We start from the raw sequence: 51,493 nt of genomic DNA on the forward strand, positions 1-51,493 counted from the left end.
CGCCGAACCGCTTGCCGCCACCCACGACGAACCCGGACCCGCCGCCCGCACGTTACCCCCTCGCCGCGCAATTGCGGCCGACGAAGGGTCACCCGTGTTCGCGCAACTCTCGCTCCCCATCCTGCTGCTGATCTTCGCCGCCGCGGCCGGCGTCATCTGGGTCGCGGGCGTCAAGCTCGCCGACACGACCGACGTGCTCGCGTCGCGGCTCCACCTCGGCGAGGCATTGGGCGGGATCGTCGTGCTCGCGGTCGCCACCAACCTGCCCGAGATCGCGATCACCGTCAGCGCGGCGGCGGGCGGCAACATCGGGATCGCGGTCGGCAACATCCTGGGCGGGATCGCGATCCAGACCGTCGTGCTCGTCTTCATGGACATGGCGATGAAGGAACGCGTCCCCCTCACCTACCGCGCGGCGAGCCTCAGCCTGGTGGTCGAGGCGGTGCTGGTCGTCGCGGTCCTGATCGTCGCGATCATGGCGACGCAATTGCCCGGCGACCTCCTCGCGTTTCGCCTGACTCCCGGCGCGCTCGCCATCGCGGCGCTGTGGCTGGTCGGCATCTGGCTGTCGAGCCGCGCCAGCCGCGGGCTGCCGTGGCACGACAGCGCGGGCGACGCGCCCGACACGCAGGAGGAGCCGAAAGGCCACTCGCAGGACAAGAAGCAGGCCGCCGCCGCGCACACGACGCGCGTGTTCTGGATATTCGGCGCGGCGGCGCTCGCCACCTTGGTCGCGGGCGTCCTGCTGGAGCGCAGCGGCGACGCGATCGCCGAGCGGATCGGCGTGTCGGGCGTGCTGTTCGGCGCGACGATCCTCGCCGCCGCCACCTCGCTGCCCGAACTGTCGACCGGGATCACCTCGGTCCGGATGAAGGATTACCAGCTCGCGATCAGCGACATCTTCGGCGGCAACGCCTTTCTCCCCGTCCTCTTCCTGCTCGCGGTGGTCGTCTCAGGCCAGGCGGTGCTGCCAGCTGCGCAGGCGAGCGACATCTACCTCGCCGGGCTCGGCGTGCTGCTCACTTGCGTCTACGCCGCCGGGCTGATCTTCCGCCCGCGTCGGCTGTTCTGGCGCGTGGGCGTCGACTCGCTCGCGGTGCTCGTTCTCTACGCGGTCGGAGTCGCCGGGCTGTTCGCGATCGCGACGCATGGCTGAGGCCGGTTGACCTGTGCGCCGAGCCGACCCAAGGCACTGAAGATGCGCTTCTTCTCCGACAACGCCGCCCCCGTCCACCCCGCCGTGATGCGCGCGCTGGCTGAGGTCGACACGCTCGACACCGCCTATGACGGCGACCGCTGGTCGAAGCAGCTCGACGCGCGGCTGTCGCACCTGTTCGAGACCGAGGTCCGCGCCTTCTGGGTGCCGAGCGGGACCGCGGCGAACTGCTTGGCGCTCGCCGCGATCTGCCCGCCGCACGGCTCGGTCGTGTGCCACCGCGACGCGCACATCCAGAACGACGAGTGCGGCGCGCCCGAATTCTACACCCACGGCGCCAAGCTGCTGCTCGCCGACGGCGACGGCGCCAAGGTCACGCCCGAGACGCTCGAGGCGGTGCTGAGCGTCCAGCGCTACGACATCCACCAACAGGTGCCGAGCGCGATCTCGATCACCAACCAGACCGAGTACGGCCGCGCCTATTCCGCCGACGAGGTCGCCGCGATCGGCGCGGTCGCGCGCGCGCGCGGGCTGCACTTCCACGTCGACGGCGCGCGCTTCGCCAATGCGGTGGTCGCGACCGGCGCGAGCCCGGCCGACCTGACGTGGCGCGGCGGTGTCGACGTGCTGTCGTTCGGCTTCGTCAAGAACGGCGGGATGAACGCGGAGGCGCTGGTCTTCTTCCGCCCCGAGCTGGCGGACGCCACCGTGTTCCGCCGCAAGCGCGCCGGGCTGCTCCTGTCCAAGGGACGCTACCTCGCCGCGCAGATCCTGGCGATGCTCGAGGACGACCTGTGGCTCGACTGCGCGCGCGCGAGCAACGCGGGCGCGCAGCTGATCGCGCACGCCGCGGGCGAGCGGCTGATCCACCCCGCCGACGGCAACGAGGTGTTCCTGCGCGTCACCGCCGACGAGGCGGCGTCGTTGCGCGCCAAGGGCTTCGATTTCTACGACTGGGGTCCGGGCGAGGCGCGGCTGGTCGTGTCGTGGGACCAGCACGCCGACCACATCCGCCCGCTCGCGGAGGCGATCGCGGCGCTCTGATCCACGCGCCGCGGATTGCCGCACGCCCCCGGCAGGGTTAGCCTACTTCACATCGGCGAAGACCGACGCGGGAGGGATAGCGAGCGTATGCGCGTGTTCATGATGGCGGCACTGCTGATGGGAGCCGCCGATGCAGCGCCCGCACCCCGCGCCGCGGTCATGTCGGCGTTGCTCGGCGAGCTGGCCGGGGAGCAGAGCAGGCCTCACTTCCGACCAGCCGGCCGCCGGATCTGCATCGCGCGGACGCTCTCGCCATTGCCGCTCGCGGGCCAACGCCAGCCCGAGCCCGGCGACATGAAGTTCGATGCGCCGATCGGCGAGCCCCGCCGCCCGTGGAAGCCGGACAGCGAGGAGGAAGCGCGCGACCGGCTGTGGTTCGTGCGAGATGATCTTTCCCCGGAGCAGAAGCAGGCGCAGACCGCAATCCAGACCGCCGCGCTTCGCGCCTCCGAACACGCGCAGATGACCGGGCGAGCCGAAAAGGTCGATCCTGCGTGGCTCAGTGCCAACGAAACGCTGTCAACCAAGGGGTGCAACGAGACGATCAGCCTTTCCGAACCCGACATCGCGCTCGATCACGCCTTCATCAATGTCAAGGTGCAGTGCGGCATGCTGTGTGGGATGCGTGCCATGTACGTGATGCGGTTGCAGGATGGCCGCTGGCGCACCGTCGACGGGAGAATTCACGCAATCAGCTGACGTGGCCGCCAGCGCGCAGCGCGGGAGCGGTGTTTCGCGAACCGAAATGATCCGGGTAGAGGACGCGCCCGTTCCCGCGGTTAGCGGCGCGCGCGCGATCTGATAAGCGCGCACCATGTCCACCGCCCCGCCCCCGCAGTCGACGCGCGCCAGCGTGCTGATCCCGTTCACGGTCGTGCTGCTGATCTGGGGATCGACCTGGATCGTCATCCGCGACCAGCTGGGCGGCGCGGGTGTGCCGCCCAGCTGGTCGGTCACCTATCGCTTCGCGGTCGCGGGCGTCGCGCTCGCCGCGGTCGCGCTGGCGAAGGGCGAGCGGCTGGCGTTTGATCGCACCGGCTGGCTGTTCGCCGCCGTGCTCGGCCTCGCGCAGTTCGTGTGCAACTTCAACTTCGTCTACCGCGCGGAACAGCACATCACCTCCGGCCTCGTCTCGGTCGTGTTCGCGCTGCTGCTGGTGCCCAACGCCCTGTTCGCGCGCGTTTTCCTGGGGCAGCGGTTGGGGCGGCAGCTGCTCGTCGGCTCGGCGGTGGCGATGGCCGGCGTCGCACTGTTGTTCGTGCAGGAAGCGCGCAGTGACCCGAACGGGCCGGGCGAGGCGCTGATCGGCATCGCGCTGACTGGCTGCGCGATCCTGTCCGCCTCGGTCGCGAACGTCATGCAGGCGACGAAGACCGCCGCGCGCTACCCGATGATCCCGATGCTCGCGGTCGCGATGCTGCTCGGCGCAGGCATGGACGCCGCCTTCGCGCTCGCGACCGTCGGCGCGCCGGTGTTCGATCCGCGGCCGAGCTATATCGCTGGCGTGCTCTACCTCGGCCTCGCCGCCTCCGCGCTCGCCTTCACGCTCTACTTCCGCATCATCCGCACGATCGGCCCCGCCAAGGCCGCGTACAACAGCGTGATCGTGCCGGTGATCGCGATGCTGCTGTCGACCGTGTTCGAGGGTTACCGCTGGTCGCTGCTCGCCGCCGCCGGCGGCGTGCTGGCGGGCGCGGGGCTGGTCATCGCGCTGACCGCGCGCAGGCCGAACCGGTAATCGGGGAACCGCGGCCGCCAACCGAGCACGCGTTTCGCCTTGCCGTTCGCGACGCGCCGGTTCTCGGCATAGAAGCCGCGCGCCATCGGCGACAATTGGTCCAGCGTCACGAGCGGGGGCGCGGCCACGCACAGCAACCGCGCGGCATGTTCGACCACCGCGTCCTGGCTCGCGGGTTCGTCGTCCGACAGATTGTACGCGCCCGCCGGCGCGTCGAACGCGGCGACCACCCCGCTCGCGATATCGTCGACGTGGACGCGGCTGAACACTTGGCCCCCGATGCCGGTGCGATGCGCCTCGCCGCGCGCCACCCGCTCCAGCGCCGAGCGGCCGGGTCCGTAGATGCCGGGCAGGCGAAATACATGGGCGCCGCGCGCCAGCCACGCCGCGTCTGCCGCATTCCGCTTCGCGCGACGCCCGCGGTCGGCGGGCGCACTCTCGTCCACCCACGCCCCGCCCACGTCGCCGTAGACGCCGGTGGACGACAGATAGCCGACCCACTTGCCCTCCAGCAGGTCCGCGTAGTCGCGCAGCACCGGGTCGCCGTCCGCGTCGGGCGGGATCGAGACGAGCACGCGCGCGCTCGCCGCCAGTCCCGCGCGCACCGCCTCCGCGTCGTCGTAGCGTAGCGTGCCCCCGCGCCCGTCGCGCGTCGTGCCGACCGCGACGCCGCCCGCCGCCGCCACGATCGCGCGCGCGGCGTAGCCGAGACCAAAGACGAACAGCGTCATGCCGTCATCTGGCCATCGGCCCCTTGAACGCGGTGCCGAAATAATCGCCCTTGTTCCACACCGGCCTGGTCGGCGCGTCCGCGATCTCGCGCGCGATCGCGTAGTTGATGTCGACGAAGCGCACCGCCTGGTCCCACAGGATTCCCGCGTCCACCTCGTCGCCCACCTGGTGGTAGCGGTTCTTCATGAAATCCTCGAACGCCGCGCGCGCGCCCTCGCCCTTCAGCCCAGGCCACAGGAACACCGACGGCACGCCGGCCTCCACGAAGCGGAAATGGTCCGATCGCGTGAAGATCGTTTGCTCGGGGATCGGGTCGGGCGAGGTGACGACGCCCGCTCCTCGCGCCGCGCGCGCGATCACGGGGCCGAGCGTCGAGCGATCGCCGCCGAACGCCACCACGTCGTTGAACCGGTACGTCAGCACCGGCATGTCGAGGTTCACGTCCGCGACGATATTCTCCAGACCCTTCGGCCGGTGCCGCACGAAATAGTCGCTGCCGACCAGCCCCTTCTCCTCGGCGGTGACCGCCAGGAACACGATCGTGCGCTTGCCCGCACCGCGCTGCTGGAACCGCCGCGCTTCCTCGATCAGGCTCGCGATCCCGATCGCGTCGTCGAGCGCGCCGTTGTTGATCCGGTCGCCCTTGACGTTCGGTTTCTTGCTGACGCCGATATGGTCGAGGTGCGCGGACAAGACGACAACCTCGCTCGACCGCGCCGGGTCGCTGCCGGGCAGCACGCCGACAACGTTCGACGAGGCGACCGGCGTGAACTGCGTCGCGCTCTCGATCTTGAACGTGGTGGCGAGCGCCGCGGGCGGGAACGCCTGCTTGCCGTTCACCTCGGCGCGCGCCTGGTCCCACGTCGTCCCTGCGCCCGCGAACAGCTTGCGCGCGCCCGCGTCGGTCAAGGTGGCGAGCAGCGGCACGCCCGGCGCGAAGGCGGTGCCTTCGGGCGTCGCCCAGCCGTACTGCACCCCGCCCGCGCGCACCGGCCGCGCCTTCTTGCTATCGCTGGTCAGCAGCACCACGCCAACCGCGCCGTGCGCGGCGGCGGCCTGCAGCTTGGTGCGCATGCTCGCGAAGTAGGCGTGCTCCTCGCTCTGCATGTCGGCCGGCGCGCCGCCCACCAGCGCGACGATCGCGCCGCGCACGTTGACGTTCGCGTAATCGTCGTGGTTCCGGCTCGGCGCGGACACGCCCTGCCCGACGAACACGACGCGTGCGCCCATGTCGGTGCGCGCAGCCTGCGGGTTCGCCGCCGCGGTGAAGTCCTCGCCCGCCTTCAGCGTCGCACCGTTGATCGCCGCGCGCGCGTCGCCCTCGACCTGGTATTTCATCAACGGCACGCGCTGCAGGAACGCGCCGTCGGCGCCCGGCTTCAGCCCCGCCGCGGCGAATTGCCGCGCAACGTAATCGGCGGCGGTGTTGAACCCCGCACTCCCCGCCTCGCGCCCCTCCAGCGCGTCGGAGGCGAGATAGGCGACGTGCGCGCGGATCGCGGCCTCCTGCGCGGTGCGCGGCGTGGTCGCCCGCGCCGCGGTCGGGGCGGTGGCGGTGGCGGTGGCGGTGGCAGGCGGAGTCGATTGGGGTGCGTGCGCCGCCCCCAGCAGCAGGAACAGGGGCGCGACGGCCGGTAAACGCTTCACGATCGGTCTCTCCTTGTTACACGCGACCTAGCAGCGCGCCACGCCGGCGCAACCCGCCGTACCATCCCGTGCGCGCCATTCGCCCGCCCCACCCGTTTCCCCGGGCAGTAGCCACCTTGGCTATGGAACCTTGCCGCCCGCCGATGATAGGGTTCGGCATGCTCGACGCCATGAACGCCGCCCTCACCCCCGCCGCGCCCGCCGTGATCCGCCGCGAGGATTACACCGCTCCCGCCTGGACGGTACCCCGGACCGCGCTCGACTTCGCGCTCGATCCCGCCGCCACCCGCGTCCGCGCGCGGCTCTCGGTCGAGCGTTCGGGCGCGCACGACCTGCCGCTCCGCCTCGACGGCGCGGGGCAGAAACTGCTGTCGGTCACGGTCGACGGCGTGCCGGTCAACGATTGGCGGATCGAGGGCGAGCAGCTCGTCCTCCCCCTTCCCGGCGACGCGCACACGGTCGAGACCGAGGTCGAGATCGCGCCCGAGCGCAACACGCAGCTGATGGGGCTCTACGCCTCGGGCGGCAACCTCTGCACGCAGTGCGAGGCGGAAGGATTCCGCCGCATCACCTACTTCCCCGACCGCCCCGACGTGCTGTCGACCTACACGGTCCGAATGAGCGCGGACAAGGCGCGCTTCCCCGTCCTGCTCGCCAACGGCGATCCGGTGGCGTCGGGCGACGGCGACGACGGCACGCACTGGGCCGAGTGGCACGATCCCTACCCCAAGCCGTCCTACCTGTTCGCGCTGGTCGCGGGCGACCTGGCGGTCAATCGCGGCACCTTCACCACCCGCTCGGGCCGCGCGGTCGAACTCGGCATATGGGTGCGCGAGGCCGATCTGGCGAAGACCGACCATGCGCTCCACGCATTGAAGCTGTCGATGGCGTGGGACGAGCGCGTCTACGGCCGCGAGTACGACTTGGACGTGTTCAACATCGTCGCGGTCGACGATTTCAACTTCGGCGCGATGGAGAACAAGGGGCTGAACATCTTCAACAGCCGCTACATCCTCGCCGACCCCGATACAGCGACCGACTACGACTATGACGCGATCGCCGCGGTCGTCGCGCACGAGTATTTCCACAATTGGTCCGGCAACCGCATCACCTGCCGCGACTGGTTCCAGCTGAGCCTCAAGGAAGGCTTCACCGTCTACCGCGACCAGGGCTTCTCCGCCGACCAGGGTTCGGCCGCGGTGAAGCGGATCGAGGACGTGCGCGGCCTGCGCGCCGGACAATTCCCTGAGGACGCGAGCGCGCTGGCGCACCCGGTCCGGCCCGAGCGCTACCTGGAAATTTCCAACTTCTACACCGCCACGATCTACAACAAGGGTGCGGAGCTGATCCGCATGATGTCGGCCATCCTGGGCGAGCAGCGCTTCCGCGCCGCGACCGACCTGTATTTCGACCGCTACGACGGCACCGCCGCGACATGCGAGGATTTCGTCACCTGCATGGAGGAAGCGGGCGAGGTCGACCTGTCGCAATTCCGGCTGTGGTACTCGCAGGCCGGCACCCCGCGGGTGTCGGCGTCGCTCGAACACGAGGCGGGCTCTGGCCGCGCGACGCTCAACCTGGCGCAGAAGGTGCCCGACACCCCCGGCCAGTCGAACAAGCAGCCGCAGGTGCTCCCGCTCAGGATCCGGCTGTTCGGTGCCGAGACGGGCGAGGCGCTGACGGACGAGCAACTCGTGATCCTGTCGGACGCGAGCGCCAGTGTGACGTTCGAGAGCGTCACCGAACGCCCGATCGTGTCGCTCAACCGCGGCTTCTCCGCCCCCGTCGTGATCGAGAGCGACCGCACCGCTGCCGACCTCGCCTTCCTCGCGCGCCACGACGACGATCCGTTCGCGCGCTACGAGGCGATGCAGCAGCTGATGCTCGACACGCTCGTCGCCGCCACGATCGAGGGGCAGGCCGATCACGCCGCGGTGATCGCCGCGGTCGCCGACACGCTCGACAATCCCGAGCTAGACCCCGCCTTCGTCGCCGAGGCGGTGCTGCTGCCGTCGGAGAGCTTCATCGGCGACCAGCTCTCGAGCGTCGACCCGGACGCGATCCACGCCGCGCGCGAGGCGCTGCGCGGCGACCTCGGCCGCGAGCTCGACGCGCGCTGGCGCGCCGCCTACGCGGCGGGCAGCGGCCGCGCCTACGCCTACACGCCCGAGGACAAGGGCCGCCGCCGCCTGCGCAACGTCGCGCTCGGCTATATCGCCGCCTCGGGCGCGGACGACGCCGCGGAACTCGCCTACGCGCAGTTCACGGCGGCCGACAACATGACCGACCGCCAGGGCGCGCTCACTACGCTCGTCGCCGGCCACTCGGCGGAGCGCGACCGCGCGCTCGCCGACTTCTACCGGCGCTATTCCGACAACTCGCTGGTGCTCGACAAATGGTTCCAGACGCAGGCGCTCTCGCCCGCCGACGACACCCCCGCACTGGTCGCTGACCTAGCGCGACACCCCGCCTTCTCGCTCGCCAATCCCAACCGCGCGCGCTCGCTGATCGGCGCGTTCGGCGTCAACCAGCGCGCCTTCCACGCCGCAGGCGGCGCTGGCTACCGCTGGCTCGCCGACCAGCTGATCGCGCTCGACGCCTTGAACCCGCAGACCGCGGCCAAGCTCCTCCCCCCGCTCGGCCGCTGGCGCCGCTTCGATCCAAAGCGCGCCGCCCTCATGCGCGCCGAGCTAGAGCGCATCGTCGCGCGACCCGGCCTGTCGAAGGACCTGTTCGAACAGGCATCGAAGAGCCTGGAGGGCTGACGCGCGCGCGGGCTGTCGTGACCTCTCGCCGGGCGGGTCAGCCGTTCAGTCGTCGGCCCCAGACTTCGATGTGGCGAGCCCGCTCGACCCGGATCGGGCGCGGCGTCGTGAGCAGGTCGAGCAGATCGGCGTCCCGCAGCCAGGCGTCGATCCGCGCGCGCGCCGCCGGTGTCGCGGCCTCGGCCGCGTCGGTCACGCGTTGCCACAGGTACAGCGTGTAGGGTTGCACCCCGCTGTCGAACGCGACGCCGCGAAACGCCGTGCGGACCGTGCCGATCATCCGCTGGTGCGGCTTGTCCGTCACCGGCGCACCGGTGCGCGGATCGACCTCGTCGATGAAGCGCCGCAGCATCAGCATCTTGTCGCCCAGTTCCGGGAACAGCTCCTGCGCCATGTGTCGAAACAACGGCAGCAGGGTATCGGGAACGGCGTCGGCACGCAGATAGGCTGCCTCGTACGCGCCATATTCGGGCAGGTCGGGATCGGGTGCGTTCATCCGCTCGACCCAGCGGAACACCTTGGGCGCGCGCCGCTTCATTACGTCCGCCGGAACCGGATCGCGACCCAGATGCGCGAACAAAGGTCCGAGCAGGCCGTAGTCGCCCAGCGACGGCTGCCCGCCGAACAGATACGGGTGGTCGGCGAAATGCGCCTCCAGCAGGTCGAGCAGCGCCGCGTAGCTTGCCTCGATCGCCGGGATCGTCGCCGGCGTGACCCCCAGCATCGGTAGGTAGGACTGCATGCGCGCCATCACCTGATCGGCGCTCGCCGCGCCGGACCCGCCGGCGAAGGCGTCCGTCAGGAAGCGCTTCTGCTCGGCGGCGTAGCTCCAGCGGTAATGCATCGCGTGGCGCGTGAGCACGACGGCCGCGTAGAGTTCGGCGACGTGCGCGAGCACACGTTGCAGGGCGCCGGGCGGCACGGCGCTGACCGGAACGCCCGCCTGCTCGAAATGATCGAGGATATCGACCGTATCCTGCACCATTGTGCCATCCGGCAGCACGACGACCGGGATGATGCCCCGGCCGATCACCGGCACCACGTCGCGCCGGAAACGCGGATCGCTCGTCGCGCGCTCGACGTAGGCGATGCCTTGTTTGCGCATATAGGCCCGCGTCTTGCCGGTGTAGAGCGAATGCGGCGCGCCGTAGAGGATGACGTGGCTCATGCCTCGCATCCTGCCGCCATGCGGGTCGGCGAACAAGCTGGCTCGTTCCGGCGTCGCAGAACGCTTCGGAGATGCGTGGGTACGTCCGTCGGCGCCCGGCGCGCCGCGCGCGAACCCATCCGCCCGCGACGGTCCGTCCCGCTAGTGACGATGTCTCGCGGTGTCGCCCCTCACCCCGAATTGCGCAGCGCGGTCGCGATCGCGTTGATCGACAGCAGGATGCCCTCGCGCACCCGCGCGTCCTCCTCGCCGGCGCGGTTGCGCTTGATCAGCTCGATCTGGAGCAGGTTGAGCGGTTCAATGTACGGCAGCCGCAGCCGGATCGATGCGTCGAGCGCGGGGTGCTTCTCCAGCAGCCGCGTCTGCGCCGTCACCTCTAACAACTGATCGCGGGTCAGGTGCCAGTCGTCGCGGATGCGCCCGAACACGCGGTCGCGTAAAGTCGCATCCTCGACCAGCCCGGCGTAGCGCTCGGCGAGCGCCATGTCGGACTTCGCCAGCACCATCTCCATGTTGTCGAGCGTCGCGCCGAACAGCGGCCACGCCTGCGCCATCTCCTTCAGCAGCGCCCGGTCCTCGAACCCGGCGAGCGCCTGGCCGACGCCGTACCAGCCCGGCAGCATGACGCGCGCCTGCGCCCAGCTGAATACCCAGGGGATCGCGCGCAGGTCCTCGATCGCGTCCGACTTCTTGCGGCTCGCCGGGCGGCTGCCGATCTTCAGCCCCGCGATCTCCGCGATCGGCGTCATTTGGCGGAAGAAGGTGCGGAAGCCCCCCCCTCCTCCGAAATCATTCTCGTAGACGAGCCCGCGATAGGCGCGGAACGCCGTGTCGGAGATGCGGTCCATCGCGGCGGCGAACGCCTCGTTCTCGCTGTTCGACAGCGGCGCGGGCTCCAGGCTGGTCAGCAGCGTCGCCGAGGCCATCGCTTCCAGGTTGGTCATCGCACTCTCGCGCGTGCCGTATTTCCCCGCGATCACCTCGCCCTGCTCGGTGATGCGAATGCGACCCTGCACCGTGCCCGGCGGCTGCGCGCGGATCGCGGCGAACGACGAGCCGCCGCCGCGCCCGACCGCGCCGCCGCGACCGTGGAACAGCTGCATGCCGACGCCCGCGGCCTCGAACACCGGCTTGAGCGCTGTCGACGCCTTCGACAATTGCCACGTCGAGGTGAGGTACCCGCCGTCCTTGTTGCTGTCGGAATAGCCGATCATCACTTCCTGATGCCCACGCGCAGCCGCGATCGCGGCGACCTCGGGGATGGCGAACCAGTCGGTCATCACGCTCGGCGCGGCTTCCAGGTCGCCGATCGTCTCGAACAGGGGCACCGCCATCACGTCCGCGCTCGCGGCGTCGCCCGGCCGGTAGAGCCCGACTTCCTTGAGCAGCAGGTGCACCTCCAGCAGGTCGCTGACCGAGGTGCACATCGACACGATATACTGGCGGATGCACGCCGGCCCGTAGGCGCGGTGCGCGTCGGCCGCCGCCTGGACGATCGCCAGCTCGCCCGCGGTCTCCTCCGAATAGTCCGCGAAGCGCGAGGTGAGCGGGCGCGGGCTGGCGAGCTCGCGCTCGAGCAGCGCCACCCGCTCCTCCTCACCCAGCGCGGCGTAGTCGTCGCACACGCCCGCGACGCGCAGCATCTCCGCCACCACGCGCTCGTGCACCGCGCTGTTCTGCCGCAGGTCGAGCGTCGCGAGGTGGAAGCCGAATACGTCGACCGCGCGGATCAGCCGCCCGATCGCGCCGCCGCTGCCCAGCAGTCCGTCGCCGCCCTTCGACAGCGGCTTGGCGATCGCCACCAGGTCGGCGCGCAAGCTGGCCGGGTCGGCGTAGGGCTCGCCCGCGAGCGCGCCCGGCCGGGGCGCGGGCTTCCCCACCAATGTGGCGAAGGTCGCCGCGGTGCGCGCGTAGACGCCCGACAGCGCGCGGCGATACGGCTCGTCGCTGCGGCTCTCGGCGGCGTCCCCGCTCGCCTCGGCCAGCGCCATCACCTCGCCGTCGACCTGGGCGTGGCTGGTCGAGATCGACAGCTCCTGTCCCATCGCGTGCAGCTGCTCGAGGTAGAAGCCCAGCACCGCCTCCGACGCGCGGGCCAGCGCGGTGCGCAGGCTGTCGGCGGTGACGAACGGATTACCGTCGCGGTCGCCGCCGATCCAGCTTCCGGGGCGCAGGAACGACGGCACGCGCAGCCCGAGCGCGCGGTCCCAGCGCTGGTAGAGCGCGGGCAGCACCGGCAGGAACACGTCGCGCAGGTAGCTGAGTGCGGTCTCGACCTCGTCGACGACGTACAACCGCTCGCGGCGCAGCACGCGGGTCTGCCACAGCAGCGCGACCTGCCGCACGATCGCCTCGTCGACCAGGTCGCCCTCGGGCGTCGCCTCGACGCCGCGGTCGCGCATCGCCATCAGCTGCGCGATACGATTGCGGTGGTCGATCATGCTCTTGCGCCGGACTTCGGTCGGGTGCGCGGTCAGCACCGGCGTGACCAGCGCGTGGTCGAGCAGCGCGATCACCGCATCGCGGTCGATCCCCTCGTCCGCCAGCCGTTCCAGCGCGGCGGCGACGTCCGCGCCCTTCTCGGCGGCGAACCCCTGGCGATCCTCCGCGAGGTTGGCCAGCATCGAGAACAGCATGAAGCCGCGCACGAAGTCGAGCGTCTCGTCGAGGTCGAGCGTGCCTAGCTCGGCGTCGGGCGACGCGTCGCCGCCGCGGTGCCGCTCGACCGAAGCGGAGCGGATCGCCTCCGTCCGCTCGTACAATTTGTCCCCGCCGTAGGCGCGGATGACGTCGCCGAGCACGCGGCCGAGATAGCGGATGTCGGGATTGTTGGTGATCGGGGGCAGGTCGCTCATCGCCGCATGCTGCGTCGCACCACCCGCGCGGTCAACAGGCGATCCGCGCGCAGGATGCCTCCCCCGCGTCAGCGCGCCGCCGCTGCCGCGTTGTTCGCCGGCTCGTCGTCGGGCGTCGGCAGATCGGCGTCGTTCATCTCGCGCGCGCGCTCGCGCTCGAAGCTGGTGACGGTGCCGTCGTGGTTCAGGTCCTGCGCGTCGAAGCGCGCCAGCATGCCGCGGCTCCATTCCTCGACGCTGACCGTACCGTCCCCGTTGGTGTCGAAACCCATCACGAGATCGCGGCGGCGCGGCGAGATCTCGCTCGGCTCCAGCTTGTCGTTGTTGTTGGCGTCGAGCCGGCGGAACCGCCGCTCGATCACGCCGCCGAAGTCGAGCCGCGACATCACGAACGGCGGCGTGTAGTCCGCGAGTTCGCCATTCTCCATCGCCTTCTCGTCCGCCGACTTGCCCGAACAGGCCACCAGCGCCAGCGCGCACCCGCCAACCAGCAATATCCGCATCATGCTCCCTTTATCGACGCCAGCTCCGGTGCAACTTCTGCCTCAGGCCTCGAGCTCAACGTCCCAGTAGAGCCAATCGCGCCACGTCGCGTGCAGATAATTGGGGGGAAAGCGGCGGCCGTGCTCCTGCAACTGCCAGCTGGTCGGGCGGATCGGGTCCAGGAACAAGGGCATGTGCGCCTGTTTCGGCGTCCGCCCGCCCTTCTTCAGGTTGCAGGGGGAACAGGCGGTGACGACATTCTCCCAAGTCGTGCGGCCGCCTTGGGCGCGCGGGATGACGTGGTCGAACGTCAGGTCGCGGCCGTGCCCGCAATATTGGCAGGTGAACTTGTCGCGCAGGAACAGGTTGAAACGCGTGAAGGCGGGGAATTGCGACGGCCGCACGAATTGCTTCAACGCGATGACCGAGGGCAGCTTGATCGTGTGGTTGGGGCTGTGCACCTCGCGCTCGTAATGCGCGACGATGTCGACGCGGTCGAGGAACACCGCCTTGATCGCGGTCTGCCACGGCCAGATGCTCAGGGGATAATAGGACAGCGGCGTATAATCGGCGTTGAGCACCAGTGTCGGACACGAGTCCGGATGGCGCATCAGATCGGGATGGAACACGTCAGATCCCCCTAGTTATCGCTCAAGCCCGCTGTGCCGAGCGGGGATGACCGCATGATGACAGAGGCGGTTTCGCCGGGTCAACCCTGCGGGCGTCGAACCGATCGCGGCTGAACCGGTCGTAACGGGCGACTTGGCGCGACGTGGCTCCGTCTGGCACATGGTGCCCCATCAACCCGCAGCATCCGGACAATATCCATGTCGACCCACGCCGCCCGCCTGATCGCCCTGCGCCAGCAACTCAGCCGCCAGAACCTCGACGGTTTCGTGATCCCGCTGACCGACGAGCATATGAGCGAGTATGTTGGCGGCTACGCGCAGCGGCTCGGCTGGCTGACCGGGTTCGGCGGGTCGGCCGGGACCGCCGCGGTGCTGCCCGACACGGCCGCGATCTTCACCGACGGCCGCTACACGATCCAGGTGCGCGAGCAGGTGTCGGCGGACGACTGGCACTATGTCGCGGTGCCCGAGAACAGCGTCGCCGACTGGCTGGCCGCGAACGTCGGCGAGGGCGCGCGCGTCGGCTACGACCCCTGGCTCCACACCCGCGGCTGGGTCGAGGACACGCGCGCGGCGCTGTCCGCCCGCGGCGCGACATTGATCGCGGTCGACACCAACCCGGTCGACGCGGTGTGGGACGACCGCCCCGCCCCCTCGCCCGCGCCGATGGCGGTGCACAGCGATGCGCACGCCGGCGAGACCTCGGCCGCGAAGCGCGCGCGCGTCGCCGACTGGCTCGCCGAGGTGGGCGCCGACGCGGTCGTCATCCCCGCGCTCGATTCCACCGCCTGGCTGCTCAACGTGCGCGGGGCGGACGTCGCGCGTACCCCGGTCGCGCTCGCCTACACGATCGTCGGCGCCGACGGCACCGCCGACCTGTTCGTCGCGCCGGAGAAGATGACCGACGCGGTGCACCAGCATCTGGGCAACGCGGTGCGCGTCCACGACCGCGCCGATTTCGCCCCCGCGCTGTCGAGGCTGGCGGGCAAGCGCGTCGCGATCGACCCGGCGCTCGCGGTGTCGGCGATCTTCGACGCGGTCGAGGCGGGCGGCGGCACCGCGCTGCCATTGCGCGACCCGACGATCATTCCCAAGGCGACCAAGAACGATGCCGAGGTTGCCGGCCACCGCGCCGCCAGCGTGCGCGACGGTGCCGCGCTGACGCGCTTCCTGCGCTGGATCGCGGATGAGGCGCCGAAGGGCGGGCAGACCGAGCTCTCCGCCGCCGCGCGGCTCCAGCAGTTCCGCGAGGAAACGGGACGCTTACGCGACCTGTCGTTCGACGCGATCTCGGCAACGGGTCCGCACGGCGCGATCCCGCACTACCACGTCACCGAGGAGTCGAGCCTACCGATCGAGACAGGCCAGCTCTACCTGATCGATTCAGGTGGCCAGTATCTCGACGGCACCACCGACGTGACCCGCGTGGTTCCGATCGGCACGCCGAGTGCGGAGATGCGCGACCGCTACACCCGCGTGCTGAAGGGCCATATCGCGCTCGCCACCGCGACCTTCCCGCCCGGCACCAGCGGGCAGCAGCTCGACGCGCTCGCGCGCCTGCCGCTCTGGACCGCGGGGCTCGACTTCGCCCACGGCACCGGCCACGGCGTCGGCAGCTTCCTCGCGGTGCACGAGGGACCGGCACGCATCGCCAAGCCCAGCTATCCTGGCGGTGGCCCGCAGGAGCCGCTGCGCGCCGGCATGATCCTCTCCAACGAACCCGGCTATTACAAGGCGGGCGAGTACGGCATCCGGATCGAGAACCTGCTGCTCGTGGTCGAGCGCGACCTGCCCGCCGGCGAGGCGACAATGCTGGCGTTCGAGACGCTGACGCTCGCTCCGATCGAGCGCGACCTGATCGACGCCGGGTTGCTGACCGCCGAGGAGCGCGCGTGGCTCGACGCCTATCACGCCCGCGTCGTGCGAGAGCTCGGGCCGGAATTGCCCGAGGACGACCGCGCGTGGCTGGCGCAGAAATGCGCGCCGATTGCGGACTGATCGATCCCTGCGCCGCGGCTACTCGGGCGTGCGGTGCGGCGCGTCGCGGGTGGTGGGCGCCGCCGCTTCGTCGCGCCCGGCGCGCGCCTGCGCCTTGCGGCGGCGCAGGTTGGCGCGCAGTTGCTCCGCCAGCCGCGCGGCGCGATCGTCGGGTTTATCCATCGGCCCGCGCTACCGCGACGATAGCGCCTTGACAATCGCGCGCCGAACCGCTCTTAGGCGCCCTCCCGTCGCCCATACGACGCGAGTGCTGCCGTAGCTCAGTGGTAGAGCGCATCCTTGGTAAGGCTGAGGTCGTGAGTTCAATCCTCACCGGCAGCACCATTTTCCCGTTCATACGTTCGCTCGGCGGGTCGGTGCCTGCCATCGGTTTCCCGCCGGTCGGCTAGCGTCGGCGATGCGGCGCGCGGCCGGTCGGTGCGCGGCGCTGCCCGCACCCGGTATCGCTCACTGCCCCCGCGCGACCTGGAAGCCGGCGAACGACTGGCTCACCGGCATCAGCTCGACGCGGTTAATGTTCAGATGCGGCGGCAGCGTCGCGATCCACACGATGGTGGCGGCGATATCGTCGGCGGTCATCGGCTCGGCTCCGGCGTACAGCGTGTCGGACGCGTCCCGGTCGCCACCGGTGCGCACCAGCGTGAACTCGGTCTCCACCATCCCCGGATCGATCGCGCTGACGCGCACGCCGGTGCCGTGCAGGTCGGCGCGCAGGTTGAGCGTGAATTGCTGCACGAACGCCTTGGTACCGCCGTAGACGTTGCCGCCAGGGTACGGGTAGCTCCCCGCAACCGAGGCGACGTTGATGATCGCGCCCTTGCGCGCGATCAGTTCCGGCAGCAGCCGATGCGTGATCGACACCAGCGCCGTGACGTTGGTCTCGATCATCGTGCGCCACTGCTCGAGCGAGGCCTTCTGCGCCGGCGCCGTGCCGAGCGCTAGCCCGGCATTGTTGACGAGCAGGTCGATCGATCGGAAGTGCGTCGGCAGGGCCGCGAGCGCGGCGTCGACCGCGGCGTCGTCGCGCACGTCGAAGGCAGCGACGTGGACGCGCTCGCCGAACTGGTCGGCGAACGGCGCCAGCCGCTCGGCGCGGCGACCGGTGACGATCACCTGCCAGCCTGCCTCCAGCAGCGCGCGCGCCGTGGCGGCGCCAATTCCCGACGTCGCGCCGGTGACTAGGGCTGTCTTCATTTCCGTTCCTCCTGCTCGCGGCTGATCTGCCAGCGTCTCGCGACCGGGCCTCCGACGTGCGGCGAACCGGCGCGATCCGGTCGGCGCATGGGCGCCATCGATCGACGCCTGCCGAACGGTGCAGCGCCGCCGAGGTTCAGATCGGCGCGACCGGGACGCACGCTCCAGCCTCGCCGGTCAGAACGGCAGCCAGCTGGATTTCTCGGTGAACTTCATCCACCCGACGTTCACGCCCGCGCGCCAGCCCACGCCCAGCCGGACCGGGATCAGCACCACGTTGCCGCGCCGCAGATAGGTCGCCGCGAACCCGCCGACGAAGTACAACCGGCCCTCCGCGCCCGGGAAGCGCTTGAACAGCTCCTGCGAATCGTAGAGGTTGTAGACCAGCACGAAGACCTTGTTGGCGTCGCCGCCGACATCGAAACCGACCGATGGGCCGGTCCAGTACACCGGCCGCTGCCCCTCAACCTTGTGCGTCATGATGCCCGAGCCGTAGCGGACGCCGAGCACGAACGCGCCCGACGCCTCCCGCCCGGCGATATAGGCGTTGGGTTCGCCCTGCTCCTTCAGAATCTTCTCGATCAAGGAAGCGAAACCCTCCGCGCCCTTGCCGAACACGTCCTCGCCCGCACCGATCAGATCGTCGCGCTTGAACGTGTCGGCGGCGGCGGTGGTTTGCTCGGGGTCAACCGGCGCACCGCTCCGCGCGGTATCGCCGGTCACCGTCGCGGACGACGGCGGCGGTGGCGCGTCCGGGTAGCGAGGCGAGGTGTCGCGCGGTGCTTCGCGTGGCCCTTCGACATCGGCATCGATCGCGGCATTGGGGTCGATCGAGCGCACTTGCGCCAGCGCGGGCGCGACCTGCATTCCCGCAACAGCCATTGCCGCGATGGCATTGCCCACGCCACGCATCCACTTACCCATGATCGCTCCCGCCCCTACGCCTGATGACATGGTTTACCCGTGGTTATGCTGTCGCGGCAATGAACGTTCGGCCGGCCAACCTCATTTCACGTCGAACGGACGTACGCACCCAGTTGATCGTGCCGACACCCACCGCTATAGCCCGCAGGCACGCCGCATCCGGAGACGTGGGTGAGTGGCTGAAACCAACGCTTTGCTAAAGCGTCGTACGGGAAACCGTACCGAGGGTTCGAATCCCTCCGTCTCCGCCATGGGCTGATTACAAGGAACCGATGGTTCCAGGCCGCGTCGCCGCTCTCCAGAGCCGCACCGACAGCCTCACAGTCGCGCTCCAACTTGGCTGGACCATGCTGCCGAGGTGTCAGAACAGGTAAGGCTGTCGATGGAACGCGTCGGCGACGCGTTTATTCTGATATGGCACGTTCCCCCCGTCTGGAGCAGCGATCATGACACGGTCGATAGCCATCTCCGCCATGGCACTTGCGCTCACCTCGTCCATGCCGGTAGCGGCCCAGCAGGCAGCGGCAGGGGCAGCGAGCAACAGGCGCGTCGGCCAGCCGCCGATGAACTCCGCGATGCGCCGCGCGAACACGGGCACTACCGGTCCCCTGACCGGCAGTGCCGCGATCGCGGCGTCGAGCACCGCTACCAACGCGATGACTCTCACCAGCGGGAATGGCGGGTCGGCGACCGACTCCATGAGCAACGACCCCGATGGCCCGGAACAGGTCCGCTAGCGGATCGGGCCAGTCGGGCATGGGCCGGAACACCGGGCAATCCGGCACGAGCCAGTCGTCCGGCTACGACAGCAACGGCATCATGCGCCGCAACGGCTCACCCAACGGCGGCTGAGCACGATGCCGACGCCGCGCGGCGCGGCACCAGCGCCGCTCGTTCAGATCACCGCTCAGGAGCGGGCGCGTCCTTGGGCTGCGTGTAGTTCGCGCTCGCGGCGCCCGGTCGCGGCACGTCGAGTGGCAGGTCTTCCCATCCGCCGCCGAGCGCCTTGTACAGCGACAGCAGATTGCGGCGTAGCAGGCTGTCGCTCTGCGCGACCTGGTCCTCGGCCGAGATCACCGACTGGCGCGCGACGAGCACGTCGCCGAAGTCGGTCAGCCCGCTGCGCCAGCGCGCTTCCACCGATCCGACCGCACGGCGCGCGTCGCTCAATCCCGCCGCCAGCGAGTTGCGGCGGTCCTGTTCGGTGCGGATACGGATCAATGCGTCCTCCACGTCGCGCAGCGCCGACAGCACCGTCCGGCGATATTGCGCGTAGGCCTCGTCCGCCGCGGCGCGGCGCAGCGCAACCTGCCCCGATCGTCGCCCGAAGTCGAGCACGGGAAAGGTCGCGTTCGCCGCGCCGGTCAGTTGCAGGCTGTCGCCGGTGAACAGGTTGGACAGCGCGGTGGAGATCAACTGCGCCATGCCCGTCAGGCTGAAGCGCGGGTAGAGATCGGCCACCGCCACCCCGATGTCGGCGGTCGCCGCCGCCAGGTTGCGCTCGGCCGCGCGCACGTCGGGGCGCCGCCGCAGCAGCTCGCTTGGCAATCCGGGCGGCACCGCGGGCGGGGTGGCGAGCGGCGGGCGCGGCTGCGACAATTCGACGATCAGCGCGTCGGGCGTCTGCCCGGTCAGCACCGCGAGCGCGTGCATCTGCGCCTTGCCCTCGGCGACGATCGAGGGGATCGCGGCCTCGGCGCCGGCGAGCTCGGCGCGCTGGCGGATGAAGTCGCCCTGCGCGATCAACCCCGCGCGGCTGGTGTTCGCCGCGATCTCCAGGTTGCGCCGCTGCCGCGCGAGTTCGCCTCGCGCGATTCTCTCGCGCTGCTGCAATCCGCGCAATTGCAGGTACGCGTCGGCGGTCTCGGCGACGAGCGACAATTGCGTGTCACGCGCGTTCCACACCGCCGCGGCGGTGCGCGCGCGCGACCCCTCGACCTGGCGCGCCACGCCGCCGAACAGGTCCAGCTCCCAGCTCGCGTCGAAGCCGACCGAGTAGGTCTGGATCGAACCACCCGGCGCCGCGACCCCGCCGCCCGAGGTTCCGCCACCCGCCGCACCACCGCCCGACGCGCCGCCGCCCGACGCCCCGCCACCCGCACCGCCACCCAGCAGGCTGGCGAGCGAGGCGAGCCCCGCGTTCTTGCTGAACTTCTGGTAGTTCGTTCCCGCCTGCGCGTTGACCTGCGGCAGGTAAGCCGCGCGCGCGACGCGTTCCTGCGCGCGCGCCTCGGCGATCCGCGCCACCGCGGCGTCGATATCGGGGCTCTGCTTCAGCGTCAGCGCGATCAGCCGGTCGAGCTCGGGGTCGCGGTACTGGCGCCACCATCCCGCCAGCGACGGCGCGGGCGTCGTCCCCGTCGTCGCCTCGCCGAACGCCGCCGGCGCGGTCGCGACCGGCGCACGGTAGGTCGGGCCGACTGTACACGCGCCGAGCGCCGTGGCGGCGAGCAGCGCAGCCCAGCGCGCGATACGTCCGCTACGCTCAGTCACAATCCTCACGCGCCGTGCCCTCCACCCTTGCCCTGACGCAGGAACAGCGCGAGCGGCGTGACCAGCAGCACGAAGATCATGAAGCCCCAGAACACGTCGACGTAGGACAGGATCTGTGCCTGCTGCTGCACCTGCTGCATCAACGCCGCCAGCGTGCCCGTCTGATCGCCCGCGACGCCACCTTCCGCGGGGATCGTCCGTGCGAGCTGGTTGACGCCCTCGACGTAGCTCGGGTTGAGTGGGTTCAATCCCTCCACGATGCGGTCCTGATGATATTGCTCGCGCGCGATCAGCACCGCCTGCGCCGCGCCGATGCCGAAGCTGCCGCCGAGGTTGCGCGCCACGTTGAGCAGCGCGGAGGCGTCGTTGGTCTGCGTGGGCTTCAATCCGACGTAGGCGGCGGAGTTGATCGGCACGAACAGGAACGGCAGCCCGATCGCGGAGATCAGCCGCGCGGTGGACGCCTGCTCGTAGGTCAGATTCGTGTTCCACCCCGACATGTACCACAGCGCAGCGGCCTGCAGCAGCAGCGCGGGGATCAGCAGGAAGCGCGTGTCGACCCTGCCCGTCAGCACGCCGACCACCGGCATCGCGACCAATGTCGCGACGCCGCCCGTGGTGAGCGCGAGCCCGGCGGTGGTCGCGTCGTAGCCGAAGCCTTGTTGCAGCAATTGCGGGATCAGCGTCGTGGTGCCGAACAGCACCGCGCCGGTCGTGGTCATCAACATGACCGTGATCGCGAAGTTGCGGTTGGCGAGCAGCTTCAAGTTGACGATCGGGTCCTTGCGCGCCAGCTCCCACCAGATCAGGAAGCCGAGCGAGACGACCACCGTCACGAGCAGCCCGAGAATGAACGTGCTCTCCAGCCACGCCTCGCGCTCGCCGCGGTCGAGGATCAGCTCCAGCCCGCCCAGCCCCAGCGCGACCAGCGCGAAGCCGACGTAATCGACCTTCAACCCGCCGCGCAGCCGCTCGCGCCGCTCCTCCTCCAGCACCTCGGGCTCGACCACGAACGTGTTGACCAGCAGCAGCGAGATGATGCCGATCGGCACGTTGATCAGGAAGATCCAGTGCCACGATATGTTGTCGGTGATGATGCCGCCGAGCGTCGGCCCCAGCACGGGCCCGACGACCACGACGACGCCGTAGGCGGCGAACGCCTGCCCGCGTTTCTCCGGCGGAAAACTGTCGGCGAGGAAGCTCTGCTCCGAAGGTGCTAGCCCACCGCCGCCGATCCCCTGCAACACGCGCGCGACGATCAGCGCGGGCAGCGTCGGCGCGAACCCGCAGGCGAGCGACGACAGCGTGAACAGCGCCACCGAGATCATGTAATAACGCTTGCGCCCGATCACGTCGGACAGCCAGCCGGAGATCGGGATCACGATCGCGTTGGAGACGAGGTAGCTCGTCAGCACCCAGGTCGCCTCGTCGCGGCTCGCCGACAGCCCGCCCGCGATATGGTCGAGGCTGACGTTCGCGATCGAGGTGTCGAGCACCTCCATGAACGTCGCCAGGCTGATCACGCCGACGATCAGCCACGGGTTGCGGTCGCCCGCGGCCGAGCGCTCGTTGCTCCACCCGCTCACGCGCGCGTCACTCTCATGCGCGGGTCACTGGCGAACCGTGACGCGCGGCACGACCGACATGCCGGGGCCGATCGCGTAATGCTGCCAGTCGTTGTTGTTGAAGCGGATGCGCACCGGCACACGCTGCACCACCTTGACGTAATTGCCGGTCGCGTTCTGCGGTGGCAGCAGCGCGAACGCCTGCCCCGCGCCGCGCTGGATCGACTCGACGTGGCCGGCGAAATCGCGTCCGGGATAGGCGTCGATCTCGATCCGCACCGGTTGCCCCGCGCGCATCAGCGTGAGCTGCGTTTCCTTGAAATTGGCAGTGACCCACAGATCGTCGGGCACGATCGCCATCATCTGCTGCCCAGGGGCGACGTAGCTGCCGAGGTTGACCGAGCGGTTGACCACCTGCCCGCTGATCGGCGCGCGGATCACCAGATGCCCGACGGTCACGTTCGCCTGCGCGACCCGCGCCAGCGCCGCCTTGCGCCGCGCCTGCGCGGCGACGACCTGCTTGCGCGCGGTCGCGACATCGGCCTGCGAGGAGGCGATCTGCTCGCGCGACGCACGAACCTGCGCGGTGGCGCTGCGTGCCTGCGCGCGCGCCTGCTCGATTTGCGTCGGCGCGGCGGCGTCGGGGTCGAGCCGCTGGAGCGCGGTGTAGCGCGCGTAATCGTCCGCCGCGCGCTGCGCCTCGGCGAGCGGCACCGCGGCGTTGGCGCGCGCCTGGCGCACCGCGACCTCCGCTGCCGTCACCTGCGCCTCGGCCTGGCGGATCTGCGCGTCCGCCTCGGCAACACCTGCCTCGGCCTCGGCGCGCGATGCCTGCGCGGTGCCGGGCTCGATCACCGCCAGCAATTGCCCGGCGCTGACGTGGCGGTTGTCGACCGGCGCGACCTGCGTCAGCTGTCCCGATTCCTGCGCGGCGATGCGGACGATGTGCGCGTCGATGAAGGCGTCGTCGGTCGATTCGTACTTCCGGGCGTGCAACCAGTAGAGCACGCCACCGATGATCAGGACCGCCGCGACGACGGCGACGACGATCCAGAAGATCGGGCGCTTGTACAGCGGCGGACGATCGTCCTCGTCGTCGCTGTCATCGTCGTCGTCCGAACCATCCGCGTCGGCGTCCTCGCCTTCGTCCTGCTCGGAGTCGCCCTTCGCGTCGGAGTCGTCCTTCTCGCCCTGCCGGTCTTCGCTGTCATCCTTGCTCGGTGATCCTGCGCTCCTTGCATCATCCTCGAGGACCGGGTCCGCGCGTGCGCCATCGCGGATCACGCCGCCGCCGCGCGGGTGATCGGGTCGGTGCTGGTCGGGGGTCTTCTGGGGTGACGCGCCGGAGCCATCGCTCGTCGCCTGGCGATCCTGATCCCCGCTCAATCGAGCCCCCTCGTCACTGACACGCGCCAAACCGGCTCGTGCAGAACCGCTTCAGCCGGAGAAAACGTCATCGCGCAGCCGCCGTTCCTCGTGCATTACAAATTATTGCTGGCGATTGGCGTTGCCCGGTCGTCTGCCACCGACAGCCCGCGTACCAATCAGCCGACGAGAGCCGGCACCTCTTGCCGCCACGACGCGTTGAAGGCGCCGATACGACCAGGGGACGACGATTGCAGGTAAGCGAGGTGATGAGCCGCGACGTCGAGTTCGCCGCGGCCGGCGACACGGCACAGGAGGCCGCGACGCTGATGGGCGAGATCGACGTCGGCGCACTTCCCGTGGGCGACGCGCGCCGCACGCTCGGCGTCGTCACCGCGCGCGATCTGGTGCTGCGCCTCTGCGCCGCCGGTCGCGATCCTGCCACCACGCCAGTGACCGAGGTGATGACCCTCGACGTCCATCACTGCCGCGCCGACGACGCGGTCGAAACCGCGCTCGACGTGATGGCGAGCCGCCAGGTCCGGCGCCTGCTGGTGCGCGACGAACATGACGCGGTGGTCGGCTGGGTGACGCTGTCGGATATCTCGCGCCGGCTACTGATCGACAGCGGCACGATCCGCACCGCGCTCGACGAACTCAGCGGGCGGTAGCGGGCGCGCCGGCCAGCGTGTCGACATCGTGGTCGAGGCGGATACGCACGTCGCCCGCCAGCCCGAGCCGCACCGCCAGATAGTCGAGATACGCGCGGCAGGTGGGCTCGTCGCGGCGGATCACCCAGGCGGACACGGCGTAGAAGCGCTCGGCCGTGGGCGCGTCCGACACCTGGCGGACCAGCGCCTCGATCGACGGCGGCTCCACCAGCTCCGCCAGCAGCGTCGCGACGCGGTCGGCGGGGATCACGCTCGCGTGGGCGCGCTCCTCCAATCGTTCCAGCTCGTCCGCCGCGACCCCGCCGTCGGCGTGCCCCGCCGCCGCCATCGCGCGGATCAGCAGCGTCGCGCGTTCCTCGTCGAGCCCCGACAGATCGGTCGGGCGGATCGGCATCAGTTGTGACCGATTGCTCAGGTGCGCGCCCAGCAGCTTGACCGCGAGCGCCGCGTCGATCGCCAGCCGGCGCTCGTCCTGTGCCGCCGGGCGCTCGCGCGGCGGCGCGTCGCGATCCGCAACCGGCGCGCGCTGGCGTTCCGCTACATCCATCACCCAGTCGGGCGACCCCACGCCGTCGGGCGCGTCGGCGAGTGCCTCCCGGCTCACGCGGCGGTGCCGACCAGCGCCGCGTCGATCTGTTCGAGCAGGCGCGAGAAGTCGATCGGCTTGGGATGGTAATCGGTGCAGCCCGCTTCCAGCGCCTTGTCGCGGTCGCCGATCAGCGCGTGCGCGGTCAGCGCGATCACCGGCAGCGCGCGCGTTTCCTTGATCCCGCGCAGTTCGCGCACCGCCGAATAGCCGTCGAGCACCGGCAGGTTCACGTCCATCATCACCAGGTCATATCCGCCGCCCCGCGCCGCCTCGACACCCGCGCGCCCGTCGTGCGCCAGGTCAACCTCGTGCCCCTTGCGACGCAGGCGCCGCGACAGGAAATCCCAGATCTCCTCGTGATCCTCGACCAGCAACAGCTTCGCCATCATTCAACGTCCTTCAACCCGGCGAGCAGCGTGCGCAGCTCGTCCGCGAGGCCCGCCGCATCGGCGGCCTCCACCAATTCCACGTCGGCAGCCTGCACCGCGCGCCGCGGCGGCGGCGTGCTGCCGTCCGACAGCGCGATGATCGGCACGCTCGCCCCCAGCGCGCGCCTGATCGCGGGCAGGTCGCACAAACGGTCGGTGTCGCTGCCGACGTCGAGCACCAGCAGGTCCATATCCGCCGCCGCCAGCCCGTCCGTGCTGTCGACCTGCCGGATCGTCCAGCCTTCCGCGCTCGCCGCCGCGGCCACGGTCATCGCCGTCGCGTCGTCGGAGCCGACCAGCACCGCGCGCCGCGGATCGCCGCCGCGGTAGCGATCGAGCACCGTCTTCAACCGCCGCCAGTCGATCGGCTTGGCCAGATGCTCGACCGCCCCCATCGACAGCGACAGGCCGCGTTCCGGACTGACCGTCACCATCACCACCGGCACGTCGGCGAGCGCGGGGTCGGCCTTCAGCGTCTCCAGCACCGCCCAGCCGTCCATGCGCGGCATCATCACGTCGAGCATGATCGCCGCCGGGCGCCGGGCACGCGCCGCGCGCAACCCCGCCTCGCCGTCGGGCGCGGTGACCACCGCCAGTCCCTCGCGGCGCAGGAACCGCTCCATCAGCTCGCGCATCGGCTGCTCGTCGTCGATGACCAGGATCGGCGCGGGACCGTCCAGGGTCGCGTGGACGAGGTCGGGCGCAGGCGGCGCTTGGTCCAGCGCGTCCGCGACCGTCAGCGTGAACGTCGACCCCTGCCCCTCCTCGCTCTCGACGCCGACCGTGCCGCCCAGCCGTTCCGCGAAGGCGCGCGTGATCGCTAGGCCCAGCCCGCTGCCGCCGAACTTGCGCGTGACCGAACTGTCCGCCTGTACGAAACGCTCGAACAACCGGTCGCGCTGTTCCGGCGTCATGCCGATGCCTGTGTCGGCGACCACGAAGACCAGCCGGTCGGGCTCGCGCCGCGCGCGCACGGTCACCGTGCCGCCCTCGGTGAACTTGGCCGCATTGCCGACCAGGTTGAACAGGCATTGCCGCAATTTGGTCAGGTCGGTGCGCGCGACACCCAGCGGTTTCGCCACGTCGATCACCAACATGTTCCCATTCCGCCGAACCAGCGGCTCGGCGGTGTCGGCGATGCCGCGGATCAGTTCGTCCAGGTCGACTTCCTCGACGTGCAGCTCGTCTCGTCCAGCCTCGATCTTCGACAGGTCGAGCACCGCGTTGACGAGCTCGAGCAGGTGGCGCGCGTTGGCGGTGATCTTGCCCAGATCGGCGCGCAGCTCGTCGGGCGGCACGTCGTCCAGATCATCTTCCAGCATCTCGGCGTAGCCGATCACCGCCGACAGCGGGGTACGCAACTCGTGACTCATGTTGGCGATGAACTGGCTCTTGGCGAGTGCCGCCTCCTCGGCGCGCACCTTGGCCGCCGCGAGCGCGCGCTCGTTCTCCTTGCGCGCGGTGATCTCGAAATGGATGCCGACCCACTCGACGACGTCACCGCGCTCGTCGCGGACCGGCGCGGCGCGGGCCTGCATGTCGACGTAGACGCCGTCGTGACGCCGGATGCGGTGCTCGAGCTGGTAGACGCCGCCCTGCTCCGCCGCGCGCCGCCACGCCGCGATCGTCGCGGCGCGGTCGTCCGGGTGCACCGCGGCGAGCCAGCCCTCGCCGCGGATGTCGGCGAGCGTCTGACCGGTGAAATCGGCCCATCCCGCCTGCTCGTCGTGGAACTCGCCGTCCGCCTCGGTGACCCACACGATCGCCGCCGTCGCGTCGATCAGCGAGCGGTAGCGCGCCTCGCTCTCCCGCCGCTCGCGCTCCGCGCGCCGTGCCGCCAGCGCCGCCTCCGCGCCGCTGCGCAGCCGCTCGCGCGTCAGATAGGCGGCTGACAGCGCCCCGACGGTAGCGGTGGCGCCCAATATCGTTCGCCATGATCGCCTGGTCGCGGGCTCGCTTCGTTCATCCACGACGCCACAACGCGCCAGCACGGCCTCGTTCCCCCGTCCGCCATGTCAGGCACGTGACGTTAGGGCGATGGCCTCTCGGCCGCGGAACGCCGACCGCGGCGTCGTCGTTGTGTGGCCGCGGACGGGGCGGTCCCGATCGGGGAGGCACCGGGATGAGTTGGCAGCAGATCGCTTCGTTCGCGATCATCGGCAGCGTGGTCGGCCTGCTGATCTGGGACCGGCTGCGCTACGACGTGGTCGCCGTGCTGGCGCTGCTCGCCACCGTGCTGATGGGGCTGGTGTCGGCGAAGCAGGCGTTCGAGGGGTTCGCCGACGACATCGTCATCATCATTGCGTCCGCATTGATGGTTAGTGCCGGCATCGCGCGCTCGGGCATCGTCGACGTGGTGGTGCGACCGTTTGCCGCGCGGGCGACCACGCCGGGGCGGCAGATACTGGGGCTGGGCGGCACGGTGGCGGTGCTGTCGGCGATGATGAAGAACATCGGCGCGCTCGCCATCTTCATGCCAGTGGCGGCGCAATTGTCGCGGCGCCACGGCACGCGCGTGTCGTCCGTGCTGATGCCAATGTCGTTCGCCAGCCTGCTGGGCGGGTTGATGACGCTGGTCGGCACCTCGCCCAACCTCGTGGTCAGCCGCGTACGCCAGGACTTGGGTGGCGAGCCGTTCGGCATGTTCGATTACCTGCCGGTGGGGCTCGGGCTGACGCTGGCGGGCATGGTCTTCCTGACGGTCGGCTGGCGGCTCTTGCCCAAGGACCGGCAGGGCACGCGATCGGCGGAGGACAGCTTCTCGGTTGAGGACTACGTGTCCGAACTCCGCTTCGCCGCCAACTCCCCCTTCGTCGGGCGCACAGTGGCCGACCTGGAGCAACTGGCCGAAGGCGACGCGCGCGTGATCGGCCTGGTGCGTGAGCAGTATCGCCGGCTCGTCCCCGACACCGACTGGGCGCTGCACGCGGGCGACGTCATGCTGATCGAGGGCGACGCACCCGCGATTCAGCGGCTGGTGATCGGGGGCGACCTGGAACCCGCCGACGCGCGCGAGGGCGACGGCGGGCAGCTCGCCATTGCGGAAGCGGTGATCCAGAAGGGATCGCCGCTGATCAATGCCAGCGCGGCGAGCGCGCGCTTGGCCGATCGTTTCGGATTGGCCGTGGTCGCGGTCAGCCGCGGCGGCTATCGCCTGCGTCGCCGCCTGCGCCGCGTGACGCTGCGCGAGGGCGACCTGCTGCTGCTGCGCGGCGCCGAACAGGGCTTGTCCGACCGGCTGACCACCGCCGGCCTGTTCCCGCTCGCCGAACGGCGGCTGCAGATCGGCAAGCGCCGGCCGATCTGGGTGCCCGCGACGATCCTGGCCGCGACGGTGATCGCGCTGGCGGCGCAGATCGTGCCGGTCGCCATCGCCTTTCTCAGTGCGGCGACGGCGATGATCGTCACCGGCGTGCTGAAGCCCGAGGAGGCCTATGACGCGGTCGAGTGGCCGATCCTGGTGCTGATCGGCGCGCTGATCCCCGTTTCCGGCACGCTCGAGTCGACCGGCGGGACCGCGATCATCGCCTCCGGCCTGTCGAGCGTGGCATCGCACCTGCCACCGTTCGCGGTGGTCGCGATGATTATCGCGGCCGCGATGGCGGTGACGCCGTTCCTCAACAATGCGGCGACCGTGCTGGTCATGGCGCCGATCGGCGCGACCATGGCCGAACAGCTCGGCATGCGCCCCGACGCGTTCCTGATGGCGGTGGCGGTCGGCGCCGGCAGCGACTTCCTCACGCCGATCGGCCATCAGTGCAACACGCTGGTCATGGCACCGGGCGGGTACCGGTTCGGCGACTATGCGCGTCTGGGCGTCCCGTTATCGCTGCTGATCCTCGTGCTCGGCACGGCGCTGATCATGTACTTCTGGCCGATATGACGGGGTGGCGGGCGCCGCGTAGAGCCGCTCTGTTACGACCAGGTCGTTCGCCGCTTCCATCGCGGCTACGGAGCCGAACTGGAACGACAGCTGCGAGCGATATGCCGCGCACATCCCGATGCGTGCCGCGCGGTCCTGCGGGCTGAGGACGTGTTCGATCGCGGGCGCGTCGCTCGGCCGCGACCGTGCGCGGGTGAGATAGGGCCAATCCTCCCACAACAGCACCGCGTCGCTGATCGAGGTCAGCGCATCGCGCACCAGCCAGTGATCGACGTGATCGCCGATCGCGAGTGGCCCCAGCAGCAGGTCGGGTGCGAGCGCGGCGACCTGCTCGGCCAGCGCGGCGGTGAGCGGCGCCAGCATCGCGTCGTCGTCGCGCCGCGCCGCGAACAGTTCGGGCGCGCTCGCGTAGCCGCGGTGCGGCGCTTCCAGCAGCGGCAGATGGACCGCCTGCGTGCCGATCACCGCGCACGCCGCCACATCCTCGGCGCGGCGCAGCGCCATGTAATCGACCTCCGGCCCGAGCCCCTTGTCGAACTGGCACGCGAGCGCGAAGCCGGTCGGCTGCGCGACATTGCCGGTGAAGCAGGTGACGATCGTCACGCGGCCCCCCGCCCGCGCGTGCGCGGCGAGCAGGCCGCCGACCGAGAAGGCGGCGTCGTCCAGGTGCGGCGATATCGCGACGATATGCGTCATATCGGGCGCGTCACAGCAGGTGCGGCTCGGCGCGGAAGCGGCATGGCGCGATCGGGATGTGCGTGTCGATGCCGGTCGCGGGGCGGGTGCCGCGCAGTTCCTCGTAGATGCCCGCGATCTGCCGGCCGACCGCGTGCCAGCTGTACACGCGGCGGCACTCGGCGAGCCCGGCGGCGGCGAGACGCTCGCGCAGCGCGGCGTCGATGACCAACCGCGACATCGCGGCGGTGAGCGCGGGCACGTCGCCCGGCTCGACCAGCAGGCCGTTCTCCCCGTCGCGGATGCAGTCGGTCACGCCGACCGCGCGGCACGACAGCACCGCCTGCCCGCTCGCCATCGCCTCCAGAATCGTGTTGGAGAAACCCTCGGCATAGGTCGGTGACACGAACACGTCGTGGTCGCGGTAGCGCTCGGGCACGCTGTCGTACTCGGCGTAGCCGGTGAAGGTGACGCGGTCGGACAGGTCGAGTTCGCTTGCGAGCGCGTGCGCGGCCTCTACGTCGGGGCCGATGCCCGAAATCGTGCAGTGCCACCTGCCCGCGACTCCCGGTAGTGCGTGTAGCAGGTCGAGCACGCCTTTGCGGCGATCGACGCGACCGTGATAGAAGAAGCGCACGGCGCCGTCGTCGGTGCGCTCACCCGGCGTGAAGCGATCGGTGTCGACCGCGCCCGGCACGATGGTGAAGCGCTCCATCGGCGTGCCGAGCCGGTCGTGCACCTCCTGCGCGAAGCTCTTGCCGCCGATCAGCAGCGCGCCGGCGTGGTCGAGCACGCGCTCCATTGCGATGCGGTGCGTGTCGCAGCACGAGCCGACCCAGTGGCCGTCGCCGCCCTGGATCGAGACGACGCACGGCACGCCCAACCGCTCGGCCGCGAGCAGGGTCGCCCAGCCGGTCGGATAGCCGTATTGCGCGTGTAGAATATCGAACGGCGCGCGCGCGTGCTCGGCGACGATCGTGTCGTTTATCGCGTCGATGTCGCGTTCGAAATTGCCGCTCGCCTGCTCACCGATTGCCTCCAGCCCGATCACGCGGACGCCCTCCACGCACGGGGGCGGGCCGCCGCCGTAGACCTTGGCGCGCGCGGGATCGCCGTAATATTGGCTGACCATCGTCACGTCGTGGCCCTGCGCCACTAGCTGCCGCAGCAGGTTGATCGCGTAGATCGACATGCCCGAGATCGCCGGGAAGAAGCGGCGCGAGACGAAGCACACCCTCATCGGACGCTCACCGGGCGAGGTTCCTGAGATAGTCGATCGACTCCGGGATGGCGGCGTGCGCGCGCGGGCTCTCGCGCGACAGTTCCACGCAGACGAGGCGTGAGAAGCCGATCTCGTCCAGCGCGTTCAGCACCGTCGGCATGTCCATGTCGCCCTGCCCGAACGGCAGGTGCGTGTGGTCGCCGCGACGCATGTCCTCGATCGCGACGGTGCCGAGGCGGGGCGCGTAGCGGCGGATCGCGTCGGTGGGCTCGATATCCTCGGTGACGAGGCAGTGGCCGGTATCGAGCGCGAGCCGCAGCCGCGGGTGACGCGCGGCGAGCGTGTCGTAGTCGGCAACAGTCTCGATCAGCATCCCGGGTTCGGGCTCAAAACTCGCGTCTACGCCGACCGCCTCGGCGTGGTCGAGCACCTGCTCCAACCCCTCGTCCATCCACCTGCGCGCCTCGGCATGATCGACGCCCGCCTGCGGCACGCCGGCCCAGAACGACACCGTCTCGCTTTGGAGCCAGGCGGCGACATCGAGCGCGCGGTTTAGAAAGGCGACGCGGCGCGCGCGGCCCTTCGCGTCGGGGGTGACGAGCGTGGGCTCGTGCTTCTGGCGCGGGTCGAGCAGGTAACGCGCGCCGGTCTCGATGACGCTGCCGAGGCCGAGGTCGCCGAGCAGGCGCGCGACGCGGTCGCATTCCTGCTCCCACGTATCGGCGAACGGATCGAGGTGGTGATGGTCGAGCGTCAGCGCGACGCCGGCGTAACCCGCGTCCGCGATCAGCCGCAGCGCGTCGTCGAGCCGGTGGTTGGCAGCGCCGTTGGTGTTGTAGGCGTAGCGCAGGGTCATGCCTCGCTCTTCCAGGCGACGTGGTGTGCCTCGGGCTCGCGGTACAAGGGATAGAGCGGACCGACGAGCCGGTCCGCCGCCTCGGTGTCGAACAGCGGGTGACCGAGCCGCTCGGCATCGGCCTCGGGCAGGCGGATGCGCTGCAACGCCGCGCCTTCCTCGCCGAACTGGATCAGCGGTGAGTCCATCGCGAGCAGCTTCTCGGCGTTGCGCGTGCCGATGCGGTAGTAGCTCATCGTCTCGACCTCCATGCCGGGCACGATCACCTTGACCACGGTGACCGAGCGGTCGGCCGGCGCCATGTCGACGTAGAGCACGTCGAACCCTGCCGCCCCGACCGCGGCGCGTGCGGTCGCGGCGCGCGCGTGACCATCGGGCGCGCGCTGCGACGGCAGGTTGGAAAAGCGGTGCGACGACCGGTCGGACAGCACGTTGTCGGCGAGCCAGCCGCGCAGTTCGCCCGCACTACGCCCGGTCCAGTCGCGCATCGCGTCGAATGCGCGGCGGTCGCTCGACTTCGCAGCACCACCCGCCTGCGCCATGAAGCGTTCGACATAACCCTCAGGAGCGACCTGCGCGACGAGGTCCGCCGGGCCGTGCGCGAACGCCTTGCGCGCGCGGCTGGCGGCGAACTCGGTCAGGCATTTGTCGAGTGCGGCGGCGCGGTCGGCGTGGCACGCCTCGCCGCAGGCGGTGACCATGATCGGCGCGGCCGGCTCGCCGCGCTCGTCGACGCCGGCGCAATAGAGATTGGGCAGGCCGTACTGGTCGGTCGCGAACTTCGGGATCGCGCGGATGCCGGCGGCGTCGAAGCGGTCGAGGATCGCGCGGGTCGAGGCGGGCAGGTCGCCGTCGAGCTCCAGCGTCACACCGCGGTCCAGCGCACGGAACAGCAGGCCGTTGCCGTCGCGCTGCAGGATTTCGCACAGACCGTGGCCGATTGCCCAGTCGAGGTCGGGGCCGGCGCCCATGCCATTTGAAATGATCGTCGTGAATGGCTGGTAGCCGGGGGAGAGCTCCTTCGAGGAATAGGCGGCGAGGTCGATCGGCACTAGTACGGTCGAGCCGTCGCGCCAGCGCTTCGCCTCGACCCACTCGAGCACCGTGTCGTGGTCGACCGGCGAGCCGGCGGGCAGGCAGAGCGTGAACGGGTCGGCGACAGCGTGCGCGCCCAGGCTGCGCGCGAGCTCGGCGTAGCTGCCGCGCGTCTTGGTGCGCGCGCCGAGCGTCAGCGTCGGCCACACCATTTCGGCGATCTCGCCCAATCCGCCGAGCACCGCCGCCTCGTCGGTCGCGCCGTAGCCGACGCCGTAGGGCATGATCCCCGACAGCGCCGCGTCCTCGGGGAACAAGGCCACGACCCACACCGGTAGCCCGAGCCGATCGAGCGGGTGGATCGGAAAGGCGACCACATCGCCCTTGGGGAACGCGTCTAGGTAGCGACGCGCGGCGTCACCGAGGCCGCTGGGAAGGCCGCTATTCACAGGCTGATCCGCCGCACGCCGGGCGCGCGCGCGAGGCCGTCGTCGAGCGCAGCGAGCGCGACCGCTCGGCCAACCTCGGGCGCGTACTCGAACGGGGTCAGCACCGCGTCGAAGTCGAGCGGCGCGATGACGTCGCGGTAGCGACGAAGCTCGGCGTGGGTCAGCGGAATATCCTTGTGAAAGGCCTTGTGGCTGGAAATCGCGTGGGAGTGGCCGTCGGCATCCTGGTCGATCTTGAACATGTCGCCGCAGAACAGGCGTCGGCCGGGCGCGTCGTGGAGTGCGGCCTGTCCCTCGTAATGCCCGCCGACGTGATGGAGCGTGTAGCCGGGCGCGAGCTCCAGCGCGTCATCGTAGGGCATGGTGACGCGGAACGCCTTGGTCATGCGAAGGTCGTCGCGCTGGATCGCGACCACGGCGGGGTCGAAGCGGCGCTGAAGCTGGAACAGCGCGCCATATCCGTGCGCGTGGCTGGCGGCGAGGAAGGCGATGCCGCCGAGCGCCGCAATCCGATCGAGCATCGCCTCGGTGTAAAAGGGCGCGGCCTCGAAAGCGATATTGCCGCCGTCGCGGGCGATCAGCCAGCCGGTGCCGGCGAGCCCCAGCGCGGGACTGGTGGTGAACGCCCATAACCCCGGCGCGACCTCGCGCGCGGAGCCGTCGTGGGTGGCCGCGACCTCCGCCTCGGGCAGGAAGTGCCAACCGTCCTCGGGCAAGTCGTTACGCACGTCGGTGCAGACGGGGCAGTCGGGCGGCGCGAAATGCTTCTGCCAGAAGCCGCAATTAGCGCAGGCGAACCAGCTCAGAGCCATCGGCGAGCCTCCGTATAGGCGCGGTCGAACAGCCGCATGAGTGCCAGGTCGCGCGTCATCGAGAAATCGTGCGGCTCGCCCCGCGCCGCCGCCATGAACGCGGCGGCCTGCGCGGCGAAGGGCGAGGTGGCGGTGTCGAACGGCACGGCGCGCTCCTCGCCACTCTGCGCGCAACGGCGCATCAGCGTACCGCCCGCGGTCTGCCCCATCGTGTCGGTCGCGACCAGCAGGCCGCGCTCGCCGAGCACCTCCAGCCGTCGCCTGGGCAGCACCTCTGCGCAATTGTACGCCACGTGGCTCTGGAACAGCACCCCCGAGGCGGTGCGGCCCGACAGCATCCCGCCGTCGTCGACCGGGTAATCGTGGATGCGGCGCTGGAGCTGGATCGACAGGTCGGTGAGCGGTTCGCAGAGCAGCCGTTCGGACAGGTCGAGCCCGTGGAGCGCGAGGTCGATCACCGCCCCGCCCCCTGCCCTGATCGGGTCGGCGCGCCAATTATCGTGTGCGCCGCCGGCGGGCGTCCAGGCCGGGTCGACCCAGCACGCGTAGACGATCCTGACCGCGACCGGGCGCCCGATGTCACCCGCGGCGATCGCGTCCGCCATCGCCGCGTGCGCGGGATGGTGCCGCTGGTCGAAGGCGGTGCCGTAGAGCGTAGGCCCGAGCGATGCCGCCATCGCCTCGACCTGCTCGATCGTCGCCGCGATCGGCTTCTCGCACAGCACGGGCACGCCTGCGGCGGCGCAGGCAGCCACCGGGCCTGAGTGCGCGTCATTGGGCGTCGCGACGTAGACGAGGTCGCACGCGTCCGACGCCAGCATCGCCCCGGCATCGGCAAATGCGGCGAGCCCCGCCGCCTCGGCACGCGCGCGCGAGGCGGGCGACGGATCGGCGATGGCGGTTACCGTGCTACCTGCCGCCGCGATGCCCGGCGCCATGTAGTCGCGCGCGACCCAGCCGTAGCCGACGATCCCCCAGCGCGGCGCGTCCGCCGACATCACCAGCGCTCCGGCAGGTCGACCTTGCGACGCAGGCGTGCGTCGTCAGGGTCGAACGGCAGCGCCTCGTCGGGAAGTGCCCAGAAGCAACCGGCGGCATATTCGTCGCGGTAGCGCGGCGACGGCCAGTAGACCTCGTCATCGTCGCCGAGCAGCGGATTGCGACGCAGCGTCGCGTCACGGGGCGGCATCGCGACGCCGCCGGTGATCGCGCGCGGCTCACCGGCGCCCTCGACCAGCGACCAGGCCTCGATCACCGGATCGTCGCGCCAGTCGGTGGTCGGCGGAGCGGCGCCCTTCATCAGCGCGCAGAGCAGCGCGCGCTCGTCATGGACCTGCGCGGTCGGGAACAGCGCGCGCCACTCCGCCCCGTTTCGCGCCGGCCCCTTGGCACCACCCGCAACGCCCGCGTTGTGGAGGTGGCTGACCGCGAGCACGCCGCCTTCCGCGGTCGCGGCGCGCAGCCGCTGCGCAACGCGCGGCTGATCGGGCAGGAAGTAGAAAGCGTCGTGGCACATCACGAGGTCGAAGCGCTGGTCGGCGATCGGCCACGCGGCGGCGGCATCGAACACGACGTAATCGGCGTCCGGCGCGACCCAGTTCTTCGCCAGCCAGCATTTGGCGAACACCACGTCGGCGCCAAGGCACGCCACCCCGGCACGCGTCAGGTCGCGCAGGTAATGGCCGATCCCGCAGGCGAGCTCGAACGCGGTCGCGGGCGCCCTCCAATGCGCCTCAAGCAGTGCGAGCCCGGCGAGATAGGTCGGATCGCTCCAGCGGTAGGCGAAGTAATCCGCCACCGGCCCCTTCCGCAGCAGCGCCATGGCTTGGCGCAGGTTGAGCGTCTCGCGCTCCCGCACCAGCCGCTTCAACTCGGTCAGGTCGGTTGCGGGACCGGTCCACCACGCGTCCTGATCGGTCAGCAGCGCGACCAAAGCGTCGTCGGGGCAACCCGCGTCGAGGTGATCGAGCGCGACCGCGACGAGCCCCTCGCTCTCGGTACGCAGGTACGGGATGCCGTCGACCACCGGCCAGCGCTCACCGAGGGCGGCGAGCGAGTGCGGCGTGTCGTGGACGAGCACGCGCCCGGTCAGCGGCGAGCGCCAGCGGCTCGCCTCCCCGGTCACATCAGCCCCGCGTCGAGTAGGACACGGTCATGGAACGCCTTGACCGGGCCGTCGTGGACAAGGCCATAGTCGCCCAGCACGACCTGCATCGTCAGTCGGGCGGCGCGGGTGTGCTGCTCGATCTCCAGCACGCGGTCGAGCACGTCGGCGACGTGGAAGGCGCGCGCCTCGGGCGTCTCTTCGCCGCCGATCGGGGCGAGCGCGTCGGCGACGGTGCGCGACAGGTCGGGCGCGAGCTCCGCCATGCTCGCCGCGCGCGCGTGCTGGATCGCGGTGTCGAGCGCGTCGCCCAGCAGCATCTCGCCCGAGTAACCGCTGTCGGGCATGTCGGCGTTATGAAAATGGTGCGCCATGCCGGCGAGGAAGACGGGCACCGGATCGGCACCGTGCCACGCGCTAGCCAGCACGCCGTAGACCGCGACCATCAGGCAGTGCTCGGCATGGTTCTCGGGCGGTTGCAGCATGATCCGCGGCTGCCCCGGACAGGTCACGCCCGCGCGCGGTTGTCGCGCGAGCTTGCCGACGAAGGCGGGCGTGTCGCTCAGTGCGGGTCGCCCGAGCGGCAGCGCGGCGCGAAGGCGCGCGTGGAGCGAGGGCGCGACCTGGTCGGCGATCTCGTCGAACGCGCGCTCCAGCACCGCCACCGCCTGATCGCCGATGCCGAGCGCCGTCATCGCCGCCAAGTCGAGATCGCCGAGCCGTGCCGAGACGAGCGCCGACGCGGTGACGCGCATCGTCACCTCGGCCGGATCGTCGCCGCGCACCAGCGCGGCCCAGCCCGCGACGAACAACCGTTCCGCGATCGAGCCGGGCGCGGCGGCCGAGCGGACGCGCTTCAGGTCGCCCAATTCGCGCAGGAACGGCAGGGCAGCCGGGGTCAGTCCCGGCGCCTCGGCCGCGATCATGTCCAGCACCGGCGTGTCGGTCACTCGGCGCGACCGTCCAGCCAATTGTCGAGGATCAACTGCTGCTCGGGCACGCCGTGGACCGGATCATAGTCGCCGCGCGTCTGCGGCAGCTTGAAGAACAGCCCCATCTGCTCCTGCACGCCGCCTTGCCCACGCTGTTGCGCGAGGTCGAGGCAGCGCGCGATCTCGATCGCGAGCGGGGCGGCGAGGATCGAGTCCTTGCACAGGAAATTGAGCTTCAGCTGCATCTTTTGACCCATGAAACCGGTCAAGTCGATGTTGTCCCACGCTTCCTTGTCGTCGCCGCGCGGCTTGTAATAATGAATCATGATGATGTGATCCTCGACCGGGTAGCCGAGTATCTGGTTGAGCACGCTCTTCTTCGTACCCAGCTTAGACTGCAGCGACTTGGGATCGTCGAGTGCGAGGCCGTCCGAATTGCCGAGGATGTTGGTCGAGAACCAGCCGTCGACGTGGAGCGCGCGATCGCGCAGCGCAGGCGCGATCACCGTCTTCATGAACGTCTGCCCGGTCTTGCCGTCCTTGCCCGCGACCGGCACGTTGCGCTCGGCGGCGAACGCGGCGAGCGGCGCGACGTCGGCCGCGACCGAGGGCGTGAAGTTGGCGTAGGGCGTGCCGGAGTCGATCGCGGCATAGGCGTAGAGCATCGCCGGACTGATCGCGGCGTCGTCGGCGTCCAGGCCCTGCTCGAAGGCTTCGCGCGACTGCAACGCACCGTCGTCGCCGGGCTTGCGCTCGGTCGAGGCGAGATTGACGACCACGACGCGGTCGAGCTTTTTCTCGTCCTTGAAGCGGCGCAGGTCGTCCTGGATCTGCTGGATCGCGGCGCGGTGTCCGCCGCCCAGCTTGTTGGTGCCGTCGATGTTGGCGCAGTAACCGGTCGAGCCCGCCGCCTTCCACGGCCGCATCTGATTGAGCACGGCCGCGCCGTCGGTCAATTCCTTGTCGCCGATCACGCCGTGGCGCAGCGCGCACGCGCCCAGCGTCTCATCCGCCAGGTCCCAGCCGCCGAATTCCAGATCGCGGTAGGCGACCATGCCGGCCACGTCGCGGTCGGCGAGCGGCAGCCCGTCGAGGCTGTTCGAGCCCGCCTTGATCATCTCGATCCCCGCGATCGCGGTGGTCGCCACCGCGCCGCCGACGCCGACGATCGCCACGCCCAACCGTTCTGCCATGTATAATCCCCTCCCGCGGCGAAATCGCCCGCTCACGGCACGGTAAAAGGGACAGGTCGCGCCGCGGTTCAGCGAACGATCGAACAATGGTGAGAAAAAACGACGCGCGGTAACATAGATCGTCGAGCCACCCGGTTGCGGGTGACCTATGTCACTGCGCGGTCACTGGGGCCTCGGCACCAACCGGGGGCAGCCAGTCGGTCGCGATCACGCCGTGGCGATCGACGAAGTTGACCAGTTCGGCGAGGCGGTCGACGTCCGTGATGCGGATCAGGCGTCCGTCGCGCTCCACCAGTCCGGTCGCCTCCAGCGCCTTCAGCGAGCGATTGACGTGCGTCTTGGTCAGCCCGACCGCGTCGCCCAGGTCCTTCTGCGTCAGCGGCAGCTCGAACGACGAACCGCGCAGGTCGTCGACGACGCGCAGCCGCGAGCGGACGTCGAGCAAGAGCGTCGCGATACGCGTGAAGCCGTCGGTGCGCCCCATCGAGGTCAGGCGGTCGGCCATCGCCACCTGCTCGGCGGTGGACACCGCGAACAGCATCGCGCCTAGTCGCGGATGGCTGCGGAACAGGCGGCCGAACGCGTCCTTGGGCATCTCGAACAAAGTCGCGTCGTTCACCGCCTGCAACGTCGCGGCGCTGTAGCCCCAGGCGAGCGACAGGGTCGTGGTGACGTCGCCGACGAAGTAGAAGCGCTGAATCTGCCGGTCGCCGTTCGGCAGCTTGACCGAGCCGTGGAGCCAGCCGCTCGACACCACGAACAGGCTGTCGGTGCTCTGCCCCTCGCACAGCACGATCTCGCCCGCGCGGTAGCTGCGTTCGCGCCGTTCGAGGGAGCGCAGCGCCTCGCGCTCGGAGAAGGTCAGGGCGAGATGGTAGGAGAGACGCACTTCGAGCGGGCTGTCGGACATGAGCGGGACTGAACCGATGTGGATGGTCGAGTTGACATAGGTTTAGCGACAATGCCGGCGATTTGAAGCGGGGACATGCGCGGGCGCTGCTCAGCGCCAACGTCGATCGGGCGTGCCGGTTACGTCAGCGCTGGACCCCACCCGAGCGCCGCGGCGCGACATGCCCGCTCAACTGCGCGCCCGCGTCGGGTGCGAAGCGGCGATTCCAGATCGTCGCGGTGGCCGACACCGCCGTCACCACCAGGAACGCGAGCGTGAAGTCGCTCAATTGCGGCCGGTCATGTCCAGACGAGAGCATGCCGACGTGGAGGGAGGCGGCGGCGGCGCAGATACCCAACGATAACATCAACTGCTGGAACGTCGCGTAGAAGCTGGTCGCCGAGCTCATCCGTTCGGGCGGTATCTCGTCGTAGGCGATCGTGTTGTAGGCCGAGAACTGGAACGACATGAAGAAGCCCGACACCATCAGCATCGCGAAGATCAGCGGCACCGGCCAGTCGGGGCGGAACAGCCCGCACACCGCGTAGCCCGCGCTGCCCCCCAGCCCGCCCACGATCAGGCTGCGGCGAAAGCCCCAGCGGCGCAGCACGCGCGGCGCCAGCCCCTTCATCGCCAGCGACCCGATCGCACTCGCGATCGTGATCGCGCCGCTCGCCGCCGCGGTCATGCCGAAGCCGAGCTGGAGCATCATCGGGAGCAGGAATGGCTGCGCGCCCTGCGTGATGCGGGTCAGCGATCCGCCGATCACCGACAGGCGGAACGACGGCACGGCGAGCAGGGTCAGGTCGAGGATCGGCTGCGCGCGGCGTCGCGCGTGCGCGATGTACAGGGCGCTCGACACCAGCCCGATCCCGATCAGCACCAGCGCGGTGGCGATCTCACCCGCCCGGCTGGTCATCTCGAACCCGAACAGCAGGCAGCCGAGCGCGACGCCGGACAATACGAACCCGCGCAGGTCGAACCGCGCCGGGCGCTCCGCGCGCACATCGCCGATGAAGCGCGTGACCAGCGCCACGCCGAGCAGCCCGATCGGCAGGTTGAGGTAGAAGATCCAGCGCCAGTCGAGATAGGTGACGATCGCGCCGCCGACCGGCGGGCCCAGGATCGGGCCGATCAGCGCGGGCATGATCAGCCACGACATCGCCGACACCATGTCCTGCTTGGCGACGCTGCGCAGCAGCACCAGCCGCCCGACCGGGATCATCATCGCGCCGCCCAGACCCTGGAGGAAGCGCGCCGCCATGATGAACGGCAGCGTCGGCGCGACGCCGCACAGCGCGGACCCCGCGACGAAGATCAGGATCGCGGCGCGGAACACCGTGCGCGACCCGAAGCGGTCGGCCATGCGCCCGCTCGCCGGAATGAAGATCGCGAGCGCCAGGAGGTAGGAGGTCAGCGCCGAGCCCATGCTGGTCGCGGGCACGCCGAAATCGCGCGCCATCGTCGGCAGCGCGGTCGACAGGATCGTCGCGTCCATCTGTTCCATGAACAGCGCGCAGGCGATGATCAGCGCGGTGACGCGGTAGTTGCGCGGCGCGAGGAGCGGCTCGCCCGCGGGGATCGCCACCCGCGCGATGCCGTCGGCGGCGGGCAGGATGCCGTCGCGTACCTCACTGTTGATCGAGGCCAGGCCCCGGCGGCGCAATCTCATGACGTGATCCCGGATGCTCGGCCGCCCGCGCGGGCGTGAGGGTCACGGGCGCGCCCGTGACGGCACGTGCCGGCGACCCCGACCGATCGGTTGAGCCTCTCCGTCGCCGACGTCGTGCGCGCCGGCGCGCACCCGATGCGCCTCACCACGCGATTATGCAAATCGCGCGCGGGTCTGCACGCTTCGACTAACTCGCGGCGAGGTCGGGCAGCACGTAGCCGGCCATCCGCTGGCGCAGCAGCTTCTTGTCGATCTTGCCGGTCGCGCCGAGCGGGATCTCGTCCACCACGACGACGTCGTCGGGCATCCACCAGCGCGCGATCTTGCCGTCGAGGAAGGCGAGCAGTTCGGCGCGCCCGCACGCGGCGCCCGCGTGGCACTGGATCAGCAGAATCGGGCGCTCGTCCCATCTCGGGTGCGCGACGCCGATCACCGCGGCGAGCGCGACCTCGGGGTGGCCGACCGCGATGTTCTCGATCTCGATCGAGCTGATCCACTCGCCACCCGACTTGACGATGTCCTTGGCGCGGTCGGTGATCTGCATGTAGCCGGCCGCGTCGATCGTCGACACGTCGCCGGTGTCGAAGAAGCCTTCCTCGTCGAGCACCTCGCCGCCCTCGCCGCCGAAGTAACCGCTGGTGATCGTCGGCCCCTTGATCTTGAGCCGCCCCGACGTGCGGCCATCGTGCGGGAGGCGACGCCCGTCGTCGTCGGTCAGCTTGAGCTCGAGCCCGCAGACGAGACGCCCCTGCATTCCCTTGCGGCGCACCTGCTCGTCATAGGGTTGCTCGAGCACCTCGGGACTGGGGGTCGACAGCGTCGCGAGCGGCGAGGTCTCGGTCATGCCCCAGCCCTGGATCACGTCGACGCCGTAATCGTCCTGGAACGCGCGGATCAGCGCCTCCGGCGGGGCGGAGCCGCCGATCACGACGCGCTTCAACGTCGAGAAGCGCGTGCCGCTGCTACGCAAATAGTGGAGCAGGCCCTGCCACACGGTCGGCACCGCGGCGGAGAAGGTGACGCCCTCGTCCTCGATCAAGCGGTAGATCGACTCGCCGTCCATGCGCGCGCCGGGCAGCACCAGCTTGGCGCCGACCGCGGGGGCGGAATAGACCACGCCCCAGGCGTTGGCATGGTACATCGGCACGATCAGCAGCACCGTGTCGCGCGTCGTCAGCGCGAGCGCGTCGGCCTGGAGCGTCATCATCGTGTGGAGGTAGTTGGAGCGGTGCGAGTAGAGCACGCCCTTCGGATTTCCCGTCGTGCCGGAGGTATAGCACAGCCCGCACGCCAGCCGCTCGTCGAACCCGCCCCAGGTATACTCCGCCGGCTCGTCGGCGATCCAGTCGTCGAACGCGACAGCGGGGTAATCAGTGGCGGGCAGCTCCGCCGCGGCGCACAGGAAGATGACCCGCTCGATCGACGGCGCGGCGGCGAGCAGCGGGCCGACCAGGGCCGCGCACGCCGGATCGGCGATCAGGATGCGGTCGCCCGCGTGGTCGGCGATATAGGCGATCTGCTCCGCGAACAGCCGCGGATTGAGCGTGTGGAGCACCACGCCCATGTTGGTCGCGCCGTACCAGGCGGCGAGGTGGCGCGCGCTGTTCCAGCCCATCGTCGCGACGCGGTCGCCCTGCCCTACGCCGGCGCGCGCGAGCGCGTTCGACACGCGCTTGGCGGTCCGGTGGAGCCAGGAATAATCGAGCCGCGTCAGGCCGCCGTCGCCCTCGCGCGAGACGATCTCGCGCGCGCCGTGCCACGCGGCCGCGTGGTCGAGGAAGCGGTCCACCGTCAGCGGTACGTCCTGCATCAATCCGAACAGCGGCTGCGTCATGGGCATCAACTCTCCTGCGGGCGCTGGCTGTCCCGCCAGTCGCGTTTGATCTTCTTGGCGAGGCTCCACTTGTGGACCTCGGTCGGGCCGTCGTAGATGCGGAAGGCGCGCACCTCGCGGAACACCTGCTCGACGATCGTGTCGCCGGTGACGCCGCTGCCGCCCATCACCTGCACGCAGCGGTCGGCGATGCGCATCAGCGCCTCCGACACCGCGACCTTCGTCATCGAGCTCTCCGCGGTGCCGAGTGCTTGGGTGTCGAGCACGTCGGCGCACCAGTCGATCATCAGCTCGGCCTGCTTCAGGTCGATCACGTTCTCCGCCAGCATGAAGCCGACGCCCTCATGGTCGATCAGCGGCTTGCCGAAGGCGTGGCGGCGGTTGGCGTAGTCGGTCGCGATCTCGTGCGCGCGCTGGCACGAGCCCAGCCAGCGCATGCAGTGGGTCAGCCGCGCAGGCGCCAAGCGGATCTGCGCGAGCTTGAACCCCTCGCCCGGGTTGCCGAGCATCTGGTCGGCGGGGAGGCGCAGGTCAGTGATCCGCACGACAGCGTGGCCGCCCGGCATCGAGCTGTCGATCGTGTCGAGCACGCGCTCGATCGTGATCGCCCCGGCCTCGTAAGCCTCGGGCAGGTCGACGAGGAACATCGTCGCGCCTTCCTCGGCCTTCGCCATGACGATGCCGACGCTGGCTCCTTGCGCACCGGTGATGAACGCCTTGCGCCCGTTCACCACCCAGTGGTTGCCGTCCTGTGTCGCCGTGGTCAGCATCATCGACGGGTCGGAGCCTGCACCGCCGTCCGCCGCCGGCTCGGTCATGAAGAACGCCGAGCGCGCCTCGCCGCTGACGAGGGGGGCGAGAAAGCGCGCCTTCTGCTCCGCGCTCGCCGCGCGGCCGAGCAGGTACATGTTGCCCTCGTCGGGCGCCATCACGTTGACCGCGAGCGGGCCGAGCGGCGACAGCCCCGCGGCGCGCAGCACCTGCGCGGTCTCGCGGTGCGTCAGGTGGCTGCCGTCCGCCAGGATGTGCGGCGTGAGCACGCCCGCCGCGCGCGCGAGGCAGCGCAGTTCCTGCACCAGCTCGTCCGACGGCCCGTGCGCGCCGCAGCGCGGATCGCGCTCGAACGGTGCGACCGTGTCGCGCACGAACGCGGCGACCTTGGTTGCAATTTCGGCTCCGCGGGTCATGACGCGCTCCTGATGGTCGGCACGTTTGCCGTTGTCGCGCCTCCTTGTCCTGTTTCGTTTCGTGTCGCCAGAGCCGAACGTAACATTTGTTGCGCCCGGCTCAGACGATCCAGCGCCAGATACCCGCCGCCCAGCCGACGAGCGGTATGTGCGCCCAGGTCGCGGCGAGCCACAGCACGACACCGCCGCCGAGCGCGTGACCGCCTGGCGTGCCGATCCGCGCGCGCCCGCGGGTGATGGCGGCGAACGGCAGGTAGCTCGTTCGCCGCTGCCACTCGGGCCAGAAATCGGGCTGGAGCCGCGCCTTCTTGCGGTCCTGCAGATGCGCGCCGACCAAGGCGAGCACGATGATTGCACCCGCCAGCACGACGTTCGACGGATCGGGATAGACGAGGATGTGCACCGTGCCCCACAGCGCGAACGCCCACATCATCGGGTGCCTCGTGACCGCGAAGACGCCGCGCGCCTCGGGCACCGGCTTCGCCGCGCCGCCGGGATCGGGTAGCGCGGGGTTGCGCACCAGCGAGCCGGCGAACAGCACGCTCGCCACCAGCATGACGAGCGTCGCGACCGCCCATATTTCGTCGCCGACCGGCCATAGCGGGGTCGCCGCGGGTGCGGCGCGGTAAGCGGCGGCCAGCCACCCGAGCGTGGCGAACGCGACGAGGCTGTAGACGGCGGCGAACCCGCGCTCGCCGACGCGCGCCACCAGGCCCGCGCGCAGCGGATGCGACAGGAGAAAGTGCGATCCCACGAACGCGACCGCGGCGATCAGCACGTCCCCCACGTCGGCTCTCCCTTACTGCACGCCGTGCATCCAGCGCCTGATCAGCGGCGACAGCGCCAGCAGCACCGCGCCGATGATCGCGGCGGCGAGCCCGATGGTCCAGAACACCTGATTGTAGGTGTCGAGGCTGACCTTGAGGTTGGTGACCTGCCCGCCGACCGTCTCGACCGAGGCGACCTGCGCGACGATGCCGGCGACATATTGCGCGACCGAGATCGACAGGAACCAAACGCCCATCATCAGGCCGACGATGCGCGCGATCGACAGCTTGGTGATCATGCTGAGGCCCACCGGCGAGATGCACAATTCGGCGAGCGAGTGGATCAGGTAGAGCCCCGCCAGCCACCACAAGGCGACCTTGAAGTCGGCGCCCGCGAACTGCCCGCCCCATACCAGGAACAGGAAGCCCGCGCCGACGCCGATCAGCGCGATGCCGAACTTGACCGGGATCGATGGCTCCAGCCCGCGCGCGGACAGCTTGGTCCACAGGATCGACATGATCGGCGCGAAGATGACGATGAAGAGCGCATTGAAGAACTGCGTCTGCGGCGCGGTGATCGCGAAATCGCCCGCGACGGTCAGGTCGGTGTTGCGGTCGGCGAACAGCGTCAGGCTCGACCCCGCCTGCTCGAACAGCGTCCAGAATACGACGTTGAAGACGATCAGGATCATCGCCGCCAGCATCATCTGGAACTCCTCGCGGCTGCCCTTGGCGTAGGACCAGATCAGGATGCCGGGCACCGCGACCAGGAAGGTGCCGAACAGCAGCTTGCCCATCAGCGGCAGCGACTCGACGTAGCCGAGCAGCCCCGACCCGGCTTCCGGCGGCGCGGCGTTCATCAGGTTGGTGAACAGCAGGTAGAAGACCGGGACCGCCAGGATCGCGCCGGCGAAGATCGCGAGCGTGCGGTCGGCGCCCTCGCGCACCGGGGGCTCGCCGATGCCGTCGAGCTTGCCACCGTTGAACTGGATCAGCGACCAGGACACGAGCATGCCCGCGGCGGCGAGGCCGAACCCCGCCCACCAGCCGACCGCGTCGGCGAGGAACGGGCAGAGCAGCTGCGAGCCGAGCGAGCCCAGGTTGATCCCCATGTAGAAGATAGTGAACCCCGCGTCGCGGCGGCGGTCGCCGTTGGGATACAGCTCACCCACCATGGTCGAGATGTTGGGCTTGAAGAAGCCGTTGCCGACCGAGATCAGGCTGAGCGCGATGAGCAGCACCGCGGTCAGGAGCGCGCTGCGCTCGCCGCCCGGCTCGAACGCGCCCTTCGCGACCGTGCGCGCGACCGAGCGATCGGGGTTGAGCAGCGACACGGTGCCGTCCTCGTTGCCCTTGATCTCCAGCCGGCCCTGCGGGGTGACGAGGAAACGCTGCTCGCCCGCGGCGCTGGTCGGACCGTCGCGGAAGCCGTCGATCTCGACCGCGTAGCGCTGCCCGTCGACCGTCGCGATCGGGCGCGCGGTGTCGCCGCCGAAGCAGAGCGTCAGGTAGCCGACCGCCATCATGATCGCGCCGAACTTCACCGACCGCTTGGAGCCGAGATACTGGTCGGCCAGGTAGCCGCCGACGAGCGGGGTCAGGTAGACAAGCGCGGTGAACCCGCCGTACAGCCCGGTCGCCTCGCGGTCGCCGAACACGAAGTGCTTGGTGAGGTACAGCGTCAGCAGCGCGCGCATGCCGTAGAAGCCGAACCGCTCCCACATCTCGGTGGTGAACAGCCGCGCGAGCTGGCGCGGGTGGCCGAACCAGGTTTCCTCGGCCGCCGGGTTGACGTGGGTGATGTCGGGCTCGGCGCGGTTGTCGGCCGTCGGGGTGTCCACCATTGTCTGAAATACGCTCCCTGAACTCGCACGTGGCGCACGCTGCGTGGCGCGCGCGATGGTTGCACGGGAGACTAGCGGCAAAGCCGGTGCTGTAAATACGCGTTAACGCTTCCTAGATGCGCGCCCATGTTCAACGACCGCTCATCGCTGCTCTCGCATCTGTCCACCCGTCGCTCGGGCAAGCCGCGCGATCTGGTCGCGCCGGGTCCAAACCACGCCGAACTGGTGGCGATGATCGCGCTCGCGGCGCGCACACCCGACCACGGCAAGCTCGCGCCGTGGCGGTTCGTGATCGTCGGCGACGACCAGCGCGAGCGGCTCGCCGCACTGCTGGTCCAGGCGTACCGCGCCGAAAAGCCGGAGGCGCGACAGGCGGAGCTCGACAACATGACGCAGTTCGCGACCCAGGCGCCCTCGCTGGTCGTCGCGCTGTCGTCCCCCAGGACCGACAACAAGATCCCGGTGTGGGAGCAGGAACTGTCGGCGGGCGCGGCGTGCATGAACCTGCTCCACGCGGTGCACGCGCACGGCTATGCCGCAGGATGGCTGACCGGCTGGCCCGCCTTCTCCGACCGGGTCCGCGACGCGTTCGGCGGCGCGCACGAGCGGATCACCGGCTTCGTCTTCATCGGCACGCCCGCGCGCGCGCTCGACGAGCGGCCGCGTCCCGCGATCGAACAGGTGTGGAGCGACTGGCAGGGCTGAGGCGCGGGGCTGAAGGCTCGACTTCGCCCCCATTTGCTGTATTAACGCAGCATGGCAGCACTGAGCAACGAGGACAGCCCGGTCTACATCCGGCTGCGCGCAACCATCGCCGCGGGGATCCTGCGCGGTGACTTCGTGGCGGGCGACCAGCTCCCCTCGGTCCGCGCGCTCGCGGCGGAACACGGCGCCAACCCGCTGACGGTCGCCAAGGCGTATCAGAGCTTCCAGGACGACGGCTACGTCGAGGTGCGCCGCGGCGTCGGCATGTTCGTGCTCGCGGGCGCGGTGGAGCGGCTGCGCGACGCCGAGCGTGAGAATTTCGTTGCCAACCAATGGCCGCGCATTCGCGGCTACATCGACCTGCTCGGGCTCGACCCGCACGACCTGCTGGAACGCAGCGACGCCTGAGCCACGCGAAACCGTGCGGCGACGTCGATCGTTGTCGCGCGCATGAGCATTCTCGTCTCCGTCCTGCTTGGCAGCGCCGCGGTCGCCGCGCCCGCCACCTCGCCACAGGCCGCGCGCGCGGTGGTGGAGCGATACTATGCCGCGATCGACCGCGGCGACTACCGCACCGCCTATCGCGCGTGGGCGCAAGGCGGCCGGGCGAGCGGGCAGAGCTTCGACCAATTCATCTGCGGCTTCGCGCGGACGCGGCACACCAGCGTGGTGGCGGGCGCGCCCACCCGACCCGAGGGCGCGGCGGGATCGACCTATATCCGCGTACCCGTGACGGTGCGCGCGACGCTGAAGGACGGCACCGCGCAACGCTTCGCAGGGACGTATACGCTGCGCCACGTAAACGACGTCGACGGCGCCACCGCGGAGCAGCGGCAATGGCACATCCAGAGCGCGTCGCTGCGTCGCCAATGAAGCGCGCCACCGCCCTGCTGCTGATCGCGCTCGCCGCGTGCAGCCGCGCGCCCGAGCCGCAGCCCGAGCCGACGCGCGCCGTTGAAGCGCCCGCGCCTGCGCCAATACCGAGCGCGGCCGGCACCGACCTGTCGCGCTACGTCGGCAAATACCCGTTCGATCCCGTCGCGGGCACGCGCTTCGTCGACGAGCCCGCGGTGCGCGCCGCAGTGGCGCTCGTTGTGCCCGACGCCGAGGTGCGCGACATTGTGCTGAGCCGCGACGCGACCGCGAACCCAATCGCTGAGCGGGACGGACGCGTGCTGTCCTGGGCGTGCGAGGCGCACAATTGCGGGCCGCACAATTGGGCGATCGCGATCACCCCAGACGGTCGCGACGCCGCCGTCTGCTACCATGACCAGGACGCGGGCGTGTCGCGCTGGTACCCGGCGGATTACCGCGCGCCCGCACCCGACGGCTGCCCGTCGGGCGAGTGACCAGTCAGAACGCGTCGGCGGCGAGCGCGTAGAGCTGGGTCGCGGGCGCGTTCGCCGCGGCCTCCAGCCCCATCGCCTCGGGCACGATCTGGTCGAGGTAGAAGGCGACGCTCGCCTGCTTGACCGCGTCCGCGCCTCCCACGCGTGCCTGCCGCTCGAGCAGCCAGCCGCAGGTCGCGACCGACAGCATGGTCAGGAACGGGTAGCTCGCCGCCTGGCGATCGTCGGCGTCGGCGGTCTGCAATCGCCGCCCTACGCTCTCGCACGCGTCGACCAGCGCGGTGAGGCGCGGGTGCTCAGCCTCGGCGCGCATGTCGGCGATCAGGCCGGCGAAGGCGCCGCCGTTCGACAGCGACAGCTTGCGCCCGACGAGGTCGGCGGCCTGGATGCCGTTCGTCCCCTCGTAGATCGGGGTGATGCGCGCGTCGCGGAAGAATTGCGCCGCGCCGGTTTCCTCGACGAAGCCCATCCCGCCGTGGACCTGGATGCCAATGCTCGCGATCTCGTTGCCCAGATCGGTCGCGTGCGCCTTAGCGAGCGGCGTGGTGATCTCCAGCCGGTCCTTCGCCGCCGCGTCGCCCAGCCCGGCGCGGTCGACCTGTCCGCAGGCGTAGTAGACCAAAGCGCGCGCCGCCATCGTCTGCGCCTTCATCCGCATCAGCATGCGGCGCACGTCGGGGTGCTCGATGATCGCGGACTGCGCGCCGGCGCGCGCGCCCTGGACGCGCTCGCGGGCGTAGTCGACCGCCTTCTGCGTCGCGGCCTCGGCGACCTGCACGCCCTGGAGGCCGACGTTGAGGCGGGCGTTGTTCATCATCGTGAACATCGCGCGCATCCCGCCGAACTCGGGGCCGATCAGTTCGCCGACGCAATCGTCGTGGTCGCCGAACGACAGCACGCAGGTGGGCGAGGCGTGGAGCCCCATCTTGTGCTCGATCGAGACGACGCGAACGTCGTTGAGTGAACCGCCCGCGCGTACCTTCGGCACCAGGAACAAGGAGATGCCGCGCGTGCCGACCGGCGCATCGGGGGTGCGCGCGAGGACGAGGTGGACGATGTTGTCCGCCATGTCGTGGTCGCCGAACGAGATGTAGATCTTGGTGCCCTTGATCGCGAACGTGCCGTCGCCGCGCGGCACGGCGGTCGCGCGCAGGGCACCCACGTCGCTGCCCGCCTGCGGCTCGGTCAGGTTCATCGTGCCGGTCCACTCGCCGGTCGCGAGCTTGGGCAGGTAGGTCGCCTGCTGCTCGGGCGTGCCGTGATGCTCGATCGCCTCGATCGCGCCGACCGTCAGCGTCGGGCAGAGCGCGAAGCCCATGTTGGCGCTGCCGAGCGTTTCGAGCACCGCGGCCTGGACGACGAAGGGCAGCCCCTGACCGCCGTGCTCCTCCGACACGCCGATCGTGCCCCAGCCACCCGCGACGTACGCCTGGTACGCCTCCCGGTAGCCGTCGGGCATGACGACGCCCTCGGGGGTCCAGCGCGCGCCGACCGTGTCGCCGACACGGTTGAGCGGCGCCCACTCGCCCGCCGCGAACTGCGCCGCGCCCTCCAGCACCGCGTCGATCACGTCGGGAGTGGCGGCGGCGAAGCGATTGGTCTCGGCGAGCTCGCCGATCCGCGCAACGGTGTCGAGGACGAAGCGCTGCTCCGATACGGGGGCGGTGAAGGCCATTTCTCTCTCCTGGTCGCGCCCGCTATAGCGTGCGCGCATGGAGGCTCAACCACCCGTCATCCGCGCCTTCGGCGATGCCGCGATCGGACGGGCCGCGGCGCTGATCCGCGCCGGCGGGATCGTCGCGGTGCCGACCGAGACGGTGTACGGGCTTGCTGCAGACGCGCGCGACGCCGCGGCGGTCGCGGGCATCTACGCCGCCAAGGGTCGGCCGAGCTTCAACCCGCTGATCGTCCACGTCGCTGACCTGGCCGCGGCGCAGCGGATCGCGGCGTTCGACGACGAGGCGCGCACGGTCGCGGCGCGGTTCTGGCCGGGGCCGCTGACGCTGGTGCTGCCGCTGCGGGACGACGCGGAAATCGCGTCGCTGGTCACCGCCGGGCTCGACACGGTCGCGATCCGGGTGCCGGCGCACCGCGCGATGCGCGCGCTGATCGCGGCGAGCGCCGCGCCGCTCGCCGCGCCGTCGGCGAACGCGAGCAACGGCATCAGCCCGACGCTCGCGAGCCATGTCGCCGCGAGTCTCGGCGCGCGCGTGCCGCTGATCATCGACGACGGCGCGACCGCGGCGGGAGTCGAGTCGACGATCCTGGCCGGGCGCACGATCCTGCGCCCCGGACCGGTGACCGCCGAAATGCTGGGCGCGGTGCTGCCGGTCGCCGCGGGCACGACCGCGCACGTCAGCGCGCCGGGGCAGCTCGACACGCATTACGCGCCCATGAAGCCGCTGCGGCTGGAGGCGACGCGGCCGCGCGCGGATGAGTGGCTGATCGGGTTCGGCGCGGTCGCGGGCGACGATACGCTGTCGGCGGCGGGCGACGTGGCGGAGGCGGCGGCAAGGTTGTTCGACGCGCTGCACCGCGCCGACGCGTCGGCGGCGAGCGCGATCGCGGTCGCGGCGGTGCCGGAGCGGGGCGTCGGCGTCGCGATCAACGACCGGCTGCGCCGCGCCGCGCACCGCTGACG

General features: G+C 70.3%; 46 protein-coding genes and 2 tRNA genes. 16 read left to right on the plus strand and 32 right to left on the minus strand.

Going from position 1 to position 51,493, the window contains the following annotated elements; translation table 11 throughout:
* The 4 genes from ACFDS6_RS02720 to ACFDS6_RS02735 all read left to right on the plus strand — a co-directional run.
* Positions 1-1,156: sodium:calcium antiporter (locus tag ACFDS6_RS02720; protein WP_375270571.1), on the plus strand; the 1,156-nt coding region annotated here is incomplete at its 5' end.
* Positions 1,157-1,198: 42 nt separating this feature from the next.
* On the plus strand, positions 1,199-2,200 hold the full coding sequence (locus tag ACFDS6_RS02725) for a threonine aldolase family protein (RefSeq protein ID WP_375270572.1): 1,002 nt from the start codon (positions 1,199-1,201) through the stop codon (positions 2,198-2,200).
* Between the two features lie 87 nt (positions 2,201-2,287).
* Complete coding sequence (locus ACFDS6_RS02730) at positions 2,288-2,899, plus strand: hypothetical protein (RefSeq protein WP_375270573.1); 612 nt, start codon at positions 2,288-2,290, stop codon at positions 2,897-2,899.
* Positions 2,900-3,014: 115 nt separating this feature from the next.
* Positions 3,015-3,938: a DMT family transporter gene (locus ACFDS6_RS02735; RefSeq protein ID WP_375270574.1), complete on the plus strand. Its 924-nt coding sequence runs from the start codon at positions 3,015-3,017 to the stop codon at positions 3,936-3,938.
* Here the strand turns inward: ACFDS6_RS02735 and ACFDS6_RS02740 are convergent.
* Both ACFDS6_RS02740 and ACFDS6_RS02745 read right to left on the minus strand, forming a co-directional pair.
* Complete coding sequence (locus tag ACFDS6_RS02740; RefSeq protein WP_375270575.1) at positions 3,848-4,669, minus strand: NAD(P)-dependent oxidoreductase; 822 nt, start codon at positions 4,667-4,669, stop codon at positions 3,848-3,850. The two genes, ACFDS6_RS02735 and ACFDS6_RS02740, sit on opposite strands and share 91 nt — an antisense overlap.
* Positions 4,670-4,673: 4 nt before the next feature.
* Positions 4,674-6,317 (minus strand): M28 family peptidase, encoded by a 1,644-nt coding sequence (locus tag ACFDS6_RS02745; protein ID WP_375270576.1) that lies wholly within the window; start codon positions 6,315-6,317, stop codon positions 4,674-4,676.
* A 158-nt stretch (positions 6,318-6,475) separates the two neighbouring features.
* Between ACFDS6_RS02745 and pepN the strand changes: the two genes are divergently transcribed.
* On the plus strand, positions 6,476-9,082 hold the full coding sequence (pepN, locus tag ACFDS6_RS02750) for an aminopeptidase N (RefSeq protein ID WP_375270577.1): 2,607 nt from the start codon (positions 6,476-6,478) through the stop codon (positions 9,080-9,082).
* A gap of 37 nt (positions 9,083-9,119) precedes the next feature.
* Here pepN and ACFDS6_RS02755 read toward each other — a convergent pair whose 3' ends face one another.
* The 4 genes from ACFDS6_RS02755 to ACFDS6_RS02770 all read right to left on the minus strand — a co-directional run bounded on the left by ACFDS6_RS02755 (position 9,120) and on the right by ACFDS6_RS02770 (position 14,217).
* Positions 9,120-10,250: a glutathione S-transferase family protein gene (locus ACFDS6_RS02755; RefSeq protein ID WP_375270578.1), complete on the minus strand. Its 1,131-nt coding sequence runs from the start codon at positions 10,248-10,250 to the stop codon at positions 9,120-9,122.
* 170 nt (positions 10,251-10,420) lie between these two features.
* The gene (gene ppc, locus ACFDS6_RS02760) at positions 10,421-13,105 is read right to left on the minus strand and encodes a phosphoenolpyruvate carboxylase (RefSeq protein WP_375270579.1); all 2,685 of its coding nucleotides are present in this window, start codon (positions 13,103-13,105) and stop codon (positions 10,421-10,423) included.
* Between the two features lie 68 nt (positions 13,106-13,173).
* On the minus strand, positions 13,174-13,611 hold the full coding sequence (locus tag ACFDS6_RS02765) for a hypothetical protein (RefSeq protein WP_375270580.1): 438 nt from the start codon (positions 13,609-13,611) through the stop codon (positions 13,174-13,176).
* Positions 13,612-13,650: 39 nt separating this feature from the next.
* The gene (locus tag ACFDS6_RS02770) at positions 13,651-14,217 is read right to left on the minus strand and encodes an HNH endonuclease (protein WP_375270581.1); all 567 of its coding nucleotides are present in this window, start codon (positions 14,215-14,217) and stop codon (positions 13,651-13,653) included.
* Between the two features lie 198 nt (positions 14,218-14,415).
* Between ACFDS6_RS02770 and ACFDS6_RS02775 the strand changes: the two genes are divergently transcribed.
* Positions 14,416-16,215, plus strand: coding sequence for an aminopeptidase P family protein (locus ACFDS6_RS02775; RefSeq protein ID WP_375270582.1), 1,800 nt, complete (start codon positions 14,416-14,418; stop codon positions 16,213-16,215).
* An 18-nt stretch (positions 16,216-16,233) separates the two neighbouring features.
* Here ACFDS6_RS02775 and ACFDS6_RS02780 read toward each other — a convergent pair whose 3' ends face one another.
* The gene (locus tag ACFDS6_RS02780) at positions 16,234-16,377 is read right to left on the minus strand and encodes a hypothetical protein (protein ID WP_375270583.1); all 144 of its coding nucleotides are present in this window, start codon (positions 16,375-16,377) and stop codon (positions 16,234-16,236) included.
* A gap of 87 nt (positions 16,378-16,464) precedes the next feature.
* Between ACFDS6_RS02780 and ACFDS6_RS02785 the strand changes: the two genes are divergently transcribed.
* A tRNA-Thr gene (locus tag ACFDS6_RS02785) sits at positions 16,465-16,539 on the plus strand.
* Positions 16,540-16,662: 123 nt separating this feature from the next.
* On the opposite strand, the gene ACFDS6_RS02790 is transcribed toward ACFDS6_RS02785, so the two are convergent.
* Positions 16,663-17,409, minus strand: coding sequence for an SDR family NAD(P)-dependent oxidoreductase (locus ACFDS6_RS02790; protein WP_375270584.1), 747 nt, complete (start codon positions 17,407-17,409; stop codon positions 16,663-16,665).
* Positions 17,410-17,586: 177 nt separating this feature from the next.
* Positions 17,587-18,333, minus strand: a complete 747-nt coding sequence (locus ACFDS6_RS02795; protein WP_375270585.1) for a DUF1134 domain-containing protein — start codon at positions 18,331-18,333, stop codon at positions 17,587-17,589.
* 161 nt (positions 18,334-18,494) lie between these two features.
* Here ACFDS6_RS02795 and ACFDS6_RS02800 point away from each other — a divergent pair.
* Positions 18,495-18,584, plus strand: a tRNA-Ser gene (locus tag ACFDS6_RS02800).
* Positions 18,585-18,694: 110 nt separating this feature from the next.
* Here ACFDS6_RS02800 and ACFDS6_RS02805 read toward each other — a convergent pair.
* On the minus strand, positions 18,695-19,033 hold the full coding sequence (locus tag ACFDS6_RS02805) for a hypothetical protein (RefSeq protein ID WP_375270586.1): 339 nt from the start codon (positions 19,031-19,033) through the stop codon (positions 18,695-18,697).
* 14 nt (positions 19,034-19,047) lie between these two features.
* On the opposite strand from ACFDS6_RS02805, the gene ACFDS6_RS02810 reads away from it, so the two are divergent.
* Positions 19,048-19,185 (plus strand): hypothetical protein, encoded by a 138-nt coding sequence (locus ACFDS6_RS02810; protein ID WP_375270587.1) that lies wholly within the window; start codon positions 19,048-19,050, stop codon positions 19,183-19,185.
* 48 nt (positions 19,186-19,233) lie between these two features.
* Here the strand turns inward: ACFDS6_RS02810 and ACFDS6_RS02815 are convergent, their stop codons facing one another.
* From ACFDS6_RS02815 to ACFDS6_RS02825, 3 genes are read right to left on the minus strand one after another with little or no spacing between them, the layout of a single operon-like run.
* Positions 19,234-20,835, minus strand: a complete 1,602-nt coding sequence (locus ACFDS6_RS02815; RefSeq protein ID WP_375270588.1) for an efflux transporter outer membrane subunit — start codon at positions 20,833-20,835, stop codon at positions 19,234-19,236.
* Positions 20,832-22,412: a DHA2 family efflux MFS transporter permease subunit gene (locus ACFDS6_RS02820; protein WP_375270589.1), complete on the minus strand. Its 1,581-nt coding sequence runs from the start codon at positions 22,410-22,412 to the stop codon at positions 20,832-20,834. Before ACFDS6_RS02820 ends, ACFDS6_RS02815 begins: the two co-directional genes overlap by 4 nt.
* A gap of 24 nt (positions 22,413-22,436) precedes the next feature.
* Positions 22,437-23,777, minus strand: a complete 1,341-nt coding sequence (locus ACFDS6_RS02825; RefSeq protein WP_375270590.1) for an HlyD family secretion protein — start codon at positions 23,775-23,777, stop codon at positions 22,437-22,439.
* Positions 23,778-24,025: 248 nt separating this feature from the next.
* Here ACFDS6_RS02825 and ACFDS6_RS02830 point away from each other — a divergent pair, with 248 nt between their 5' ends.
* On the plus strand, positions 24,026-24,427 hold the full coding sequence (locus tag ACFDS6_RS02830) for a CBS domain-containing protein (RefSeq protein ID WP_375270591.1): 402 nt from the start codon (positions 24,026-24,028) through the stop codon (positions 24,425-24,427).
* Here the strand turns inward: ACFDS6_RS02830 and ACFDS6_RS02835 are convergent.
* The 3 genes from ACFDS6_RS02835 to ACFDS6_RS02845 are packed head-to-tail and all read right to left on the minus strand — an operon-like array spanning position 24,414 to position 27,366.
* Positions 24,414-25,031, minus strand: coding sequence for a DUF533 domain-containing protein (locus ACFDS6_RS02835; RefSeq protein WP_375270592.1), 618 nt, complete (start codon positions 25,029-25,031; stop codon positions 24,414-24,416). The genes ACFDS6_RS02830 and ACFDS6_RS02835 overlap by 14 nt on opposite strands.
* On the minus strand, positions 25,028-25,402 hold the full coding sequence (locus ACFDS6_RS02840) for a response regulator (RefSeq protein ID WP_375270593.1): 375 nt from the start codon (positions 25,400-25,402) through the stop codon (positions 25,028-25,030). The genes ACFDS6_RS02835 and ACFDS6_RS02840 overlap by 4 nt, the downstream gene beginning before the upstream one ends.
* Positions 25,402-27,366 carry an ATP-binding protein gene (locus tag ACFDS6_RS02845; protein WP_375270594.1) on the minus strand — a complete coding sequence of 655 codons (1,965 nt, stop codon included), beginning with the start codon at positions 27,364-27,366 and terminating at the stop codon, positions 25,402-25,404. The genes ACFDS6_RS02840 and ACFDS6_RS02845 overlap by 1 nt, the downstream gene beginning before the upstream one ends.
* 200 nt (positions 27,367-27,566) lie before the next feature.
* On the opposite strand from ACFDS6_RS02845, the gene ACFDS6_RS02850 reads away from it, so the two are divergent.
* Positions 27,567-29,327: an SLC13 family permease gene (locus tag ACFDS6_RS02850; protein ID WP_375270595.1), complete on the plus strand. Its 1,761-nt coding sequence runs from the start codon at positions 27,567-27,569 to the stop codon at positions 29,325-29,327.
* Here ACFDS6_RS02850 and ACFDS6_RS02855 read toward each other — a convergent pair.
* From ACFDS6_RS02855 to ACFDS6_RS02925, 15 genes are all read right to left on the minus strand, one after another.
* On the minus strand, positions 29,268-30,023 hold the full coding sequence (locus ACFDS6_RS02855) for a PIG-L deacetylase family protein (RefSeq protein ID WP_375270596.1): 756 nt from the start codon (positions 30,021-30,023) through the stop codon (positions 29,268-29,270). The genes ACFDS6_RS02850 and ACFDS6_RS02855 overlap by 60 nt on opposite strands.
* A 10-nt stretch (positions 30,024-30,033) precedes the next feature.
* Entirely contained in the window at positions 30,034-31,242 is a 1,209-nt protein-coding gene (locus ACFDS6_RS02860) for a glycosyltransferase family 4 protein (protein ID WP_375270597.1), read from the minus strand.
* 7 nt (positions 31,243-31,249) lie between these two features.
* Positions 31,250-32,080 carry a sugar phosphate isomerase/epimerase family protein gene (locus tag ACFDS6_RS02865; protein WP_375270598.1) on the minus strand — a complete coding sequence of 277 codons (831 nt, stop codon included), beginning with the start codon at positions 32,078-32,080 and terminating at the stop codon, positions 31,250-31,252.
* On the minus strand, positions 32,077-33,564 hold the full coding sequence (locus ACFDS6_RS02870; RefSeq protein ID WP_375270599.1) for a YcaO-like family protein: 1,488 nt from the start codon (positions 33,562-33,564) through the stop codon (positions 32,077-32,079). The genes ACFDS6_RS02865 and ACFDS6_RS02870 overlap by 4 nt, the downstream gene beginning before the upstream one ends.
* Entirely contained in the window at positions 33,561-34,376 is an 816-nt protein-coding gene (locus tag ACFDS6_RS02875; RefSeq protein ID WP_375270600.1) for a hypothetical protein, read from the minus strand. Before ACFDS6_RS02875 ends, ACFDS6_RS02870 begins: the two co-directional genes overlap by 4 nt.
* The gene (locus tag ACFDS6_RS02880; RefSeq protein ID WP_375270601.1) at positions 34,367-35,374 is read right to left on the minus strand and encodes a Gfo/Idh/MocA family protein; all 1,008 of its coding nucleotides are present in this window, start codon (positions 35,372-35,374) and stop codon (positions 34,367-34,369) included. Before ACFDS6_RS02880 ends, ACFDS6_RS02875 begins: the two co-directional genes overlap by 10 nt.
* Positions 35,374-36,501: a class I SAM-dependent methyltransferase gene (locus ACFDS6_RS02885; protein ID WP_375270602.1), complete on the minus strand. Its 1,128-nt coding sequence runs from the start codon at positions 36,499-36,501 to the stop codon at positions 35,374-35,376. Before ACFDS6_RS02885 ends, ACFDS6_RS02880 begins: the two co-directional genes overlap by 1 nt.
* A complete protein-coding gene (locus ACFDS6_RS02890) occupies positions 36,498-37,430 on the minus strand; it encodes a hypothetical protein (protein WP_375270603.1) in 933 nt (310 codons plus the stop codon). The genes ACFDS6_RS02885 and ACFDS6_RS02890 overlap by 4 nt, the downstream gene beginning before the upstream one ends.
* The gene (locus ACFDS6_RS02895) at positions 37,427-38,605 is read right to left on the minus strand and encodes an inositol-3-phosphate synthase (RefSeq protein WP_375270604.1); all 1,179 of its coding nucleotides are present in this window, start codon (positions 38,603-38,605) and stop codon (positions 37,427-37,429) included. The genes ACFDS6_RS02890 and ACFDS6_RS02895 overlap by 4 nt, the downstream gene beginning before the upstream one ends.
* Before the next feature lie 151 nt (positions 38,606-38,756).
* Positions 38,757-39,515, minus strand: coding sequence for a Crp/Fnr family transcriptional regulator (locus ACFDS6_RS02900; RefSeq protein ID WP_375270605.1), 759 nt, complete (start codon positions 39,513-39,515; stop codon positions 38,757-38,759).
* A 124-nt stretch (positions 39,516-39,639) separates the two neighbouring features.
* On the minus strand, positions 39,640-41,166 hold the full coding sequence (locus ACFDS6_RS02905; RefSeq protein ID WP_375270606.1) for an MFS transporter: 1,527 nt from the start codon (positions 41,164-41,166) through the stop codon (positions 39,640-39,642).
* 187 nt (positions 41,167-41,353) lie between these two features.
* Positions 41,354-43,006, minus strand: coding sequence for a long-chain-fatty-acid--CoA ligase (locus tag ACFDS6_RS02910; protein ID WP_375270607.1), 1,653 nt, complete (start codon positions 43,004-43,006; stop codon positions 41,354-41,356).
* On the minus strand, positions 43,006-44,187 hold the full coding sequence (locus ACFDS6_RS02915) for an acyl-CoA dehydrogenase family protein (protein ID WP_375270608.1): 1,182 nt from the start codon (positions 44,185-44,187) through the stop codon (positions 43,006-43,008). Before ACFDS6_RS02915 ends, ACFDS6_RS02910 begins: the two co-directional genes overlap by 1 nt.
* Before the next feature lie 100 nt (positions 44,188-44,287).
* Entirely contained in the window at positions 44,288-44,965 is a 678-nt protein-coding gene (locus tag ACFDS6_RS02920) for an NnrU family protein (RefSeq protein WP_375270620.1), read from the minus strand.
* Positions 44,966-44,986: 21 nt separating this feature from the next.
* Complete coding sequence (locus ACFDS6_RS02925; protein WP_375270609.1) at positions 44,987-46,798, minus strand: peptide MFS transporter; 1,812 nt, start codon at positions 46,796-46,798, stop codon at positions 44,987-44,989.
* Positions 46,799-46,924: 126 nt separating this feature from the next.
* Between ACFDS6_RS02925 and ACFDS6_RS02930 the strand changes: the two genes are divergently transcribed.
* From ACFDS6_RS02930 to ACFDS6_RS02945, 4 genes are read left to right on the plus strand one after another with little or no spacing between them, the layout of a single operon-like run.
* On the plus strand, positions 46,925-47,503 hold the full coding sequence (locus ACFDS6_RS02930) for a nitroreductase (RefSeq protein WP_375270610.1): 579 nt from the start codon (positions 46,925-46,927) through the stop codon (positions 47,501-47,503).
* Positions 47,504-47,554: 51 nt separating this feature from the next.
* The gene (locus ACFDS6_RS02935; protein ID WP_375270611.1) at positions 47,555-47,911 is read left to right on the plus strand and encodes a GntR family transcriptional regulator; all 357 of its coding nucleotides are present in this window, start codon (positions 47,555-47,557) and stop codon (positions 47,909-47,911) included.
* 42 nt (positions 47,912-47,953) lie between these two features.
* Positions 47,954-48,376 carry a hypothetical protein gene (locus ACFDS6_RS02940; protein WP_375270612.1) on the plus strand — a complete coding sequence of 141 codons (423 nt, stop codon included), beginning with the start codon at positions 47,954-47,956 and terminating at the stop codon, positions 48,374-48,376.
* Positions 48,373-48,852, plus strand: coding sequence for a hypothetical protein (locus tag ACFDS6_RS02945; RefSeq protein WP_375270613.1), 480 nt, complete (start codon positions 48,373-48,375; stop codon positions 48,850-48,852). Before ACFDS6_RS02940 ends, ACFDS6_RS02945 begins: the two co-directional genes overlap by 4 nt.
* A gap of 4 nt (positions 48,853-48,856) precedes the next feature.
* On the opposite strand, the gene ACFDS6_RS02950 is transcribed toward ACFDS6_RS02945, so the two are convergent.
* Entirely contained in the window at positions 48,857-50,527 is a 1,671-nt protein-coding gene (locus ACFDS6_RS02950) for an acyl-CoA dehydrogenase (protein WP_375270614.1), read from the minus strand.
* Between the two features lie 37 nt (positions 50,528-50,564).
* Here ACFDS6_RS02950 and ACFDS6_RS02955 point away from each other — a divergent pair, with 37 nt between their 5' ends.
* Complete coding sequence (locus ACFDS6_RS02955; RefSeq protein ID WP_375270615.1) at positions 50,565-51,491, plus strand: L-threonylcarbamoyladenylate synthase; 927 nt, start codon at positions 50,565-50,567, stop codon at positions 51,489-51,491.
* Positions 51,492-51,493: the final 2 nt, after the last annotated feature.

This window comes from Sphingomonas sp. (genome assembly GCF_042095875.1).
GTDB lineage: Bacteria > Pseudomonadota > Alphaproteobacteria > Sphingomonadales > Sphingomonadaceae > Sphingomonas.

Bases quoted from the DNA above. Each gene is read 5' to 3' on its own strand.
- ACFDS6_RS02725 (WP_375270572.1), top strand. From the start codon at position 1,199: ATGCGCTTCTTCTCCGACAACGCCGCCCCCGTCCACCCCGCCGTGATG.
- ACFDS6_RS02730 (WP_375270573.1), top strand. From the start codon at position 2,288: ATGCGCGTGTTCATGATGGCGGCACTGCTGATGGGAGCCGCCGATGCA.
- ACFDS6_RS02735 (WP_375270574.1), top strand. From the start codon at position 3,015: ATGTCCACCGCCCCGCCCCCGCAGTCGACGCGCGCCAGCGTGCTGATC.
- ACFDS6_RS02740 (WP_375270575.1), bottom strand. From the start codon at position 4,669: ATGACGCTGTTCGTCTTTGGTCTCGGCTACGCCGCGCGCGCGATCGTG.
- pepN (WP_375270577.1), top strand. From the start codon at position 6,476: ATGCTCGACGCCATGAACGCCGCCCTCACCCCCGCCGCGCCCGCCGTG.
- ACFDS6_RS02755 (WP_375270578.1), bottom strand. From the start codon at position 10,250: ATGAGCCACGTCATCCTCTACGGCGCGCCGCATTCGCTCTACACCGGC.
- ppc (WP_375270579.1), bottom strand. From the start codon at position 13,105: ATGAGCGACCTGCCCCCGATCACCAACAATCCCGACATCCGCTATCTC.
- ACFDS6_RS02765 (WP_375270580.1), bottom strand. From the start codon at position 13,611: ATGATGCGGATATTGCTGGTTGGCGGGTGCGCGCTGGCGCTGGTGGCC.
- ACFDS6_RS02775 (WP_375270582.1), top strand. From the start codon at position 14,416: ATGTCGACCCACGCCGCCCGCCTGATCGCCCTGCGCCAGCAACTCAGC.
- ACFDS6_RS02780 (WP_375270583.1), bottom strand. From the start codon at position 16,377: ATGGATAAACCCGACGATCGCGCCGCGCGGCTGGCGGAGCAACTGCGC.
- ACFDS6_RS02790 (WP_375270584.1), bottom strand. From the start codon at position 17,409: ATGAAGACAGCCCTAGTCACCGGCGCGACGTCGGGAATTGGCGCCGCC.
- ACFDS6_RS02795 (WP_375270585.1), bottom strand. From the start codon at position 18,333: ATGGGTAAGTGGATGCGTGGCGTGGGCAATGCCATCGCGGCAATGGCT.
- ACFDS6_RS02805 (WP_375270586.1), bottom strand. From the start codon at position 19,033: ATGGAGTCGGTCGCCGACCCGCCATTCCCGCTGGTGAGAGTCATCGCG.
- ACFDS6_RS02810 (WP_375270587.1), top strand. From the start codon at position 19,048: ATGGCCCGGAACAGGTCCGCTAGCGGATCGGGCCAGTCGGGCATGGGC.
- ACFDS6_RS02830 (WP_375270591.1), top strand. From the start codon at position 24,026: ATGAGCCGCGACGTCGAGTTCGCCGCGGCCGGCGACACGGCACAGGAG.
- ACFDS6_RS02840 (WP_375270593.1), bottom strand. From the start codon at position 25,402: ATGGCGAAGCTGTTGCTGGTCGAGGATCACGAGGAGATCTGGGATTTC.
- ACFDS6_RS02850 (WP_375270595.1), top strand. From the start codon at position 27,567: ATGAGTTGGCAGCAGATCGCTTCGTTCGCGATCATCGGCAGCGTGGTC.
- ACFDS6_RS02855 (WP_375270596.1), bottom strand. From the start codon at position 30,023: ATGACGCATATCGTCGCGATATCGCCGCACCTGGACGACGCCGCCTTC.
- ACFDS6_RS02860 (WP_375270597.1), bottom strand. From the start codon at position 31,242: ATGAGGGTGTGCTTCGTCTCGCGCCGCTTCTTCCCGGCGATCTCGGGC.
- ACFDS6_RS02865 (WP_375270598.1), bottom strand. From the start codon at position 32,080: ATGACCCTGCGCTACGCCTACAACACCAACGGCGCTGCCAACCACCGG.
- ACFDS6_RS02875 (WP_375270600.1), bottom strand. From the start codon at position 34,376: ATGGCTCTGAGCTGGTTCGCCTGCGCTAATTGCGGCTTCTGGCAGAAG.
- ACFDS6_RS02880 (WP_375270601.1), bottom strand. From the start codon at position 35,374: ATGTCGGCGGACGCGCCGCGCTGGGGGATCGTCGGCTACGGCTGGGTC.
- ACFDS6_RS02895 (WP_375270604.1), bottom strand. From the start codon at position 38,605: ATGGCAGAACGGTTGGGCGTGGCGATCGTCGGCGTCGGCGGCGCGGTG.
- ACFDS6_RS02900 (WP_375270605.1), bottom strand. From the start codon at position 39,515: ATGTCCGACAGCCCGCTCGAAGTGCGTCTCTCCTACCATCTCGCCCTG.
- ACFDS6_RS02905 (WP_375270606.1), bottom strand. From the start codon at position 41,166: ATGAGATTGCGCCGCCGGGGCCTGGCCTCGATCAACAGTGAGGTACGC.
- ACFDS6_RS02910 (WP_375270607.1), bottom strand. From the start codon at position 43,006: ATGCCCATGACGCAGCCGCTGTTCGGATTGATGCAGGACGTACCGCTG.
- ACFDS6_RS02915 (WP_375270608.1), bottom strand. From the start codon at position 44,187: ATGACCCGCGGAGCCGAAATTGCAACCAAGGTCGCCGCGTTCGTGCGC.
- ACFDS6_RS02925 (WP_375270609.1), bottom strand. From the start codon at position 46,798: ATGGTGGACACCCCGACGGCCGACAACCGCGCCGAGCCCGACATCACC.
- ACFDS6_RS02930 (WP_375270610.1), top strand. From the start codon at position 46,925: ATGTTCAACGACCGCTCATCGCTGCTCTCGCATCTGTCCACCCGTCGC.
- ACFDS6_RS02935 (WP_375270611.1), top strand. From the start codon at position 47,555: ATGGCAGCACTGAGCAACGAGGACAGCCCGGTCTACATCCGGCTGCGC.
- ACFDS6_RS02940 (WP_375270612.1), top strand. From the start codon at position 47,954: ATGAGCATTCTCGTCTCCGTCCTGCTTGGCAGCGCCGCGGTCGCCGCG.
- ACFDS6_RS02945 (WP_375270613.1), top strand. From the start codon at position 48,373: ATGAAGCGCGCCACCGCCCTGCTGCTGATCGCGCTCGCCGCGTGCAGC.
- ACFDS6_RS02950 (WP_375270614.1), bottom strand. From the start codon at position 50,527: ATGGCCTTCACCGCCCCCGTATCGGAGCAGCGCTTCGTCCTCGACACC.
- ACFDS6_RS02955 (WP_375270615.1), top strand. From the start codon at position 50,565: ATGGAGGCTCAACCACCCGTCATCCGCGCCTTCGGCGATGCCGCGATC.